Source organism: Aquirufa novilacunae (assembly GCF_045310505.1).
GTDB lineage: Bacteria > Bacteroidota > Bacteroidia > Cytophagales > Spirosomataceae > Aquirufa > Aquirufa novilacunae.
The window spans coordinates 409,446-467,116 of sequence record NZ_JBEWZG010000002.1 but is presented as its reverse complement, the minus strand read 5'-3'; the positions used below and the strand labels follow the sequence as shown (position 1 = coordinate 467,116).

The following is a 57,671-nucleotide window of genomic DNA, read 5'->3' as shown; positions in this document are numbered from 1 at the left end:
TTGCGTAAAAAAGGCTACCAAGTTCATTCAGATTTAGCTCTAGATGGCGTAAACAAAGGAAAATTAGTGGCCTTGTACGCAGAGGAAAATCCGATTAAAGTAATGGAAGGCAGAGGGGATGCCCTTTTGTATTCGGCAAAAAAATCACTAGAGATTTTAGGCCAAAACAAGAAAGGATTCTTCGTGATGATTGAGGGTTCACAGATCGATTGGGGTGGACACGCAAATGACGCTGACTACATAGTTACCGAGATGGTGGACTTCGATAAGAGTATCGGTTATGCACTCGATTTTGCCGCTAAAAACAAAGAAACTTTAGTGGTGATTACGGCTGATCACGAAACGGGTGGATTTGCCTTGATGGGTGGAAATATGAAAACGGGCGAGGTAAAAGGTGCCTTCACAACGAAAGGGCATACGGGTCAAATGATCCCCGTTTTTGCCTTCGGGCCTGGATCAGAGGCGTTCGCAGGCATCTACAATAACTACGATATATTTACGAAAATCAAGCAGGCTTTGCAGCTAGGTCAAAAGTAAATCGTAAACTTTTCATGTGAATTCAAGAAGCCCACGGATTGATAGAATGCGTGGGCTTCTTTGCGTCTTTTATTCGAGGTTACCTCGAGTGATTTAGCCCCTAAGCGAGATAGCTCAGGCTTCAGTGCATCGATTAATTGACGACCCACTCCCCTACCCTGATGTGACGCGGTCACGATCAATTCCTGAATTTCAAATACGAGCCCTTCGTGGTGTAGAAGGGGCTGGCCTTTACAAGAGATAAAACCGCAAATGCGCTCGTCTTCTGCAACGGCCACTTTCAGGAAGGTCAGAGAATCCGCTAGATAGGTTTGGAAAATTTGCGTAAAAATTGCCGCATCAAATACCCGATTTTCGAGCTCCTCTAGGAGTACTAAAATGGCGTTTTCATCACTAGAAATAGCGGGACGAATAAAGGGAATTGTAGTCATATTACGGAATCATTAATCGCGTGTGAAATCTCTTTTAAATCGCCCAAAATGGCTTTTTTAGGCTTTTTAATAGGCCTAATTTACAGAATATTTGAAAGAAATACGCCATGAAAGATCCCGTTTTAAAAATCATTCAACTGTTTAATGAGCAAGGTGACTCGGAATATGGAGGAGAACCTGTTACCCAAGGGGAGCATGCTTTGCAATCCGCACATTTAGCGATGGCAGAAGGAGCGCCGAGCAGTTTAGTGGTTGCCTCTCTACTTCACGATGTGGGGCACTTATTGCATGCACTTCCAGATGATGCGCCGGAGAAAGGAATTGATGATTTGCACGAGGAATTAGGCTATCGTTTTCTACAAAAATATTTCGTTCCAGCGGTGTCAGAACCTGTGCATTTACATGTGGCCGCAAAGCGCTATTTGTGTGCGGTGGAGGAAGATTATTTTGCCTTGTTAAGTGAGCCCTCGGTTATCAGTTTGGAATTACAGGGTGGACCCATGTCCCCTATCGAATGCAAGGCATTTGAATCGAATCCTTTCTATCAAGATGCGGTCCGTTTACGTCGCTTTGATGACCTAGCTAAGATTCCGAATCTTCCGGTAGAGCCTATCGAATTTTATGCGGAACTACTGAGGGAAAATCTGAAATGATAGCGGCAAATCAGAATAAATGGACTTGGCATCCGGCTTGGTCGATGGTCGCGGCTTTTGGCTGTTATTTTTGCGTTTACGGATTTCGCAAACCTTTTACCGCAGGCACCTATGAGGAACAGTTTTTCATGGGCATCCATTGGAAATCCATCCTCATCTCTTCCCAAATTGCGGGCTACATGCTCTCGAAATGGTGTGGCATCTTCTTTGTATCCTCTATCACCTGGGAGAAAAGAGCAAGAGCTATAATTCTCAGTATTGTCGTTGCAGAACTCGCATTACTAGGTTTTGGATTAGTGCCAAAACCTTTTAACCTACTCTTTCTATTGATCAACGGCCTCCCGCTGGGCATGATTTTCGGCTACATACAAGGCTTTCTAGAGGGCAAAAAGAATACCGAATTATTTATCGCGGCACTAGGTAGCAGTTTCATTTTGGCGGATGGAGTCTCTAAATCAGTAGGCGTCTCCTTATTGAATTATGGTGTACCAGAAAACTGGATGCCTTTTGCGGCGGGTTTAATTTATGCGCTACCCTTTCTATTTTTCGTATGGATGCTCACGATGATTCCACGTCCTACAGCAGAAGAAATAGCAGATCGATCGGAGCGTCAACCCATGACCCAAAAAGACCGCGTACAATTAGTCAAGCAATTATGGCCTGGGATTTTTTCCATTGCTTTGCTGTATCTCTTTGCGTCTTTATTACGAGGTATTCGATCGGATTTTGCGCCAGAAATTTGGCAGTATCTAGGCTACCAAGGAGTGCCTTCTATCTATTCTCAAACGGAGATCTGGGTAACAGTGGGAATCTTGGTAATCAATGGAAGTTTAGTCTTAATCAAGCGAAATTATGCGGCCTTTTTTATCAGCTTAGGCGCCATCGCTTTAGGCTATGTTTTACTGGTGATTGCGGGACTTTGGGGCAAAGAAGGCTTAAATAGCTTTTGGTTAATTGTGTTAACCGGATTCGGTATATACTTACCTTATTTAACAATTACAACGTCTGTATTCGAACGCATGATTGCAATCACGAGACACAAAGCAAATATCGGTTTTTTGATGTATATCGTAGACTCGATTGGCTACTTAGGATACAATGTATTGTTAATTGCGGCAGGCTTTATTTTTCCAAATTGGAACCTGCCGCAACTCTTTTTCTCTTGGATCACGGTCCTCGGTTTCGTGGGACTTGCCCTTTCTGCCGGATCGTGGATTTATTTCAAAGGAATCTTATCCCGTAATCCAACGGAAGAATAAGAACAAACCAGCTGATAAAACAACCGTTACAGGCAAGGTTAAAATCCACGCTAGGACGATGTTCTTCACGGTATCACCTTGCAAGTTTTTAATACCACGTTGTGCTACCATCGTTCCGGCAATACCTGAACTCAATACGTGTGTTGTACTTACAGGCCACTTATAAGCGGTCGCTAACCCAATAGTTAAAGAAGCAATTAATTCAGCAGAGGCACCTTGCGCATAAGTCAAGTGGTCTTTACCGATCTTCTCTCCGATGGTTACTACAATACGTTTCCAACCGATCATGGTACCTAAGCCTAATGACAAGGCTACCATCCACATGACCCAATTAGGAGCAAAGTCCGTTACACCTGCAATGCCAGTGCTAGATGAAGCTCCAAAAGTAAAAAAGGGAGCTTTTGAACCTGCTGTTGCTTTTTTCCAAGCCGATTTATCATTTTCTGAAAGCGCTACCGATTCACTCTCAATCAATTTTTTCGAGTGCTTATTAATCGTTAAAGCCGCTTTACGGATAGCAAATTTTTGATCCGTAGTTAACGTAGCTGGAGTTAAATTTTGAGACGTGATGATTGCTAAATCTGAAGCTGAATGTTTCAAATCAGCTAAATTACCGCGCTCCTTTTCCGATAAAGGAATGGTGTCAATCTTAGCCGTCACCGTTTGAACCGTAGCTAAACTTGACTTCACCATCTGCATATCTAAGGTCGTATTAATCGCGAAATAGCCTGGTAAGAAGGCGATCAAAATCACCATCACTAAACCGATACCTTTTTGGCCATCATTTCTTCCGTGAAAGAAAGAAACCAAGGTACAAGTAGCGATAAGTAATGAACGAATCCATAAGGGTGGTGGTGACTTTTTCTTTGGCTCTTTAAATATCTCCTTATTCGTAACCGTCTTCTTTAGGATGTACATCAAGATAATCGCCAAGGCAAAACCAAACAAAGGCGACAATAAAAGGGCTTGTCCGATTTCAATTACTTTATCCCAATTCAAGGCTGAAATACCTTTATTCGAAGCTTCTGGCAATAAGGCATGACCTAATCCGATACCAATAATGGAACCAATCAAGGTATGAGAGCTAGAAGCCGGAATACCAAAATACCACGTTCCTAGATTCCAAATAATCGCTGATATAAGCAATGAAAGGGCCATGGCCATGGAATGATACACATTGGTATCGACGAGCAATTCCGTAGGGAGCAGGCCAATAATACTCATGGTCACACCTACGCCTCCCGTTAATAAACCTAAAAAGTTCATGAATCCTGACCAAACAACTGCCTGCGTAGGACGCAAAGAGTGGGTATAAATAACAGTGGCTACTGCGTTTGCCGTATCGTGAAAACCATTCACAAATTCAAAAGCACATGCGGCTAATAAGCAGAAACACAGTAGGAAGAACAACGTAGGATCTAATCCGAACATAAAAATATGTTTAATATAAAAAATCAATTTACTAAGGTAAGTCGCATTTACATTACCCATGTTAAGGAATTGTTAAATCCCTATTTCACCACGCTTTTAAAATTAACACCTATCGCCTTAGCAGCCTTGTGAATCAGATCTTTTTGGAATACTTGCTCCCTAGATTTAACCTCCCCTAAAGCGGGTACATTTGCCCCAATCATCGCATACCAGATCTGGTAGCAATCTTTCACCTTGTTCCCGTGCGATGTCCATTGCGCTTTAATCGCATCTCCACGACCATGATCAGTCGTAATTAACAAGGTAGTTTTACCCTTGTAATCTGGATCAGTATTTACAAAATCCCAAATCTCTCCTACCCACGCATCGAATTGATGTGCCGCATCAAGGTAATGATTATATGCCCCCTCATGCGCAAATTCATCTGTCTCTCCATAAGAAATATATAAGGCCTTAGGCTTATTCTTTTTCAAATAATGCATCGCCTTGTAATGAGTAAATACATCAATAGATTCAGCCATACCAAAAGGCTTGAACGTTTCTTTTAACATGTTAGCCAGCATCTTCATTTCTGGATCCTTCTCTAATTCTGGATAAGAATCAAATGCATTCACAACCGGGAATCCCGCTCTTTTTTCATTCAAAATACGATCAAAAGCATCCCAGGCACCGAAAGCCGCCACCTTTCCTTTGTAGGCTGGCAACGAGTTCAGGTATTCGAAGAAGTTCGTATTCGGATTAGGTTTGTATTCGTTCGAGTTGACAGCCGTATCTACTTGGCCGGTTAAGATCTCACTATAACCTGGATAAGAAAACCAATATGGATTCGCATTATCCACTTGACTACCTTCGTTTCTATTCCCGTGTAGTTGACCAGCGGCAGCTAACTTACCCCAGAAGAAAGGCATTAACTTTTCCCGTCTATCCTTCAAGGTAGGCGCATAATATTGCTGAATTAATCGAGCCGAATCACCGTGGTGAAAGCGCTTAATTTTAACAATGGATGTATCGATTCCATTAAATAATTCCTGCCAGCGGTAACCATCCGTGGTGATGACAATGACGCGTGCATCGGAATCTTTTTGTGCTGTAGCCGAGAAAGAAACGGCAAATAAAATTAGAAGTAAAGTGTATAGTTTGTTCATATTTTTGTTTAGAAAGCCAAAGCTAATTTATTAGCATAAACTAAATGTAAACATCAGATTATCATATCAATAAAACAAGAAATGCTAAGGGGATTCCCCTCAGCATTTTCTGTATTACACCAATATATTATCTTAAAGTGCCCCGGTAGAGACCCAGGTCTTCTTTTCTTTATCGTATTTCAAGTATTGATCAGGCCACTCCACATAATGCTCCATCTTTAAATACTCATTGAGGTTTCCTTTTTTGATTAATTCTTTGAAAAGAAAACTTCCTCTCTCTACCACTAATTCCTCTGAGTAATGGGGTGTATTTACCACTTCCTCAAAATTTTCTGGCTGCAAGCTTCCTTCTTTCAAAGTAAACTTACCTACAACGCCTCGACGTAATTCCTTCAAATTAGCCACTGGGCGACTAAGCAAAAAGTAGCATTCTCCGTTTTCTAATTTGGTCAATTTGACAAAATGGTAAAGCGGCAAACGGCTCACATATTCTGCTCTAAATTTCTTTTGAAACCTCGTGTCTATATTTGCGTAAGTTGCATTTTCTGAAACGTAGGTTATCACATTGGTTAATAGCGTATCTCGTTCAGCATCTGAGAAGTAATATTCTACCTCGTCTTTCGAATGGCAGGCTGAAAAAATAAATAAACTAATGAATATTGGTGCGAGTATCTTTTTCATTGGTGTATAAAAAAGGGCCACCTGTGTTACAGGTGGCCCTTTAGTTTAATTCTTACTTGATGTAAAGAACTGAGTTAGGAGAATATTCAGCCCAACCTGAAGTCCAGTCTGTATCCTTGAATGCACCGATATAATCCGTTGCAGTCATACCAGTTAACGTAGGTAAAGCAGTTCCGATTAAAGACTCTGAAGTACCAGCAGTTAAAGTTAATGTAGGACGTGAAGACCATAAAGCTGAAGAGATACCTGTATTAGCTGTAGAAGTTAATACCTTATTTCCTGCGATTGCTTTGAACCAATCAGATGCCTTAACACCTGCACCGATTTCGATAGGCTTTGTCGCAACTGTACCAGAAGCACCAGTCTTAGCAATTTGCTCTTCGTCAGCTACAGCTACTCCGAATCCATAAACGTTTGCGTTTAATGACTTGAATGCACCAGTAATACCTGTTGTACCCGCAATAACTACGTTCTTCACAATTAAGTCGCCGTTAGCTGCGTTAGTTTTTGCACTACCTTTTTGGCTATCAATGTATAAACCAGTTGGGTAACCTGTGATAAACGTATTGTAAACTTTCAATTTATTGTTACGACGTAACTGAGCACCATTTTGGAAGTTGTTATCAGCATAAGCAGAAGAAGTTCCGATAGGTCCTACGATTGACATATTTGCAAAAGTCGCTGAAGTAAATGGAGTTGCAGCATCACCGTTTGAGTTATTATCAACCTCAAAACCATTTGATCCAGAAGCATCCGCTAAGTTACCATCACGGTATCCTAAACCGAATTGTACATTTCCAGAGAAACCGTTATCTACGTCGAAATCATCATCCGTGCCTTTGTAAGCGATCAAATACTTCGCGTTTACAGTTCCACCGAACCACTCAAATGAATCATCCAATCCATAAGAAGCTTGGATATACTCAATTGTAGTACCTGAACCTACTGAACCCATTGTTAATGAGTTGATCTCTTGGTTTGGATTTAAAGGAATTCCACCGTACTCAATACGTACATACTTCAAAGTACCTGAATTATCATCAGCCACAGTACCACCGTGGAATCCTTTGTAACCACCTTCTAATTCAACTGTACCAGTCAAGTTATTCGGAGCTTTACCGCAAATTACAACACCACCCCAATCACCTGGAGCACGAGAACCTACACCTTCAGCAGAAGTAAATACGATAGGAGCAGCAGCAGTTCCGATAGCATTGATCTTAGAACCACGTTGAACGATTAAAGTACCTTTTGTAGCCTTGTCTCCAATGATTACAGTACCAGCTTCGATGGTAAGAACACCTACTTTTGAAATAGTTCCAAACACAGCTTCCTCACCTACACGAACATATCCTTTTAGACGGTAGATTTTGTTAGCTGTCCAAGTTACGTTACCTTCGATAACACCTTCTACATCCACAATCGTCTTAGGAGGGATGGCAGAAACTGCAACAGGGATCGCTACTAAAGTAGAAACTTGGTTTTGGTTATCCGTTACTTGAATAGTAAAGTTAACTGTTGTTCCAGCAGCGCCTTCAACAACGTAATCCTTTACGTACTCATACGTTTTTTCACCAGCTAAAATCTTAGAATCAAAAGCCGCACCGTTTTTCAAAACTGTGATAGACTTAATACCAGCAGGAGCATTAATTGTTGCTTTTACTGTAACTGTAGAACCTGGAGTTCCAGCGAAAGTTCCTGAAGTAGAAACTGTAGGTAAAGGGAACACTTCGTCCTCTTTTGAACATCCCGCTAATGTTACTACTACTAGAGCTAACATCGCGAAAACTTTAAACATGTTTGTTTGTAAGCGTTTCATTTTGTGTTTAATTAAAATTTAGTTGAAATTTATTTATTAGTTAAAAGGTGATACGATAATTCCTAGGGATACTACACGACCTGGTGCATAGTTCTGAATGATTTGGTCTTGGTTTCTGTCAAAAACTTGATCTTGGTTACCGTCTTGTAAGATGGTATTACCTTGATTTAACAAGTCACTAACTCCACCTTTGATCATTAACATCTTTGAAATTTGCTTCGAGAAATTGAAATCAATTACGTTACGAGGCATTTCAAACCAGTCTGGATAAGGTGAACCAAAGTTGTTACCAACAGCGAAAATACGCTTACCGATAACATTGTAATTTAGGTTAAGCTGAAGGCCTTTTTTCGCATCATTATAGTTCAATCCAGCATTGATGATATAAGGTGATTGACCTTGTAATGGACGATCATCTGATTGATCTTTTGCCACAGCATCGTCTAACTTAACACGGCTGATAATGTAAGTTCCGTTAAATACTAAACTTGTTTTACCTAAAAACGATGATGGATTTGCTGCGTTTAAGTTCTTTCTAAATTCTGCTTCTAAACCTGTTGAATAAGCCGATTTAGCATTTGAAAAGTTAAGAATTGGATTAGCACCTGAAGCGAACACAACCTCAATTGGATTAGTAAAGTCCTTGTAGAATGCAGCAATACTAATTAACTCTGAAGGCGTTGGATAGAATTCATAACGGAAATCAAAGTTTTGAATATCTGCGTTTTTCAACGTTGGATTACCTGATACCGTTCTATTATTTACGAAATCATAGAAAGAGAAAGGAGCAAGCTCTCTAAATTCAGGTCTATTCAATGTCTTACCATAGGCTAAACGAAGAAGTGATTTCTCAGAGAAGTTATAGGTTAAGTTCAATGAAGGCAATAAATCTAAGCGCGTATTGTCATAGTTAATTGCCTTACCTACTAAGTCAGCAGAGTTTAATTTTTGGCTATTTTGTTCTGCCCGTACACCCGCAATAGCGTTGAATTTCTTACCAATTGCATAATTTACTGAGGCATAAGCTGCAATTAAATTATTCGTCGCTTTGTAAGAGTCATTCGGGTTCGTTTGCTCGTCAATTTTAATTCCAGTAGATGAATTAAAGTTCTGTGGAGAGAATAATTGATCGATTGGTAAAGTCGTTTGGAAGGTAGGGGTTGATTTTACGTAACCAATATTTCTAGCTCCGAAATTACGTACCTTATCCTCATAGAATAAACCTGTTTTAAAGTCTAATTCCTTATCTGAACCTACTTTAACTCGCTTATCCAAATTCCATGCACCAGTATAAGAACTCTCATCCATGTTGATGTACGTACGACCTAAAATAAATGTTTGTGCCGCACCATTTGGAATAAATAAACTTGAATTAGTCCCATCTACATTATAGCGGAAACGCTTGTAATCTGGCTGGTTACGGTAAGCTGCATTATAACCTACCATCCAATCTGTTTTCAAGCTACCATCTTGAAGTTCATGACGTCCTGTTAATTGACCTGTATAAATACCACGGAAAACTTGGTCAAATGAACGAATATCCCAGTTAGAACCATTATCAAATCCTGAACGCTGGATATACTGCGTATTAGATAATTGGTTGAATAAATTCTTAAACTCAAATACAGATCCTCCAGGAAGCTTTGCTGACCAGTTATGAGAAACACCCACACGAATCGCGTTTGAATATTGATTGTCTACGAAAGAGAAAATTTCATCTGGCTCACCCGTTGCTCCAATTTGAGAATATCCCCAATCATTACGCTCCATTCTGAAGATTGAACGTGTATTTGAGTAATTGATACCTGTTACGTTTCCAATTTTTACATCACCAGCATTCAATTTAAGGCCACCAGAAAGAGAGGCACGAATATCAGGCAAAGCAGATGATTGAATAGGTAGCCAATTGTTTTTTAACGATGCACCGATCGCATCAAGTCCAGCTGGTGAAGAACCGATTAAAGCCGTTCTGTTAATAGGAAATGATTTAGGCAAATCGAAATACCCTTGGTCAAATCCCGTCCAAGCTAGGCTTGAGTTTTTCGTTGTAAAAAACTTCTCTCCCGTCGTTCCTTCTCTGTATGAGCTAGAAACGTCTAAGGTCAAGTAATTATTTTCTGGGATAGACTTTGTAAAGATCTTTACTACACCACCTGCGAATTCACCTGGAATTTCAGCTGATGGAGATTTGAATACCAAAATACGGTCGATTTGACCTGCTGGAATGATATCGAATGAGAATGAACGCACATCCGTTTCCATTGATGGAGCGAAGGCGTTGTTCAATTGAACGGTGTTATAACGCTCGTTAAGACCACGGATGTTGATAAAACGTTCACCGAAGATGGTAACACCTGGTACACGCTTTACAACCTCTGCTGCTGTACGATCCAACGTTTTCGTGATTTGTGCAGCTGAGATACCACTGACAACTAATTGAGAAGCTTTAATTTCAGAGATTACTGAAACCTCCGTGTTAGTTAAACGTTGTGCTACGACTTTCACCTCAGCTAAAGTCGAGCTCGTTTCTTCGATAGCAAGGTTCAATTCTGTTACTTGACCTGCCTCCACTTTAACTCCTTCATAAATTTTAGAATCGTAACCTACATAAGAGATCTTTAAAGAGTAAGATCCTGCTGGAAGTTTAGCGAAAGAGAAGAAACCGTTAATGTCTGTCGCAGCTCCTTTGTTAATGCCTTGCACTAAAATGGTTGCTCCGATAATGTCTTCTTTGGTTTTAGCGTCCTTAATGGTTCCGCGTAAGGTTCCTTCTTGTGCAAAAGACGCTCCAGAGAGCGTAAAGAATAGAATGATTAGATTGGTGTACTTGTAAATTGATTTCATAAAAGAATACTGGTGATTTTTTTTCGACACAAAAGTACACCCTTCGACAAGGGTCAGCGTTATGCGTATGTTAGGCTTTTGTTAAGGAAATGTTAAATGAGATTATAGTTTCTTAACAATTCCATAACATTGATATTTTTCGCAGAAAATTTCACTTTTCTACTCTGATTTATTGCACAATTTCAAGTTTTTGCATTTTTTATAGAAGAACTTTCTTGAAAAAGTGAAAATTAACGCGGATTTAATTGGGAGGTAATGTTAAACGCCTAGTTTTGGGACAACAAACGGAAATCATTCCGCCTAAGTATTATTAAAAATCAAGCATCATGAAAAAGTACACATTTGCTGCGTTCATTTTTGCAGCCAGCCTGTTTGTAGTTTCTGCCGCTAATGGAGCAGAATTATCTCTTCCCGTGAACATCGAATCAGTAGGTAAATTAAAATATATGGTATCTGTACAGGCGAAAGCTGGTGCAACCGTGATTATCTACGATGCAGAAAACAATGAGATTCACAAAGAGAACATCACATCGAAAAAATTATTCAATTTAGCTGGATTAGCAGATGGTAGCTACCGTATGGAAGTTCTTGATATCAGAAAGAACGTAATCTCATCTAAGTCATTTACGATTAAAACGGAGGTAAAGCGTGATATCATCGCCATGAACTAATTACCCAACATCAACGAATTATAGTGAAAGATTAAGGGTAAAAAGGCGGGCCAGTGGTTCGCCTTTTTCTATTAGGTGAGTTCCTTACTTTTGATTCGATGTAATAGGAATACCGCCACAAGTATAGGAAGCGAGAAAATCAGGAATCTACCTGCTACAGACATCCCACTATCTGTAAGTAGGCCAAAGACGGTAGGGCCCAGTATCGCACCAAAACGACCCGCTCCCATCGCTAATCCCACACCCGTAGACCGAATCGCCTCCGGATATATGCGCGTAGCTGCCGGATAGAAACTATTGAATCCGCCTTGCACTAAAAAGCCTATCAAGAAAACAAGGCACAGATTTACCACATAATCCAGCTTCACATTCCCATAGAAATTCATCAACACGAAAGCGATGACAAAGAACAGGGTCATTGTTTTCTTAATGCCAAATTTGCTAATGGCTAAACCCATCACAAACACCCCTGAAAAAGCGCCAAAATTAAGCGTCATTCCCACATAGGTAGCTAATTCAAACGGCATGCCGGATTGCTTCGCGAGTGTAGGCACCCAACTAATCAGTGTATAGAGTGGTAAAAATCCGAAGAAAATCGCAATCCATAACAAGAGCGTGGAAGTTTTGTATTCCGGAGCGAAGAGTTCTTTGATCTTCGTCTTATTCTGTTGCGCTTCTGGCACGAATCCGGGGGATTCTGGCAAAAAGAAATAGACGAACAGAAGTAGCGCAAAAGAGAATGCGCTAGCGATTAAAAAGGTCGCGCGCCAGCCTAATAAGGGAAAAATCCAAGCCACCACAAATCCCGTCAAAATCGCCCCCAGAGGCCAACCGCCCTGTACGATACCGACATTGAAATCACGTGTTTTGTCCGTTGAAAACTCGGAGGCAACGGTGGCAAGATTGGGTAAAATTCCGCCAATGCCAAGACCAGTGATAAAACGAAAAACTAATAGCCAGGTTAATGAGGTAGCAAAATAAACCAGTAACATCCCCACACTGATGAGAAGCAGACTAGCCAGGAATACCTTGCGTCTACCCCATTGATCTCCCAAAGGCGCGATCACAAAACAGCCCGCCGTCATTCCCGCTAAACCAGCGGAAAACACATAGCCTAATTCCGTATTATTCAAACCCCATTCCTTCATAATATGCTCCCCCGCAAAGGAAACGAGCAACACATCGATTCCATCGTTAAAATTCAACAGGAAACAGAGGGAGACGACTCCGATTTGGAGCCAGGACATCGAATTTTTCATGCGATTTGAACGACAATTTTTCCTGGATGTCCGTCTGTGGCCGCTTGAAGACCTGCTTGAACTTCCGCTAATGGAATGTATTTTGAAATGATTTTATGCGGTTGAATTTTACCTTCCTCTATGAGTCTGATAACTGCCTGGAAATCCTCCGGATGATCATAAATCAGAGAGCCTCGGATCGAAATGCCTCTGCGAACTAGGTCTAATGGGGTGAATCCTGCCTGTTTTTCGGAAAGGCCCAGCAATACGACTTCTGCGCCACGCGGTGCCTCAGCGATTAATTGCGTGGTCGCCGCTGCGGAACCAGTGCATTCGAAAATCACCCGCACATCTGCTTCTTGCCAATCGCCTTTTGATGCACCTAATTCATGGGCTTTTTCTTGCAAGATGGGGATTAGGTCTTTGGCAAAAACCTGCAGACCCTGTTGCACCGCGAGGTGCGTAATCAACATCCCGATGGCCCCCAGGCCTAGGACGTAAATGGCGTCGCCTTTCGCGAGCGACGCTTTTTTCAAAGCGTGATAGGCAACCGCGGTGGGTTCGATGGTGACCGCATCATTCGCGGCGATGGCATCCGGAAGGCGGTGTGCGAAATCTGCTGGAATCAGCACGTACTCCGCGAAACAACCGGGGGCGTTTAGGCCGATGGTGCGCTTGTTAGGACAAACCGTGGCTTGGCCGCGTTCGCAATACAAGCATGTTCCGCAAGGGGCATTGGGGTCTACGACCACTCTTTCCCCTAAATTGCGTTGTACTCCTTCGCCTACAGCGTCAATGTACCCCCATCCTTCGTGACCGATGATGGTGGGTTCTGGTAGTGGGCGATGTCCCCCAAAATAGTGTACATCCGAGCCACAAATGCCCACTTCTTGTAAACGAATGCGCAACTGACCGGGTCCCGGAACTGGGATAGGATGCTCACCTAGTTCAATATGTAAGGGTTTTACGAGAACTGCCGCTTTCATTAGAGTATCTGATTTAGAGTATCTGATTGAATTCGATGATCTCGCCACTCGGCCCTTTGACATTGAAGAAACGGGTGCCGTTTTTCCAGAAAGCTAAAAAGGTGGGCTCCTGTTCAATAATATCAAATCCCGCCTTCTTCAGGGCTTCGAAGGCATAATCTACGTCTTCCACGTCGATGGCGAAATGGTCGATGTGACCGACTTTGCGCTGCTTGATTTCAGCTAATTGCTTCTCCGGCATTTGGTATAATTCGACAATTACCTCGTGATTTTTCATCATCACGCAATTGCCAAAACCACCGTCAAATTCAAAGGGGGACTCCATCACATTCTCGAAGCCGAGGCGTTCATAAAAAGGAATCGAGATTTCCATGTTGTGAACCGGGATGCCAATGTGCTGGATTTTATGGATAAAATTGATTTTCATCGTTTCTTGGTTTTGATGCAAAATACTAAATTTTGAAAACTTAACACTGTTAAGTATATTTACGCTGTAATTCAAAAAACATGGGTATAGTCGCCAGAAAAGAGAAACAGAAGCAGGAGATTCGGTCCTTGATCCTAGAGGCATCGATGAAATTATTCGTGGAGGAGGGCTTCAGCAAAGTATCTGTTCGCAAGATCGCAGAACGGATACAATATAGCCCTACGACACTCTATCTGTATTTTAAGGATAAAAATGAGATTCTTTTTCATTGCTGCGAGTCAGGATTTGAGAAAATGCTTTCGCAAAATATTGCGTTAACCTTAATCAGTGATCCCATCGAAAGACTACACCAGATGGGGGTGAATTACTTGAATTTTGGCCTAGAAAATCCAGAATATTATGATTTAATGTTTATCCAAGATGCGCCTATGTGTGCTTTGCATGACATGGGAAAAGGCTGGTCCAGTGGCGATCAGGCTTTGGAAGCCCTAAAAATGGTGGTTCATGAGGCGATGCAAAAAGGGCTATTAGTTTCTACAAAAGTAGAGACGGTAGCCATGGCGGTTTGGGGAATGGTGCATGGCTTAGTTTCGCTGGCCATTAGACAACGCTTAGATAAATTAGTTCCGGCGGAAGATATGGAGCAGACGATGCACGATTCGCTAGATTGGTTATTAAAAACGATGAAAAAAGCCTAAGATGAGATACTTATTACTTTTATTTGCCTTGCCGGTTTTTGGCCAAAAGTCCGTCCTCGACGAATACGTCGCCACGGCCTTCCAACAGAACATCACGCTGCAGCAAAAAACGATTCAGGTGGAGAAGGCGATGATCGCCTTGAAAACCGCACAAAGCCTTTATCAACCCACCGTAGCCTTCCAAGGAGGTTATCAAAGTGGTCAAGGTGGTCGGAGCATCGCATTCCCCGTGGGCGACTTGTTGAATCCGGTCTATTCTACGCTGAATGCATTGACAAAAAGCACGGCTTTCCCGCAGATCGCTAACGTGGAAACGAATTTCTTTCCCCGCGATTTCTACGATGTGAAAGTTCAAACCACGATGCCGCTTTATAACAAGGACATCAGCTACAACAAGCAAATTCAGGAGCAGTCCATCAGCCTGCAACGCGAGGATGTTTCCCTGTACAAGCGTGAGCTAGTGAAGCAGATCAAGACGGCTTACTTCCAATATTTATTAAGTCTAGGTCTTCAAAAAGTATATGACAACGCCCTCAATCTAGCGGTAGAAGGCAAAAAGGTGAACGAGAAATTACTCGCCAATGGCAAAGGGCTACCGGCCTATTTATTGCGTTCGGATAGTGAAATCGCTAACATCCAAGCTCAAATGGCCGATGCAGCGAAACAAAGTCAAGCGGCGCAGATGTACTTTAATTTCTTGTTGAACCGCGAATTGCGCGCGGAGATTCGCATCGATTTCGAAGTGGAAAAAGCCCTGACGGCCGTTTATGCGGTGACTCCTGGTGTTCGCGAGGAATTAGCCTTATTATCGAAATCCATTGGACTTCAAGAGACCGTATTAAAGATGAACGAAGCCTTCTACTTGCCTAAGTTGAATGGCTTTGTGAATCTGGGTTCGCAGGCGACGTTAGCAAACATCAATTCAAAAAGCGCCTATTATTTCCTAGGCTTACAAATGGACATTCCCATCTTCACCGGGAAACGTAACCTGTACAAGATAAAGCAGACGCAACTCGATATTGCCTCCGCGAAAAATGCCTACGATCTCAGCTCGAAGCAATTCAATATGGCGGCCGAAATCGCTCAGAAAAATGTACAATCCTCTTTAGTGAGTTTTCAAGCCTCCACGAAATCCTACGAGGCGGCCTCCGCTTACCTTCGTCTAATCGAAAAAGGCTATAATGAAGGCGTGAGCACCTATTTAGAAACGGTGGATGCCAGAAATCAATGGATGAACGCGACCATCAACTACCAATTAAAACAATTCAACGTATTAATCGCCGCAGCCGCTTACGAGCGCGAAGCTGCTAGCTACCCACTCTAATGAAAAAGATCTGCCTACTATTTTCCCTCATCGCGGTATTTTCCGCTTGCTCTTCGAAGAAGAAAGAAGCCGTTGCGGTGACCAGTGACGTCATTCCAGTTTCCGTGATTTCCTTGCAACAGGAATCCACCTCCCGCCCCATCCAGGCCTCTGGCGTTTTTACAACGGAGGACGAGACCTATATGGGTTTCAAAATAGGCGGTGTCATCCAACACGTTTTTGTCAAAGAGGGCGATGCCGTGAAAGCTGGGCAATTATTAGCGAGTTTGAACCTAACCGAAATCAAGGCTCAGGTGCAGCAAGCTCAAATTATGTTAGAGAAAGCGAAGCGGGATCATGCGCGAGCGAAGAATTTATACCGTGATAGCGTGGCGACTTTGGAGCAATACCAAAACGCGAAAACGGGCCTGGAGATCGCACAGGAAGCCTATAATGCGGGAGCTTTTAATCAAAGTTATGCCGAAATCAGGGCCTTGAAATCGGGTTTTGTGTTGAAGAAATTAGCCAACGATGGTCAGGTGGTGGGTCCGGGAACGCCGGTCGTTTTATTGAACGGGGCGAACAAAGGGAATTGGGTATTGAAGGTGGGTTTGAGCGATCGGGACTGGGCGGCGACGCGGGCTGGTGATCCAGCGGAGATAATGATCGATGCCGTTTCCGACAAGTCCTTTAGCGGAACCGTTCTAGCTAAATCCGAGGGAGTGGATCCGGTGACGGGGACGCTTTGGGTGAGTTTGCGGGTGAGTGGTGCGCCGACAGCGAAGCTGGCGGCGGGGCTTTTTGGCAAGGCTAAAATAACCCCTCGTGAGAAGATCAAATCCTGGGTGATTCCTTATGATGCGATTCTAGATGGAAACGCCACGGAAGGCTATGTTTTCGTGACAAAAGACGGGAAAACAGCCCAAAAAGTGAAGATCCAGATTTCCAGCATCGACCACGGAAAGGTATTCGTATCTGGCGGTTTAGAGGACGCAGAATCCCTAATCACCAGCGGAAACGCCTATTTAGACGCCGGTTCAGCCATTAAAATCGTCCGCTAATTATGAAGATAGCTAACTACGCGGTAAAGAATTACCAGTTTACCCTCATCATGTTCATCATGGTGGTCGTCGTGGGTGTCGTGACCATTATGACGATGCCTCGTGCCGAAGATCCGGACATGAATGCCCCGCAATTCCCGATCATCGCCGTTTATCCGGGAACGAGTCCGGAGGATATGGAGGAATTAGTGGTGAAGCCGGTCGAAAAGCGACTATATGAACTGGAAAACGTTCGTAAAATCAATACGAGCATCAGTGATGGTTTAGCGGTATTCGCTGTCTATTACAAGTATGGCGTGAATGTGGACGAGAAATATTCAGAAATCGTTCGCGAGCTGAATAGTATTAAAGGAGATCTGCCAAAAGAGGTCATCAAATTAGAGGCTCAAAAAGCCACCCCTTCTGGCACGAACGTGTTGCAGATGGCGCTGATCTCGAATAATGCGTCTTTGGACGTATTAAAAACCACCGCCGAACGCCTTCAAGAGGATTTAGAAAAGGTGACTTCTCTGAAAAAGGTGACCATTTCTGGCTTACCAGATGCGCAGGTGAAGATCGATTTAAACATCGAAAAAATGGCGCAGATGCAAGTCTCTCCCGACCGCGTGCTGCAAGCCATCCAAAGCGAAATCGCCAATATCCCCGGCGGAAGTATCGTAGAAAACTCGAAATCCTATAACATCATCACGTCCGGTAATTACCAAAACATCGACGAGATCAAGAATACCATCGTGTTCTCCTACCAAGGCAAAAACGTGTTTCTGAGGGATGTGGCGAATGTCTATTTCGATTATGCCCCAGAAAACCACATCACGCGACTAAATCAAAATCGCTGTTTATTCGTCACCGCCGCCCAAAAATCCGGCGAAAATATCGCGAAAACTCAGAGCAATTACCTGCCGGTCATTGAGCAATTCAGGAAGACCTTGCCGAAGAACATCGACCTAGTCGTGAATTTTGATCAAGCAGAAAACGTGAATACGCGTCTAAGCGGCTTGATGAAGGACTTTATCATCGCGATTCTGTTAGTGGCCTTGACGCTTTTACCACTCGGTTTACGTGCAGCCTCTATCGTGATGATTTCGATTCCGCTCTCCCTAGCCATCGGTATAATTTTACTGAATATCATGGGCTACAGCTTAAACCAGCTGAGTATTGTGGGTTTAGTGGTGGCGCTGGGTCTTTTAGTGGATGATAGCATTGTGGTGGTGGAGAACATCGAACGCTGGATGCGAGATGGTTATAGTCGATTAGATGCGACCTTAAAAGCCACGAATCAGATCGGAATGGCCGTTTTAGGTTGCACAGTAACCTTGATCATCGCCTTTATGCCTTTGGTCTTTTTACCGGAAGCCTCTGGGGAATTCATCCGCAGTTTACCGATGGCGGTGATATTCTGTATCGTCGCGTCTTTAGTCGTTTCGCTGACGGTGGTTCCCTTTTTATCGAGCCGCCTCTTGAAATCACACCAGGGAAATCCAGAGGGCAACTTGTTTATGCGTTTGTTGAAGAAATTGATTTCGGGTTCGTACACGCGTCTATTAGATAAGGCGATTCAATGGCCTAAAACGACTTTGCTGGTCGCCCTAGCCATTTTCGTCGCCTCTTTACAGCTTTTCCCGGTGGTAGGTTTCAGCCTTTTCCCAGCGTCCGAAAAGCCCCAATTTATGGTGAACATTTTCAGCCCCTTGCAGTCGAATTTAGCCTACACAGATTCGGTTTCAAAGCTGATTGAAAAAGATTTACGCAGCCTTCCCGAGGTAAAATACATGTCTGCAAACGTGGGCAAAGGAAATCCGCGGATCTACTATAATGCGATTCCGTTGAACGACAGAACCGATTATGGCAACTTGTTCGTCCAATTACAGGATGAAACGAGTGCGGATGAGAAAATCAATGTCATCGAAAAACTCCGTACGAAATACACGAATTATCCGGCGGCGATCGTCGAGGTGAAGAATTTCGAACAAGGCCCGCCGGTGGTGGCGCCTGTGGAGGTTCGTATTTTGGGAGACAATATCGACACGCTTCGCCAGATAGCGAGTCGTGTGGAAACGATGTTGAAGGAGACGAAGGGGACGATCTACGTCAAAAACCCGTTGAAAAACCTGAAATCAGACATCAAATTTGACATCAACAAGGAGAAGGCGAGCATGTTAGGAATTCCTACGGTGAGTATTGACCGCATGATTCGCTTGGTGGTGGCAGGGTTTGATTTGGGGAAACTGACCGATAAAGAAGGCAAGGAATATGCGATCGTGGTCTCCAAACCGCATCCGAAACATCCTAGCCTCGAGGTTTTTGATCAATTATACGTGAACAATGTCCAAGGAACGGCCATTCCATTAAGTCAGGTAGCTTCGTACAGATTGCAAACTTCGCCGGTCAGCATCAGTCACTTGAACAAGAATCGGTCCGTTTCCGTGAGTTCGTTCGTGGAGAAGGGCTATTTGAATAATGAGGTGATTGCTGAAACGGAAAAGGGTCTGGCTAAGCTAGTCTTGCCGGCTGGATACCATTTCGAGATGGGTGGTGAAGTGGAGAGCGCGAACGAGAGTTTCAGTGGTTTTGGGACGATCATTTTAGTGACTATTTTCTTCTTCGTAGCCGTATTAATTCTTGAATTTGGGACCTTCAAAAGTACACTCATCGTACTTTCTGTTATTCCTTTAGGCATCGTAGGAGCTCTTTTAGCGCTTTGGTTTACGGGGACACCGCTTTCATTCGTGGCTACGGTAGGTCTGATTGCGTTAGCGGGAATTGAGGTGAAGAACACCATCCTGTTAGTGGACTTTACGAACCAGTTGAGATTCGAAGGAATGCCGATGGAGCAGGCGATTAAAGAAGCGGGAGAGGTTCGCTTTTTACCGATTATTCTGACAACTTTGACAGCCATAGGAGGTCTAATTCCGATCGCCATTTCTACTAACCCCTTAATTTCACCCCTCGCAATCGTGATGATCGGTGGACTCATCTCGTCTACCCTCCTATCCCGCATCGTGACCCCGGTGGTTTACAAATTAATCCCTCCCAGCATATGACCCTGAGCACGATTTTACTCCTTCCGCAACTGATTATTGGTTCGTATACGTCCAAAGGTAATCCCGGCATCGAGGTCTTCAACTGGGATGCAAAAACGGGTAAGGCGACGAAAAGCTACGCGCTTACAACGCCAGGGGCCTCCTATCAGGCGATTTCAGGCAATTACCTGTTCTCTGTTTCGGAAGAGGGCGACGGCAAAGCAAGTGTTTCATCTTTCGAATTACGTGACGGGAAATACGTGCCCATCAACACCGAATTAAGCCGAGGCGATCATCCTTGCTTCGTCTTGTACCGCGAGAAATCGAAGACCGTTTACACGGCAAACTATACGGGAGGTAGCGTCAGTGTATTTCAGACCACAGCAGGTCGATTGAAACCATTAGCGCAATACATTTCATACACTGGATCCAGCATCAATAAAGACCGCCAAAACAGTACCCACGCTCACATGGTCGCTCTTTCGCCCGATCAAAATACCTTATTCGTGACCGATTTAGGTTCGGATAAGATCTATGCGCACCGCATTTTGGCAAACGGGCTTTTAGACGAAAATCGTTCAGAAATCGTCCTCACTCCCGGCAACGGACCTCGCCACATTCGCTTCAACGCAAAAGGCGATCGTGCTTATTTATTGAATGAATTGAGCTCTGATGTGGATGTGTTTAAGGTCGCTGGCTCGGCACTAGAAAAGATTCAAAGCATCCCAGCTGATACTTCGGCCGCGCGCGTGAAAGGTTCTGCAGACATCCACTTATCTCCAAACGGCAAATGGCTTTTAGCGTCTAACCGCATTTCGAGCAATCAAGTAGTGGTATTCAAAGTGGGAAAAGACGGGAAATTAACCCGCGTATTTCACCAAAACGTAGCCAAAATCCCCCGCAATTTCACCTTCGATCCATCAGGTAAAATGATCTTGGTGGCTAGTCAGGAAGAGGACCGCGTGCAGGTATTTTCGTTCGATGACACGACGGGTTCGATGCAAGATTTGCATCAAGACATTGCTGTTAAATCCCCTGTTAGCTTGCTAATTCGCTAATCGCTTTGACTAATACGTCGAGCTCTATCAGTGTGGTGAAGACATTCGGTGTGATTCTGCAACCGTGTACATTTCCTCCATCGATCGCGACGGTGTAGATTTTGTATTCTTTCAACAAGCGTTCGGCTAAAACCGAAGGTTTAATCCCTTCAATTCCCACGTTTGCTATCGCACACGATTTCGTGGGATCCGCGGGATGGTGCAATCGAACGCGGGGAATGGAGCGAACCTTTGTCGTCCAATAATTTTGCAAGAAACGTAGGCGTGCTTCTTTGCGGGCGGGGCCTAGTTTTTCATAAAAATCAATCGCATCATCGACCGCTAAATCCGTGTGGACGGGTATCGTCCCTACGTGATTCAAATGCCGAATATCCGTCAAAGGAACACCCTCCTCCGCAATCAGCGGCCAGATTTGGGCAATCTTTTCTTTTCTAACATGCAAGATTCCTACACCGAGAGGAACAGCCAGCCACTTGTGCAAACTGGCTCCATAATAATCGCAATTCAGTTCAGAGATTTTAAATTCAAATTGCGCCACAGCGTGTGCACCATCGACCATCACTTCAACGCCCCGGGCGTGCGCCATGTCGCAGATTTGACGAATGGGATTGATTTGGCCGGTCACATTCACCATATGACACACCATGATGAGCTTGGTTTTGTCGGTGATGGCTTGGGCATATAAATCCACAATCTCCTCATCTGAGGCCGGGTTAGTAGGCAGGGAAATGACTTTCAAAACGATCCCCTGACGGCGGGCCACCTGCTTGAACATGTCCTGCATGGCACCATAATCCTGGATTGCAAAGATGGCCTCATCGCCTGCTTTCCACGGAAAACCGCTGATGATGGTGTCTAATGATTCGGTGGTGTTTCGGGTCAGAACGAGGGTATCCTCTGGACAACCCACCAAACGAGCAACGCGCGCAGCGATTCGTTTCTTATTTTCAAACTGCACGGTGCGCATATAATAGGCTCCCTGCAAATTTACTTCTCTGATATGCTGAATGTACTTTTCCAAAGTGGCCTGCGGCGTAATATTATAGTAGCCATTTTCCAGGTTAATAAAGTCTGGCTTCAAGCGATAGCCTCCCCGAATGCCCTCCCAATAATCTTCGTCTGAAGCGAGTGAGGTGGAGGTTTGGGTTTTGGCATACGAAAACCAAGGAGCCGAAACCCCTAAAAGTGTGCAGGCTTTAAGGAAAGTGCGTTTATTCATGTGAGAAAATTAGCAAAAAAATCACATTTTGCCCTTGAATAATGAAGATTGTGTTTAAATTTGTTTTCTGCCTCATTTTAGGCGATTACCTAGAACAATTTAACACAAAACTCATGATGAAAAGAAGAGATGCCATCTCTCAAATCGCGTTGTTAGTAGGGGGTGCTTTCACAGCTCCTACACTAATGGCCATGGATGTGAGAAAAGGCAATAGCTCCATCGTTGCAGCCGATTTCAGTTTAACTGATGCGCAACGTCAAATCGTCTCAGCTGTCGCTGAACATATTATTCCAAGAACGTCTACGCCAGGTGCAATCGATGCAGGTGTTCCCGCTTTCATCGAGCTGATGTTAAAAGATTGCTACAAAAAACCAGAACACAACAGCTTCTTAAAGGGTGTGAACGACTTAGCGAAAGCTAATTTCTTAGCACAACCAGCGGCTAGTCAAGTGGCGATGTTGACTTTATTAGAATCAAACACAAAAGATTTAATGAGAAGCTATTCTCAGAAGAAGATTAAAGTGGGTGATAACATCGACAAAGACACGTTAGAGGGTGATAATGGCGTTCCATTCTGGAGATTAATGAAAGAATTAACGCTTTTAGGCTACTATACTTCGGAAAAAGGAATTCAAGCTTCCTTCGTTTACGAGCCAGTTCCAGGCAAATTTGAGTTGATTACGGACATGAAGCCGACTCAAAAATCTTTCGTGTATTAATCTGATAAATTAGAAAAGAAATGAATCTGAATATAGATGCAATTAAAGGCCAAACATTTGACGCAATCGTCATCGGATCAGGTATCTCCGGAGGTTGGGCTGCAAAAGAATTAACAGAAAAAGGCTTAAAAGTAGCCGTTTTAGAGCGTGGTCGCGAGATCAAGCACATCGAAGGATACGAAACAGCGATGAAAAACCCTTGGGAGTTTGATCACCGTGGTCGTCCTACGAATATGGCGGCAGAAGAATATTGGGCAGGTATGCGTACAGGCTATACGCCGGCTGAAGAGCACCGCTATTTGTTCGAAAACGATAAACAAAATCCTTACATCGAGAAAAAGGGTGGATTCGATTGGATCCGTGCTTACCACACAGGTGGAAAGTCCTTATTATGGGGTCGCCAAACCTACCGTTGGAACCGTGAGGATTTCTTAGCAAATGAAAAAGAGGGCATCGGAACTCCTTGGCCTATTGGCTATGATGATTTAGCTCCTTGGTATTCATATGTAGAGAAATTCGCTGGTATTTCAGGTCAAGCGGAAGGCTTAGACGTATTACCGGATTCTGATTTCTTACCTGCGATGCAGATGACTGCTCCTGAGGTTCACTTCAAAAATGCCGTAAACAAGAAATTAGGTCGTCCAGTGACGGTAGGTCGTGTAGCTCACTTGACTAAGCCTGGCAAGCAACACACAGATTTAGGTCGCTCTTCTTGTAACTACCGTAACAAGTGTATGCGTGGTTGCCCTTACGGCGCTTACTTCTCGTCACTTTCTGCGACTTTACCTGCAGCGATGCGTACAGGTCGTTTAACGATGGTTCACAATGCAATCGCCGCTGAAATCATTTATGATGAGGCTACGCAGAAGGCCAAAGGTGTTCGTGTCATCGATCAAAACACCATGGAGTCGAAAGAGTATTTCGCAAAAATCATCTTCGTAAACGCTGGTGCAATCGGTTCTACATCGATCTTAATGAACTCGAAGTCTAACCGTTACCAAACAGGTTTAGGTAATGATTCAGATCAATTAGGCCGTAACATCATGGACCACCACTTAGGTGCGGGTGCAAGTGCAACGATCGAAGGTTTTGAAAAAGATTATATGTTCGGAAATCGTCCGAATGGTCTATACATTCCTCGTTTCCAAAACTGGGGCAAAGACAAGCGTTCTTATTCACGTGGTTTCGGATACCAAGGTGGCGCGAGCCGCGAGGGTTGGGGCCGTGGCGTAGGAGCAGATGGCTTCGGTGCTGAGTTCAAAGAGAGCTTAACACACCCAGGACAATGGACGGTTGGTTTCGGTGGTTTTGGCGAAATTCTTCCAAACCCAGAGAACCGTTTCGTTTTAGGTGCACAAAAAGATAAGTGGGGTTTACCTGTATTGGAATTCTCTGCAGAATTTGGCCAAAATGAATTAAGAATGCGTGAAGATATGATGAACGAGGCGGCTACAATGTTAGAGGCGGCTGGTTTCAAAAACATCAACGCATACAACAAGCAAGATACGCACATCGGTTTGGGTATCCACGAAATGGGTACTGCGCGCATGGGTACTTCCGTGAAGAACTCAATCGTAAACAAGCACAACCAAGTACACGAGGTGAAAAACGTATTCATGACAGATGGTGCAGTTATGGCATCAGCTTCTTGCGTGAATCCATCATTAACGTACATGGCGATGACAGCTCGTGCAGCTGACTTTGCGGTTAGTGAGTTGAAGAAGAGAAATTTGTAAGCGACGAAGTCGCTAGTCGTCGCGAAGCGCCTTAGTCGTCACTACGTGACTTTGTCGACTTCGTCTTAGTCATCGCAATGCGATTTAGTCCGGAGAAAATGAGTCCGGAGGTTATTAATTAAAATGGGTGGCAGGTTCTGTCGCCCATTTTTTGTGTTATCGGCGCGGTACGCCGTATTCGTCACTAGGTGACTTAGTCGACTTCGTCTTAGTCATCGCTTTGCGATTTAGTCAATAGGTCGAATTAAGGCACTATTGTGAAAATATGCGAGAAGTATGGAGGGAGGTTTTCAGGTATTGACAGAATTTGTCAAGAGTCGCTGCTGCGCAGCTCCAAAGAGCAAAGCAAAAAGCACAAAGAATAAAGTTTGAAAAAAATTTGATTTGACCGGCTTGTCTACAGGAGAAATAACTCATACTAATCCCCGCAGGGGAATCCATCTTTATTCTTTGTGCTTTATGCTTTGTGCTTTTAAATAATTGCGCGCATGATGAAATAAAGCACCGAAGGACATAGTAAGCAACCCAGCCCCGTGTAAAACGTAGCGGTCATTGCTCCGTAAGGAACGAGTTTAGGATTTGTGGCAGCGAGACCTGCAGCGGTACCGCTGGTAGTTCCCATTAATCCGCCAAAAATCATCGCCGATTGAGGTGTTTTCAAGCCAATGTAGGGGGCAATTAAAGGGGTTCCGATGGTTACTAATATGGATTTTACGACTCCAGCTGCGATACTTATCGCGATGATATCTGAGCTTGCGCCTAGGGCAGTTCCCGTTACTGGGCCTACGACGAAGGTGCAGGCACCGGCGCCGATGGTGGTGAGGCTTTCGGCATCCGTGATTCCTAGGGCATAGGCTATGATTACACCAGATAAAAAGGAGATGATGACACCTAGAAATAGGGATAAAACTCCGATGGGACCTGTTTTCTTGATGATGGCAAAGCTAGCACCCATCGCAGTCGAGACGATGGCGAAGTCGCGGAAAACGGGGCCGCCCATTTGGTCAAAACCGGAGAATCCGGGAATGTCGGCAATGCCTTTTTTGCCCAGGGTTTCAAGGCCGGCGAAATAAGCTAAAACCAAACCCATGAAGATGGAGATGGCGGAGCCGGGGATTTTGCCGCGGGTGAGGGTTTTGGAGATGCCTTCGGAGAAATACATGATGATTCCTGTAACGAGGAAGGCGAAGACTAGGCCGTTTTTGTCGAGAAAGGTGATGATGTATTCCATTAGTCTTTGGGCGCTAGTTTAGACAATAAAGGCATCAAGGCGAGGCAGGCGATGACGGGAATGATGCCTGCCAAAAGGGCGAGTAGGCCGTTAGAGAAGGCGACGCGAACGTTTTGGACGGAGGACATGGCCACGATGATGGGAATGTACATTTTAGACCAAAAGGTAATTCCTTCGCCCATTTCGAGGTGGAAGAGGCCGCGTTTTTCGAGCTCGTTTTGAGATAAAATCAGGAAAAGCATCGCAAAACCGACGCCTCCTACGTTTGCTTGGATTCCCAAGAGACGACCGAGGGTTTCTCCTAGGATTTGGCCTGCAACGAAACAGGCAGCTAATAAGGCAACTCCGCGTAACAGCATATTAGTTTTTGATTAGGTTAACAACGTCTTTTTTCGTCACTTTTCCCATGGCGTTTCGAGGCAATTCTGCCAAACGATGGTAAGCACGTGGGGTTTTATAGGCAGGCATTTGTTCGCGCATCCAGGCATTCAATGCTTTCGTGTCGAAGTCATCTTTGCATACGATGGCGGCGCTTACGAGTTCGCCCCATTCGTCATTTTCTACTCCTACGACGCAGCAATCATCGATTCCTGGGTAGGTGCGAAGGACTTCTTCGATTTCCAAAGCAGAAATTTTATAGCCCCCTGACTTGATGATGTCGACGGAGTTGCGGCCCAAAATCCGGTAACCGCCCAGCTCGTCCATCGTCGCGATGTCCCCTGTTTTGAAGAAACCATCCTTCGTAAAAGACTCCGCAGTGGATTCTGGTTTTTGCCAGTATTCTGAGAAGACGTTCGCTCCTTTGACCTGAATCTCCCCTATTTCCGTACCCGGAATGACGTTATCTTGCTCATCCGCTAAACGCACTTGGACACCCGGAAGTGGATATCCCACATGGCCAGGCACGCGAGGACCATCGTAAGGATTGCTGAGTGCCATCCCGATTTCAGTCATCCCGTAACGCTCCAAAAGACTATGCTCGCTAATCGTTTTCCAGCGCTCCATCACCGAAACGGGAAGCGCAGCAGAACCGGAAATCATGAGTCTGAATTTGGACATAATCCTAGTCATCTCTTTTTGGTCTGCCTCTGCCAAAGATTCCCAATACGTAATCAACTTATAATAAATCGTAGGCACAGCCATGAACACATTCAACTTGCCCTCTTTGAAAATATCGAACAAAGCCTCCGCCGAAAAGCTCGGCAAAAACTGGCAGGTCGCCCCCGCCCAAAGCGAGCAAGAAACGATATTAATCACCCCGTGGATATGGTGTAGGGGCAAAATGCAAATCGAATAATCCGCAGAACTCCAGCGCCAGGCATCGATCAAAGTCGAAATTTGGGCATTCAAATTCGCGTGAGTGGAGACCACCCCTTTGGGCAAATTCGTCGTGCCTGAAGTATAAAGCATCATGGCGCGGCGGGAAGCGGGGAAAGTCGGGAGTCGAAAGTCACTAGTAGCTAGTCGAGAGTCATCAGTGGTCAGAATGCGTATTCCGAGCTCATCGCACAAAGGCTTCAAAATGTCTTCGAATTCAGGGGAAACGACCACAATGCTCGAGCCTGAATTCTCAATCGTGTAGCGCAAGGAAGGCAGTGGATACGTCAAACACAAGGGAACGGCCACACCACCGGCCCGCCAAATTCCCCACTGCACCCGCACATAATCAAAACCAGGGTTCACCATGTAAGCGACGCGGGCTTCATTTAAGTCATTTTTGCCATCTAAAAGTGTACAGGCAAACGCCATAGAGGCATCTAATAACTTGGAGTATTTATATTCAACACCATCTGAAATAATGGCTGTTTTTTCCAGGTGCTTTTCGGCCTGGGCAAAAATCGAGATCATAGGTTGATAATAGGTTTCGGTAAATATAGGAAATAAGTCGCGACTTTGTCGCTTCGTCGTCCTGCGGACTTAGTCGTCACTTCGTGACTTAGTCGACTTCGGCTTAGTCATCGCTTCGCGATTTAGTCATGACTGCGTCCTAGTCATCGCCGCGACTACAAAGTGATATAATGTATCTCCCCCTTCAAATCCTTCAGCAACTTTTTCGTCCTCTCCGGACGAGCATCCGTGATGAAGACTTGGCCGAAGTGTTCTTCTGCCATCATTTGGACCAAACGCTGTATGCGGCGATCGTCGAGTTTGTCGAAGATGTCGTCGAGGAGTAAGAGTGGTTTGCGGGGCTTGGCGGCGACGAGGGAGTCGAATTGGGCTAGTTTGAGTGCGACGACGAAAGATTTTTGCTGGCCTTGGGAGCCAAATTTACGCAAGGAGTAGTCATTGATTTTAAAATCAAATTCATCTCGATGAATTCCGATGGATGTCCGCTGTGCGGACAAATCCAGCGGTTCCGCGGCGCGAAGCGCCGCGTCAAAGCCCCCAGCTTCGAAGGTAGATTCGAGCTGAATATCGACGTCCTCGCGGTCGTCGGAGAGTTTGGCATAATGAAATTTAAAACTAGGCAAAAAGACCTCTAAAAATTCCCGGCGGGATTTTGCGAGGGATTCTCCAAGTTCAACTAGGGGGGCATGGTAACTGTCCAAATGCAGGCGATCGACCTGGCCGCGTTCTGCGAATTGCTTCAAAAGCACATTGCGTTGCTGAACGATTCGGTTATAGCGCAGTAATTGATCTAAGAAATTGCGGTCGAGCTGTGACATCATCCCGTCAAAGAAACGGCGGCGCTCTTCACTGCCTTCGCGCACTAAGTCCGTGTCATGGGGATCCATCAAAACAACGGGGAAGTGGCCAATGTGGTCTGCTAGGCGGGGATAAGGTTTGTCGTCGCGGAGAAATTGCTTTTTGGCCCCCTTCTGAAAAACACAAGTAATCTGCGTTTCCCGGTCCTGAGTATCGACAAAATCTCCTTGAACTCGAAAGAAATCCTGGGAGTGCTTCACGCAAAGCTGATCCGAAATCCCGCGCGAACTTTTCGTCATGGACAGAAAGTGAATCGCATCCAGCAGGTTCGTCTTCCCAATCCCATTCTCCCCCACGATACAATTAATCTCTGAAATAAAGCTAAATCTAGCCTCCTCATAGGATTTAAACTGATTCACCTGAAGAGATTTGAGATGCATGGATGTAGGAATGCGATTAAAAGCGTGTAAAAATAAAGATTTTGTACTAATTTTGCAGGGATTAGACCCGGAATTAAACCGGTTTACCGCTTTAAAAATATTCTATCAAGAAGATGGCAAAGAAAAACGCAGACGCGCCCAAGTATTCTAAAGAGACTTACAAGTATTGGTACGAATCCATGCAATTACAACGCAAATTCGAAGAGAAATGCGGTCAGTTGTACGGAATGCAAAAAATAAAAGGCTTTTGTCACTTATATATCGGACAAGAAGCTTGTTCTTCTGGATCAAGATCAGCCTTAATTGAAGGCGATAAATACATCACCGCTTACCGTGACCACGGTATCCCATTAGCATTAGGAACATCTCCTAACGCAATTATGGCGGAATTATACGGTAAAATTACTGGTGCTTCAAAAGGAAAAGGTGGCTCTATGCACATCTTCGATAAAGAAGTAGGTTTCGTAGGAGGTCATGGTATCGTAGGGGCCCAAATCCCAATGGGAGCTGGCCTTGCCTTCGCCGAGAAATACAAGAAAACGGGTAACGTTTCTATCACGTATTTTGGTGATGGTGCAACTCGTCAAGGTGCTTTACACGAGGCATTTAACATGGCGATGACATGGAAATTACCTGCTATTTTCGTAGTAGAAAATAACGGTTACGCGATGGGTACTTCGGTAGCTCGTACGTCTAACGTGACTGAATTATACAAAATTGGTGAAGCATACGATATGCCTTCAGAGCCTGTAGATGCGATGAATGTAGAAGCGGTTCATGAGGCAGTTTCACGTGCAGCAGCTCGTGCTCGTGCAGGTGAAGGTCCTACCTTCCTAGAATTCAGAACGTACCGTTACAGAGGTCACTCGATGTCCGATCCCCAAAAATACCGTTCAAAAGAAGAGGTTGAGGCGTACAAAGACCGTGATCCAATCGAGCAAGTAAAAGCTACGATTTTAGAGCACAACATCTTAACTCAAGCAGAATTAGACGAGATCGATGCAAAAATCAAGGTTCAAGTTCAAGAATCAGTGGACTTTGCTGAAACATCTCCATTCCCAGATAAATCAGAGGCCTACAAAGATGTGTATGTCGAAGAGAATTATCCTTTTATCGAGGAGTAGTCGCTGCGTGACTTAGTCGTGACTTCGTCACCTAGTCGACTTCGTCTTAGTCATCGCTTCGCGATTTAGTCGCTGCTTCGCAGCTTGGTCAATATATCAAAAGCTCATTCGCAAGTCGGGTGAGCTTTTTTTACATCGTTAAGCGACAGTCGCCCTTCGGACTTAGTCATCGCTACGCGATTTATTCGTGACTTCGTGACTTTGTCAATTCAGTCGATATCCACTTTTATCTAGAATTCGAATAAAACCCTTAATCATTCTGGAAATTTCGGTCAAGTCCTTTCTCATTTGAATAGAATCTTCGTAAGTCAAATAATGTAAATGATGAGCTATATAGATCATCGACTTTACTTCACTACAAGAACCTAAAGAGATAAATAAAAACCTTCGAAAATCAGCATCTGATCCTCTTTCAAATCCCTCTGCAATGTTATTTGAAATAGAAATTGCCGCTCGCTGTATCTGGTTTTTAAACCCAAAATCTACATTTGCTTGAAGTAACGTATAAATTCGAACAGCGATAAGCTGTGATTTTTTCCATGCCTCAATTTCTTCAAAGTGGTATATTCTCATAGTTCATCAAGATTACACGATTTTTAGCTATTATTGTAACAGTAAATTGATAATAGCGACTAAGCCGAAGGACGACTCTAGTGACGAAGTCACGACTAAGTCCGAAGGACGACTAAACGACGCAGTCGTGACTAAGTCCGAAGGACGACTAAGCTGCGAAGCAGCGACTACTATGACTCTTAACTGCGACCTTGGCGAAGGAATCGGAAACGATGCCGAACTCATGCCCTACATCGATGAGGCAAACATTGCCTGTGGATTTCATGCGGGTGATGCTTTTACTATGCGCGAAACGGTGGCTTTGTGTATTCGAAATGGGGTAAAAATAGGGGCTCATCCCTCCTACTTGGATCGAGAGAATTTTGGGAGAAAGGAGATTGAAATGAGCCCAGAAGAGATCTATTTGCTGGTGAAAAAGCAGATCGAAATACTAAATCAAATTGTAAAAACCGCAGGAGGGAATTTAAACCACGTGAAACCACATGGGGCGCTTTACAACACTTCAGCTAAAAATCCTGAAGTGGCCAAAGCCATCGCGAAAGCGGTGAAGGATGTCGATACTAGCTTGATTTTATTTGGCCTAAAAAATAGTCATTCCATTTCCGCAGGAAAAGCCGAAGGCTTAAAAACAGCAGAAGAAGCTTTCGCAGATCGCAGATATGAAAGCGACGGAACTTTAACTCCGCGAAGCCAGCCGGGTGCTTGCTTTACCGAAATTCAGGATGTCCTAGATCAGGTAGAAAAAATAAAGGCCGACACCTGGTGTATCCACGGTGACGGCCCCCATGCCTTAGCCTTCGCAAAAGCACTGAAAGCAAAGCGCTAAAAACCTTTAAAACTCCACAATAAATCCAATCGTCGGCGTAACTTGTGCCCGATCATTCAATAATTGGGTTGGAATGGCGTTCGCACCATTTTTCATAATAGGCAAACCATCTGTGGTGGCGAAGCCTGAATTATCCTCTACGCGCTTAAATGTATAGGTCGGAATTCCAGGGTTCACGGCGATGTACCAGTTCGTCACATCTAGGAAAAGATCGATGGTCGTTTTCTTTAAGTTGTACTTCTTATCGATACGCACGTCACTCGAATGGAAATTAGGTAGGCGTTGCGAATTCAAACGAGAATAATCGAAGGTACCTTGGCCTAAGGTTAGGTAAGTCGCTTTGGAAGTTGTCTCATCATAGGGCGAATAAGGTGCGCCGCCTTGGTATCGGAAACGAAGTCCGAGTTCCCAGTTGCGCGGGAATTTATACCCCCAGGTGATACTTAACAGGTGTTGGTTATCCCAGCTAGAGGCAATCAGCTTATCATCAAATCCGCTGTACATACTGCGGTAATAGGTATAGGATAGGATGCCAAAGAATTTGTCGGTTAGTTTCTTTTGAGCGAAAAATTCCAAACCATACGCGCGACCTTTACCTGTCGTGGTCACATCCTCATTTCCGAGAATGTTGAAATCCCCTCCTAAATTCGCTAATGAGATCCCATTGCGATTCGAGATCGGTACGTTCGCATATTCCTTTACAAAACCTTCCAAAGTGAATCGCAAGGATTCATCCTGCAAGTATTCTAAACCGGCAACATAGTGATCACTTTGTTGGTATTTCGCGTCTTGATTAACTAGTACAGGCGAAACTGGGGCAAAACTTGAATAAGTCGGATAAGGGAATGCGGACGATGCATAACCCAAAATGGTATAAGGCGCTAGCTTGAAATAGCGCCCCACCGAAGCATTGGCGGTTAGTTTATCCGAAAGCACATAACTCAAAGAAACGCGAGGTGAAAGCGTTTCCAAAGGATCCATTCCCGTGTCCGTAAAGCTGTTCATGTCGGTGCGAAGGCCGGCACTTAAACCTAATTTGGAGTCCAAAAACGTCTTCGAAACCTGAGCAAAAGCACCGTATTTCCACATCGAATTAAATGGACTCGTGTAGGCAAAAGTAGTAATCGGATTAGCTAGACGAACCGCCGGGCTAGGGGATGAATTAAATAAAACCTGGTACGTGCTGTTTGCATATTCCACGAATTGAGTGGATAGACCGTAATTTATCTTCCAGCCATTCGTGTTTTTATTCACATCCAGACGCAACTTATTTTCGGTTTCACGCGACGAATAATCGAAGTTCAATTGCGCTGGATCCTTTTTCAAATTGTCCTCATAACGAAGGAAATTATTGTCAAACACGTTTCGAGATAGCGCGATATTCACATAGCCATTATCCACTAATTTCTTTAACGACAACCCGAGCGTATAATTCCACTGATTAATCAACGGATTCGAATTATAGATGTATAATTTCTCCGGCGTGGCTTTTTTAAGTGTCCCAAAAGAGAAGTCATCAATCGCCCCCAATCCCATCATCGAAAGGGTCGTGGTCGAGTTGATTTGCTTCGTGATTTTAAACTGCGCATCCCAGAAATTTGGACGAATAGGTATGTCTAATGCCTGGAATAAAAATTGCAAATACGAGCGGCGAACCGAAGCTAGGAAGGTGGTTTTGCCTGATTTCGAAAGTGGGCCTTCTGTCGTTAAAGCGAACTCCGTAGCACTTAAGCGGGCATTTCCTTGGAATTTATTGGGATTTCCTGTGCGTTGCTTGAACTGGAAAACAGAGCTCAAGGCATTATCGTAACGCGCATCGAAAGCAGAGGAACTCAACTTAACGTCTTCAATAAAGGACACATTCAGAATGCCTTGCGGGCCTCCGCTGGATCCTTGGGTTTGGAAGTGATTGAGAACAGGAATTTCGATGCCATCCAAGTAGTAGACGTTTTCATTCGGGCCTCCCCCACGGATGATAATATCGTTTCTGAAGCCGCCGCCTTGTGGGCCTCCGCCTACACCGGGTAGGGTTTGGATCACTTTGCTGACGTCGAAATTTCCACCTGGATTACTTTTAATTTCTTCCGCCGTCAAACGTTGAACGCTGAGTGGCGATTCGAGGGTTGCGGCTTTAGCGGTGCGGCGGTTTTGGGTCACCACGACCTCGGTTAATTCCTGGTTCGATGGGACTAATTCGATGTTCAAGTAATTCTCATTACCCGCGTTGATGATAACGTTGAAGGCGGTGTACTTCTCATATCCGACTGCTGAGAACGAAATGTTGTATGTTTTTAGGGCCAAACCCGTTAATCGGAAGGCTCCCTTTTCATCGGCATTTACTCCTTTGGTAGAACCATCTAGCGTAACTGAAACACCAGAAATGGGCTTTTGGGTTAGCTGATCGACAATCTTTCCGGAAATTCGACCTGAGTTTTGGGCAAAAACAGAAAAGGAGAATAGGAGAAGTAGGAGAGTTTGTTTCATTTTGGCTAAACACTAAAAAGGCGATAATTGTTTCATTTAAGGCAGCATCAGCACCTTTTGGGACACGGATCCCGTTGCCGTCTGGTAGTGCAAAATATAGCTTCCCGCACCTGGTAGCGGTGCCGGTATCCGCAGCGTTTCACCCGCCGTCACGGCAAAAGTAGACCCTAAGGCACGACCGGATAAATCGAACCATTGAAGATTTCCAGCTGATTTCACGCGGATATTAACCAGCGAAGTAGCTGGATTAGGCCAAACATACAATTCCTCGGAAGGAATGCTAATTTCGCTCGTGTTTTGCAGTAATTGAACTCCTCCTGAGGCTAAACCGATGACGATATCCATCTTGCCGTCTTTATTGAAATCGGCGGTAGTTACGGAGGCGTTTTGGCCAAAATTAAACGGTAAACGCGACACCTCTAAACCCAAACCAGAAACGTATAAATTCCCGGATGCGTCTAAGGCAATCTGCTCAAAATTCCCGTCCCCCGTGATATCCGCATACGCGATACCTCTAAAGAGGGTTTCTAAACGCTGATATGATTTGGACAAATCCGACCAATCATACACCCGAGTCCCGCCTAAATAATCTAACACCACGAGCTCCAGTGAACCATCCTGATTTACATCAAACAGTCGAGGCGTTTCGCGCAATGTGACCACTGGCAAGGCTTTCTCTTCACCTAACAGGCCAGACACATATTCCCGGTATTTACTCAACGATCCCACGGAATAATATAGCATCAAGCGGCCATTCAAAGCCTGTAATTGAATCGAAGCGGCTCCGGAAATAGGTAGAAAATCACGTGATTTCAAAGTCAGCGTCCCATTCGCGTTCTCATATAAAGTGACCGTATTGCTCCCAATCAATAAATCCAGATCGCCATCACCTTCCACATCATAGAAAACGGGTGAGGCAAAATCCCCCACATCGATCATCTCTTCTTGGAGAAATGCTTTGGTTTTTAGGACTAGCTGGCCATTCTCCGACCGATAATAAGAAGCCGTAGTTAAGGAAGTATTCACATCTGGTAAATTCGACGAGGTAATTACATCCAACGCTCCATCCCCATCCAAATCCAAGGGCGAAGCACTCGCCAGCGATGAAACGAAATGCGGCGCACCTGCGGGAAAATTCGTCTCCACGGAGCGGAACAAGGGTTTCGCACGCGTGCCTAAATTTCGCATATAAAGAAAGGTAGGACAGCCCACATGACCGATAATCAGGTCAGAAACTCCATTTTTATCTGGATCCCAAAGCGCTAAGGTATTCCCCAAATGTTGCACCGCCGAAGTAGATTGCGTGCTTAAAACAGATTCCGGGACAAGCCCAAAAGTAATATCGTCACAATCATTCAAATAGAAATTCCCCCAATTCAAGGCCTTCGTATTGAACTTCAGATCACCCGTGTTTTCATAAAAACTAATGTAGTGCCCAGCCGGTTCGAAGGCTAACACATCCATATCCCCATCACCATCCACATCTGTAATCGCCGGAATATCCGTAGCATTGACATAAATATTCAGCAGACCATTTAAGCCTGTCGCTTTCAAGTTCCCTAGGGATTTGGGGAAGTTATTATTCAGATTAGGGTACACTTGAATTCCTCCAGAGCTCGAGGTATAAAGATCTTTATCCCCATCTCCATCATAGTCCACCAGATTCATCCAGTTTTCAATCAACGGGAAACGCGTCTGAAATTCAGGCGCATATGCAAATCCGCCAGATGCATTTCGCAAAAATGTCTTCACATGCTGAGCGCTGCGATCGAAAACCACCAAGTCCTCACGCGTGTCTCCATCTAAATCCATAGGGAAAAACTGCACCGAATTAAATCCGCCTGCCCAAGGATTTTTCAAACCAGTGACGGGGAGATTCGTGATTTGCTGAAAGGAGATTTGCTGCGCATTCGTGTAGAAAGCGACGAAACAAAGTGCCCAGAACAGCGTGATTTTTCTCATCGCCATAAAGATAAGAAGGGACTTATAACAAATAGCTGAAATGAATTGAAAATCTATCGATGGCTTTTAGCTCCCCTCCAGAAAGATGTTGAGTCGCGGGTTTAGCATAATTTGCTCCCATCACAAATCGCTTCGAAAAAGCTTCTAAACCGATTCCAAGCCAGTGAACTGATCCACCTGTATTTTCTTGAACAAGTCCAGACCGAACGTCCTTTGCCGCATATTCAAGTGTGCTACTTACATAGGGCATTAACGTTACTTTATGCCCACGACCATAGGCATAGAAAAAGGTGCTTGCTAAACTAGAACGGGCCCCAAAACGGTAGGAATCCGGATTTTTTCCTGGTAAACGAAATTGGGCATCTGCATTCACACCCCATTCATTATAACGGACATTATAGAGTGCATTCCACAATACGTCCGTACTACCAGTTCCTAATTGGAAATTAGCATTAGCCACTTGAGATGGATTGGCTTCTTCATAGCGAAATTTTCCAAGTGGTGGCTTCACTCCCATTCCCACCAATAGAGATTGATTCACCTCGTGCATGGTGGAATCCAATAAGGTGTTTAAGAGGTTATAGTGAACAAATAACGTGGGATCTGAAAGCCCAGCTATTTGTACCGTATTTTGTTGCGCGATTTGATTTTGGGTGTGCGTCGAATAGGGTAAAATCGCCATCACTTGCACCTTGTTGATGGGATAAAAACGTCCCCAAACTTCAGTACTTTGAAACGATTCCCGCGTCTTCAAAACCGGGCTGTTTAGGTGAGATTCAAAAGATTGTTGTCGGTAACGAACCCCTATAAAACCCCGGTTAGAGGCAGGCATCAGCCCTAAAAAGGAATTGCTATTTGCGCAACCACAAAGGTCACAACCAACGGAAGGAAAAGCGAAAAGAATCAATAAGACTATTTTTTTCATATCAATTCCCCACAAATTTCGGATTAGTTAGAAATTCTCGATCAGTCAATGTTTTTAAGAAAGCCACTATTTTCGCTTGTTCATCCTCGGACAAGGCAATCCCATCCTTAACTAAAGGGTCGACATTTTGACTTTGCTGAACACCCGTAGTATAATGACGCAGCACTTCATCTAAGGTATAGAACCGGCCATCATGCATGTAAGGTGCTGTCATTTCCACATTGCGCAAACTAGGTACTTTGAACTTATATCGATCACTCGGATTCTCTGTAATTCGAAAACGTCCCTCGTCTTTAGAGCCCTGTATATTCAACCCATTATTGCGGTAGCTTTGGTCGGTAAACAAATCCCCCGCATGACAAGAACTACATTTCTGCTTAAAAAGGTTTAAACCCTCCTGTTCGTCTGCCGTTAATATACCCACCTCTTTTCGGATAAATTTATCGTAGCGGGAGTTCGCTGAAACGAGTGAAATCATAAACTGGGATAAGGCTTTTAGAAATTTCTGAGACGTAATCTCCGTAGAACCGTAGGCCTTTTTAAATAAGGCGGGGTACTTAGAACTCGACCGAAGTTTCGTCAAAACATTTCCTAAATTTTCATCCATTTCTAACGGATTTTCGATGGGGGCGACGGAAAATAAGTCCAAATCGCCCACACCGCCATCCCAGAAAAACTCCTTTTGCCAAGCCATATTTTGGATAGGTTGCGCATTCCGTGTTCCCACCCGATTGTCTACCCCGTGACTCACATCGTGGCCATGGTGCGTGAAAGCATAACTTTGGTTATGGCATTCTGCACAGGCAATCGAATTATCCCGAGATAACATAGGTTCATTAAACAAGGCCTTCCCTAACTCAAAACCATCCGCTGTTACTGGATTTCCAGCTAAGGCATAGGCAGGAGCAGGAAAATTAGCAGGTGGATTAAAGAGCCCTTCCGCTACAGGCGCAACTGGCTCAGGCTCCTTCTCAGGCGCCGAACAAGCCAAAATCAAAAAAGGCAAAAGGAGTAGTTTCCGCATCTTAATGGATATGATCTACCGTGAATACTTTCACATAATTATTCGCAATAGGGCCAGCTGCCGCTGGAGACATGACCACAGCTCCATTCGCAATTTTCAGAGGGGAAACACCGGAGAAAACTTTGGAAATATCCGCGATTAAATGAATTGTAGGCGACTTACTTTTACGAACAGCAGCCACAGCAGGTAAACTCATGGTCACCGTACGCAAATTATTTGCCGTCACGGCCGTTCTTCCCCCAAATCCTCCTACGTGATATTGGTATTTTTTCAACCCAGCTGCATTTGTAGGGGCAACGGATGAAATTCCTTCCATTTTAAAGAAAATATAACCCGAATTCCAAGACCAATACATGTTATCCGTTCCATAAGAGGCGATATCTAAAACACCAGTTCTTTGATCTACCGCAGATATACTTTTCACACTATCTACGCCGACCGTGAAAGTCATCTCTGTATAATCAGCAGCAGGCACGTCTTTAATAACCGGCATCAAAGACGTTTTATCCGCCTGACGAACTAAAAAATACTGATCAGGCATCTTCACTACCGTGCCATCCGTCTTTTTAAAAGCCACATTTGAGATAAAATAATTCAATGTCGTGATGGTAAAATCCTCACCAGAAGTATTCGTATACTTCGTATCGTTTAAGATCAAAGACTGAGCCGCTACGCGATTTTCAAATTCTAAGGTAATATTGTTTTTATCCGTCGCGCCGATAGGCTCTAGTGATTCAGTGGAGCAGGCTGAAAATACAGCCGCAATGCTTGCTAATAGAAATAACTTTTTCATGAATAATTAATTAAAATGAGTAATGCCCGCGATGAAGATCGTAGGTAAATAGTCCAAGAAAATTAATTAAACCTGGGGTGGGTGGAAAAAGCCTTTAGCGGCTGCGTTAGGAAAGAATTCCTGTGTAGAAAAATGGTTTTCAACTAGTTCCGAAGAGGTGAAACGCGCTGTAAAGACCGGTTGAATCGCTTGAAAGCTTAATACAACTTCGGGCATTTTTTCTAAACGCTCCGAATTCGATTTCTGCTCCTTCTCTTCTGCTGCTTTGAGTTTCTTCGCTAAATAACATTGACCATTACAGTTCAACATCGGTTTATCGCGGTTCACACAAAGATTTTCAGCAATATAGTCGCGATTAATGCGGTAGTATGCCACGGCACCCCATTGATTCATCAAGGGAACCTGCATAGCTAAGAACAGTAAAATAGCGACGATGCGTTTCACGATGCAAAGTTAAAACAGGTTTTTGGAAAATAATTATTAATTTACAGAGAATAAATACGAATAAACAATGAAAAAAATCGTCGCCCTCCTCTTATTTGCCTTTGTTACTCAGGCTCAAAATATCTCCATGAGCAAAGCAATTTTGAAAGACAAAATCAAGGGAGGCTGGGCTGGCCAAACGATCGGTGTGACCTTTGGTGGACCTGTCGAATTCCGTTATAATGGCACGATGATTAATTCCTATCACCCTATTCCGTGGTACGATGGCTATCTAAAAAATACGATGATTAATAATCCTGGTTTGTACGACGATTTGTACATGGACCTGACTTTCGTGGAGGTTTTTGAAAAAGAGGGATTGAATGCACCCATCGAATCACATGCGAAGGCGTATGCGAATGCTGGTTATGCGCTTTGGCATGCGAATCAGGCGGGTCGTTACAATATCCTAAACGGAATGATGCCCCCAGCGTCTGGATACTGGGAAAATAACCCGCATGCGGATTGTATTGATTACCAAATCGAGTGCGACTTCGCCGGCTTAATGTCACCCGGAATGCCGAATGCCGCTTCTAAAATCTCTGACAAAATTGGTCACATCATGAACTACGGAGATGGCTATTATGGTGGAGTATATTTAGGCGCTTGCTATACCTTAGCGTTTATCCATAACGACATTAACAAAGTGGTTTCTGAAGCGTTAAAGACTATTCCAGCAAACAGCCAATACTACAAATGCATCGCTGACGTCATCAAATGGCACAAACAATACCCGAACGATTGGACAAAAACCTGGTTAGAGGTTCAAAACAAATGGGCAAACGACATCGGCTGCCCGGACGGCGTTTTCGCTCCGTTTAACATTGATGCGACCGTAAATTCCGCTTATGTGGTGATAGGGCTATTGTATGGCAATGGGGATTTTGGCAAAACAATCGAAATTTCTACACGCTGTGGACAAGATGCCGATTGCAATCCATCGTCTGCCGCAGGTATTTTAGGCGCGATGATCGGCTACAACAAAATACCGGCGTATTGGAAAGTAGGTTTGAAAGAGGCGGAAGACATCGACTTCAAATACACGTCTACATCCTTAAACGATGTCTATGAAATTGGTTTCAAACACGCCTTACAAAACATTAAGAACAACGGCGGTTCCGTTTCCGAAAATGCCGTGATCATTCCTTATAGCGCACCAAAAGCCGTTGCATTCGAACAAAGTTTTGACCATTCCTTCCCGACAGAGAAAATCAACATCGGCAAAAACCTAACTGACGAATACGAATTCGATTTCGAAGGAAATGGCTTCGTAGTACGAGGCGAAACGGCGAAGTGGGCATCACTTGATCCAGGCACTTACGATCTTGAAGTATTTGTGAATGGAAAGCTTCTCGAGAAAGTAAAACTACCCGTGGCATTCACTACTCGCCGCCATGAGATTACGTGGAAGTATAAATTAGCGACTGGGAAGCACCACGTAAAACTGAAAGTGCTGAATAAAGTGGAGGGTTATGACTGCAAATTATTCGACGCGATCGTGTACGCAGAAAAGCCGTTTTTGGCGACAAATGAGCGCTATTTTAGGCTAGGGAATCAGTAATTATTTCGCCCGCAAAGGCAAAAATTCCCCATTGGTAACGGCCACCGGATGTTGGGAAACGGTATAGTATTTATTTTGACTCGCGTTATAGAATTGAACTTGAGCTCTATGGGAATCGGATAGCAGGTATTTTACAAAAAACCGAACTGGGGCACCCGTTGAGCCTAATTTCGTATTCAAAACAGCTCCAAAACGACCCATTCCACCCTCCATTACACTTTGCTTTTTGCCAAATAAGTTAACAAAGGAAGTGGAAGTTGTCGTGAGCGCCCCAAAAGTATTCAAGGCGGCATCCACAGAGGAACCCTCACTCGTAGAAATGGTCAACATCTTATTATTTGTAAATCCTCCATACGTAGTGAAGGTTAGGTTATGGGCCGTATTTCCTAAAGTGATAGTCGCATTTTCATACATATGAAAAGAATAGTAAGTCGCCGTTAATCCCCCATCGTGGAAATTTCCACCTGAAAAATAAAGATTACTATAGCTCGGGATTGCCGTCGCAGACCCGGCCTGCAAGGTCCCACTATACAAAAACAAATCGGCTATTTGGTTAGCGGCACTTAGTTGTAATGTGCCCGTACCTAATTTGGAAAAATTACCTCCTTTCATTAACTGCTTAATCCCATCATTCGCGCCATTGCCGGTCGTAATCACATTATTACCCGTGCTAAATGTCAGATTTCCACCCGTTCTTCCTAAAGAAGTCAAGGTATTATTCACCGTTATACCACCTCCCCCCGTTAGTGAAATGGTACCTCCTCTGCCAGAATAGGACGAGGCATTATTTGTACTCACAGCGCCACTCGCATCAATAGCTGCATTCACGTAGACAGAGCCTGCAGACGAATTCAAATTTATACTCCCCCCATCCGTCAACGGAATCGTCGAACTGGTTGAAACAGGAATGTTCGTACTGATGGCCGCATTCACATACATATTCCCTGCCGTATTTATGTACAAGGTTAAATTCCCCCTATCACCATACCCCGCACTTGCATAACGAAGCGAAATAGGTGCTAGAATATTCACATCTGAATTTCCATTCATCACTAAAAACTTGTTGTAATTAGGTCCGTGCGAATTCCAGGTTTCGATGGGTGCATTTACATTAATGAGACCAGATTGAGTACAAGAAACGCAAGCCGTATTAATGGTGGCATGACTGTAATTAGTTCCTAAAATCAAGTTTAAATCTGACACATTAATATTCGCGTGATTCCCCGATGGGGTAAATACATAGGTCGTATTCGTGGCATTACTCATCAGCGAAGGAGACCACGTTCCGTTGATGGTGGGCCCAGTCGTAAAACGAAGATTTGCATACCCACTGACTGCTGTCGCATTAGGAACGAGCTCGCCCGTATTCAATTGAATGGCGTTCGAGGCACTGAATTGAAGTTGTTCTAATTCAGTTAGACCCAAAACGAGACTGTTTTCTACGTAAATTTTGCCATCGGTTCCACTGCTGCCTGCCGTTCCTTGCCAGCCCGTGATGCGTAAAGTCCTGAAGTCCCAGGTGTTTTTTGGCCCAAAACGAATGGCGTGTGGTCCTGATCCTAATTCGATGGAGGATCCTTCAGATAAAATCGAAATCGGGCCCAATGTCTCAGAAAAACCTCCCGTGCTTAGCTTCCCGCCGTTAAAATAGAGGTTTGACGTATTGGCAATTACGTCCGAAGCCCCTAATTCAATCGTCCCCGCACTCAGTACCGTGGCTCCCGAATAGGAATTAACACTATTCAAAGTCAGCTTTCCAGAACCATCCTTGATCAAACTAGTGGCCACATTTAATACAATGGGGCTATTTCCCCACGTATAGGCCAAACTCCCCGTACCACTCAAGCCCCCATTTAAAATCAAATCCCCTACATCACCGACTACTAGCGCTAGGGCACTCGCATTCAAGGCTCCGTTAATGGTCAGCGTACTTGCTAATTCTGGGTTAATTCGAACGTTACTCGTAGTCAAATTAATGGCGGAATTATACACATTATTCCCGTTTACACTTCGCAAAGCCCCTGTATTAGCGACCCCAGTACCGCTTAAGGTTAAGGGATTAGATACTGAAATTCCTCCATCTAATACCAAGCTCGTATTAATCCCAATAGTCACGGCACCCGAACCTAAACTAGTGTTATTTCGAATCGTCAAAATGCCATTCGTTGCCGTGGTGGTTCCACTATAGTTATTCGCGGAGGCTAAAGTTAAGGCCCCCATACTCGTCGTCAGATTTCCTGTTCCTAAAGTCAATGTGCCGCTGATCGTCATAGAACCCAGTCCTGTCGCTGCTAACGATACATTTGTTCCGGTGACCGATTGATTCAAATAGAGACTTCCGGCCGTGCCGTTGATTGTGGTGGTTTGGCCTATTGTTATGGGGCCTCCCCAGCTATTATTTCCGCTCTCATTAGAGAGCGAAACCGTTCCTTTATTTAAGGCTAATTCCTCTGACCCTACGTTGATATTATTGTACAAAGCTAATCTCCCTGAACCCCTGACGATGGTTCCAGCGCTTGTACTACCCAAGGAACTAGCATTATAAATGGCTAAAGTCCCTGCATAAATAGTGGTTACCCCGGTATAGGTGTTAGCTGTGCTGTGGGTGGCATTGCCTAGGGAAGATGTTTCTCCGTATTTGGCCAAAGACAAAACTCCCAGCCCATCCTCTATCAAACCCGTATACGTTGTGTTCAAATTACTCGAACCTATGGTTAGCGTCACCGCTCCCGCCACTGAACTCGTAATTTTACCAATCCCGTTTATACTCGCAATCGAACCGATCGATTCTGATACTCCATTCAAATCCAACACAGCATTCGCCCCTGTGAAAGTTAGCGTATTATAGTCTGGTAAGGCAGTGCCTCCCTTTAACTGCAAAGTCCCATCGATAATCTCAGAAGAGGATACGCCATTATTCGTACCTGAAAGTAAAAGCGTTCCTGTCCCGCTTTTAGTGAAAGCTCCACCAATTATTTGTCCCGTGATTCCATCATTTTCGCCCCCTACAGTCACTGTGGAATTGCCATCTAAAATTGTAATAGGCCCAGCGTTATATAAACGACCCGTAGAAGTTAAAGTACTTAAAACACTTACGCCATTTGCACTTTTGATCGTAATGGATCCTCCACTCCCTGAATAGGTCCCTAGAGTTATATTCGTCGTGCCACTGCAATTAATAGGCTGAGTTACTTTGACCGAACCCGCCGTCGAATTCAACGTGACGGATCCTCCTTCTGTAGCATTTATATAAGCGTAAGCTGACGTGGGATTATTCATATTGATCGCCCCTGTCACGCTAATATTACCCACTGCATTAATCACTAATTTCAACGATCCTAAATTAGTATCAGACGATGTGGTACTTCGCATAGCCATTGAATTAGCGATGTTCACATCAGAGCCCGCATTCATTGTAAGCGTTCGACTACTCGCTGGCCCATTTTGATTATACGTGCTAAATGCGACGCTTAAGTCGATTTGTCCCGCTTGGGTGCAGGATGCACAGGCTGTGTTGATAATGACATGGCTATTTTTTACTCGCAATAAATCGTCTAATTCCGTTTTGCTGACGGTCGCATTGTCTGCATTTGGGGTGAAGGTATAGGTCGATTGAGTCGTGTTAGAGGATAGTAGAGGCGACCAGGTTCCTCCACTCGTGGCACCTGAAACGATGGCGAGATTGCTATTTTGGGCATTCAATTGAAGCGTTATGAATGCTAAAAGGATGAGTAGTTTCTTCATCCTAGTACGAATAAACGAATTGAACTCGATCACCTACCGCAATTAAGTAGGTGCCATTTTTTGCATTGATATAGGCCAAATAAGGAGTAGGCACCGTCGCATCTGACGCAAAAGAACTGGATGTCTTGTATGCATAGGCATTTTGACTAATCAAAATCCCATTAATGTACATCTTCAGCCTAGACGTCGAATGAGGGGCTTGGGTCAAGGTAAAATTGGTTTGGCCTGCGGTGGTGGCCGTCATCGTTCCAGCAGAACCATTCGAAGCCGTCTCGTCAAAACCATCCTTCAATACACTCGTCCAGCTAGCCAACCCAGAAGAAGTTAAACTCAAAACCTGACCCGTGGCACCCGAGCTAGATGGGAATGTCGTTCCACCAAGCGTTAAGGCGCCGGTTAAACTTGTATTCACAAAAGTCTTATTTGTCAAGGTTTCGGTTCCAGCTAAAGTCGCTAACGTTCCGGAAGTGGGCAAGCTAATTGTTGTAGTACCTGTGGTGATAATGGTGGTGGAATAATTGCCAGAGGTGATTAAATCTCCACCTAAGGTGATCGATTTATTTCCGTTGTTTACGCCGGTCCCTCCGTAAGTCGGTGATAAAATTCCAGAGATGGAGGCACTTCCATCGAAGGGGAAGCCAAAGATCGTTTGGGGTGTGGTGAGGGTGGTGGCGGTGTTTGCGGTTAGGGCGGTTGTGGCTGTAGTTGCTGTCACGGCTGTAGTGGCTGTCGTGGCCGAACTCGCATTTCCAGTTAGATCCCCCACAAAGTTCGAAGAAGTGATAGAAGCAAAGCCAGTTAAATTAGTGTAAGTTCCACCCAAAGTGGCTATCGTTGATCCTAATGTCAACTGAGAATTAGCTAATTGTCCGTTCGTAATGCTCGCTGTTGCAGATAAATTTGCCGTTGTTAATCCCGAGACTGCTAGTGTATTTCCCGAGAGAATGATTCCTGATCCTGCTGTTAGAGGAGCTTGATAGTCCGTTCCTGCTACTAATGGAGCTTGGTAATCAGTACCAGCAACTAAGGGAACTTGATAATCCGTTCCCGCAATCAGAGGTGACTGATAGTCAGTTCCTGCTACCAAAGGTACTTGTACATCAATACCAGGCCGCAAGGGGATTTGAAAATCGACACCAGCCAATAACGGTCGTTGGTAATCGGTACCGGCAATCAAAGGGCGTTGATAATCAGTACCGGCGATCAAAGGACGTGAATAATCTACTCCCGCGACTAAAGGCGCTTGGACATCCATACCAATCTTCAGCCCTAAATTTGTTCGAGCCTCCACAGCGCTGATTGCCCCCGTTCCTCCTTTGGTTATTGGAATAATTCCCGTTAATACCTCCGCATCAATCGGAATAGAAATATTTGATGACCCGTCAAAAGGCACGCCATTGATGGTGCGAGGTGTTTCTAGAGTCGTGGCCTTCGCTGCTAGGTTTGCTGAGCTGGCTTGATTTGTTACGCCGGAATTTGCCGTGCGTTTGTCCACATATGCTTTAATAGCTTTTACGGAAGGGTATTTCTCGCTCGATGCGGAGTCCGCAAGAATGGAAGTAGATTTATTAAAAAGGGATTCTTTATTGTTTAATTCTGCCAAAACCAAGCCCGACACCGGCTTGTCCACATCTGCCGTATTGTCTACATTTCCGAGGCCTAAATTCGCGCGCGCAGCTGGGGCACTCGTTGCCCCAGTTCCCCCTGAGGTAAGTAATAATGTTTTACTCAGCCTCCCTGCCTCCTCCGAAAAATGCGCATAGGGTAAGTAATTTAGGCCACGATTGCTGACCTCGGTGTATTTGGCCCCCTGATTAAAACTCACCTGGGTCATTAACTTCATTAAGGTACTACCCCATTTGATCGCCCCAAAAGTCCCGGCCGCAACAGTATTCTCCCCCGCCCCGATCTCCAAATTTATCAGCCCATAGCCATCCGTCTTTGTCTTGTGCACTTCCTCAAACTGCAAGGTCGTCCCCGCATAAATCCCAAACTTCACCCACACCTCCTTATTCAAATACAACTGCGCCTGCACCGCATTTCCGGGCAATTCAATCGCCGCAGGATCCACAATGAGGGCCTGGTAATTAATCGTCTTAAGGGGAGATTGCGCGTGCGCAGAATGGAAAACACACAGCAGGGCTGCGAGTATGAAATAGTTTTTCATAAGCAATCTTTAAACAGAACAGATTGCTTATTAGTGGTTAAGAAGCAATACGATTATAAATTGAGGGTATTGTGTTGATAACAAAGGTAGTAGGAATTTGCGGAGTGCAAAGAAAGTGGCGAAAATAAAAAAAGCCTTCCCGTTAGAGAAGGCTTTTTTATTAAATCAAGAAGAGGTTATTTAATGTAATACCTTTTTTGACCACTAGTTGTAATTACATACACATTAACTGCTGCACCAGGATCAATAGAAAAGGATGTGACACCACCATTTCCACTTGAACTTGTATAAAACTTAGTACTTGTTAAAGTATTAGAAGTCCATGTAAAATTGCTGTAATTACATATTGTCAACGTAAACCCATCAGGCAAATTTTCAGGAAAATCAGGCATACTTCCATGTTGGGTAGCAATTATGTAACCAGAATAACGATATAGATTAGCTGCTGAAATAAATGGCCAATCATCATATGTTTTTGTTGTTATAGTTTGCCAAGTAGGAACCCCATTTGCATTTGCTGTTAACACTTGACCTGCCGTTCCGTCTACATTGGGATAAGTAACTGCACCTGCTGTTATAGTTCCACTCGTCTTCACATTGGTGACATTCGAATTACCTAATTGAATAGTATTACTCGCCGCAACGTTTGCACCATAACCTAGAGCTGTCGCATTCGATAATGTGGCGGATGAAACATCTGCATCTGTTCCAATTATAGTATTTTGTGATCCTGTCGTGATTGTTTGTCCTGCTCTTTTTCCCACTCCTACGTTATTATTTCCTAATACGTTTATTAAGGATTGATTACCTATTGAGGTGTTTTGCGTCCCAGTCAATAAATTCAACATTGATTCAGCTCCGACAGATGTATTCCCATTTCCAGATGTTAAACTTGGCATATTCCAATAACCAACACTTGTATTATTATCCCAATATGTGCCATTATAACTGCGCATTGCGCCGGCACCAACGGCTGTATTTCTTTTTCCGTTTACATTTGATGAACCCATTGCCCCTTGTCCGATTGCCACACTTTCATCATTATTACCATTACCACGACCTACAGTCACCCCATTTACAGAGATATTAGAACTAAATGTTTTTACCCCTGCAATCGTTTGATTGGTTGTTAAATCGACAAAACTACCTGTACCTGTTGTTATCTCTTTAGTTGAAGTATTATAATACAATAAATTAGAGGTTGCCGTAGTTGAACGTACAGGATTCACATAAAAACCTGCGTTTGTCGGATTTAAACTCGCTCCAGTTGCATTTAAGGCAATACTGTTTGCTACTTGTGCATTATTGCCAGCAAATGATCCAATGGCTACCGCATTTTGACCTTGACCATACTGACCTGCAGCATAGCCCAAAGCAACTGCTTGACTTGCTTGGTTTGATTGAGCGGTATTACTTCCTATCGCAATTCCGTTAGCTCCCTGATTCGCATAACCTGCGACATAACCAATACCGATAGCGCTTTGACCTTGACCGGAATTTCCTGCTCCACCTCCTATGGCAACAGTATTCGCGTTGACACCTTGATTAGGTGTTCCTGCTTGCGAACCGATGGCTACATTATTACTAGTTAATCCCAATTCTCCTTTGAAATTCGCTAATGAAGTTTGGCCGGTTCCACCATTTGCCAATGAAAGTACACCTGTCATTTTTGAGCTTGACACATTTGCTATTTTCGCATCTGTCACAGAGCTGTTGGCTAAATCAACTGTGGCAATTGTACCATCGACAATTTTCACAGAAGTAATTGAATTATCCGCCACACCTGAGGAAGCTAATGCTGCAGAAACGGCTGCGTCCGTGTAGGCTGTAGTCGCAATTTGTGTTGAATTTGTGCGAGGAGAAGCCGTAGGAGCAGTAGGAATTCCCGTAAAGGCTGGGGAAGTTTTTGAAGCTTTCAAAGCTAAAGCTTCCTGAGTCGCTGTCGAAATAGGTTTTGCTACATCCGAAGTGTTATCCACAGAACCTAAACCCACCATCGATTTATCGATTCCTGAAACGGTACCCGTGAAGGTAGGCGAATTAATAGGGGCATAATCGTTCAAATCTGTTAGTGCGGCCTTTGTTGCTAACATGGATGTATCCGCTGTGATAGCCATATGTGCTTCTAAAGCAGCTACCGTCGCCTTTAGGGCTAAAGCTGAATTCACATCTGAGATGTTTGCCTTTAAATCCAATGCTGCTTTTGTCGCAGTTGAGATTGGTTTATCAACATCCGCTGTATTATCCACGTTTCCTAAACCTAAATTAGCCCGCGCACCTACCGCCGTTGTAGCACCAGTTCCTCCACCCGCAATCCCTAAAGTACTTCCTAATTTACCCGCAGTCTCCGCAAAAAGAGCATAGGGCGAATAGGTTAATTTCTGATCTGACACTTTCGTGTAGGAAGATCCATTATCAAAGCTCACGTATACTTGTAATGATTTTTGAACTGCATCCCAAGTGATCGCATTGAAAGCTGTACTTGCCACGGAACCAATGGTTAAATTCACTAAACCATAGGCGTCTGTTTTCGTCTGTTGGATTTCCTCAAATTGCAAAGTTGTCCCAGAAACGATCGCAAATTTCACCCACACATTTCCATTTACTAAAGGTTGCCCTGAGATATCCGAGCCGGGGATTTCAATTTTTGCTGGATCTAAGATGACTGCTTGGTAGGAAATGCCTTTTTGGGCATTTGCTACAACTGAAATAAATAATAGAACAAAGAGTAATAATTTTTTCATGGGAATAGAACAGATGAATGAGGAATTATTTAGTGGCTATTTTTAGGCCAAAACTAAAGGTAGATGGAATGAAATTTAGCGTGGAAGTACCGAAGGTATTCGTATCTAAATGTTGAAAACTTGTGTAAACGGACATTTGATCATTTACTTTTTTCGTAATAGAAAGCGTAAAACCGACAGACAACTTTAACCCTGAGAATTGATCATCCTCAGCTAAATCGACGTAACGATTCTGCAAAAATTGAGTGCCATTCATCAGAGTTTGAACCGCTGCCGAAGCTTTGGCAGAAACAGTCAAACCATGTAGACCTGTGTAGGATGGCCCGATTCCTCCTGTCAATCCCATAAAATCCGCCTGATAAGAAAAAGGAATATTCTGAACATCCCCTACAGAATTGTATTGATTGTAAGTTAACCCTAGGTCATAGAAAAACACCTTTGATAATTTGTTCTCCCGAGATAGCGCTAAATGAAGCCCGGAACTTGCCTTTAAAAAATCTGGATTATTACCTGCAGAATTAGTGAAAACATAGCGGGTGCTATTATTACCAACTTCGAAATTCCAGGATTGAGCATTGATCGTTGACGTAAAAAATACGACAATAAGAAGAGTAAAAATTGATTTCATAGAAAGGATTTTGAATCTAGAAATCAATATTAAGGCAATGTTGTTCAGAAAAAAATTAATCGGACAACTAGCTTGTTCTTATTCCCCTAAAAGAGACAAAATGCTTATGACAATTTTTTCAGATAGGCGGATGGCGATTCCCCTGTTTGAGCTTTAAAGGCCTGAATGAAATTAGAGCGCGACTTGTACCCACAAGCTTTACCTACACTCTCTAATGTGTTCGTCTCCGCCTCGCCCGCCTTCAAGAGCTGGATAGCCTCCTCAATTCTGAGTTGATTTTTCCATTTGAGAAATGTGATCCCTTTGTGATTATTAAAATAATACGTTAAAACATGTTCTGGTGTCTCTAAATCTTTCACTAAATCAGACAAGGAGAATCCGGGAACTAAGAACTTTTTTTTATGTAAGTATTGATGAAGTTTATCTCCCACTTGATTTAATCTTTCTCGAGAAAACTCTTGCGATTTAGCGGCTTGGGAAATCTTCTCATTTAATTCAATTACATCAGAAATAGAGCCTCCTGATTGAAACTGAAGTCCATATAAGATTTTGGGGAAAAAATAAACTGAAACCATTAAGGCGGCCATAATAACTGTGGCTAAAACACGGCCTTTGCCTTCTTCATCCAGGATCAATAAAAAATCATGTAAATAGAAGGACCGGATACTAAAAATTATCAATGAAAGATTAAACAATGCCCCTAATCCTAGGTTAACCCACAACCACTTTTCTAATTCTTTCGCTTGTTTTAGCTGTCCTTTTTGAATGGCAGCTTGAAGAATTTTCGCTGCATAAATGATATAGGCCAAAGACAGAACAGACCGAAAGAAAAAATAAAAATTAAACGAAACAAAAGGGAAATACACTTGGTGGATCAATCCAGAATCAAAATGTAAGCGTACCGCAAATTGCAACTTTTCGGGCCAAGATAATAGGGAGTAAGGAACGATATTGAATAAGATGAGCACGGAAGGCAAAAAGTGAATGTAATCCCAGCCATTAATATGTATGCGATCTGTCAACACAGCTCTCACATAAAAATACAAAAACGGTGTATTTAATAAATAAATGGGAAAATAGTGAACCGTGAAGATCGCTCTAAGTGTATCAGAATCAGAGACCACAGAGGCCCAATGGGCAATCCCAAAGAGTGCATTTAAGAAAAAGTGATAGGCTAGATAGCGATTTGCTGGGTTCACCTTGTCTGCATAGTTTAATAGCAACAAGGAGCTTAAAAAACCGATAAGACAAATAGCCGGAATCACAATTAGAACAGTTAGTTAGCGGAAAGTTAACGAAAAATCCTAAACTAGCTATCCGGTGGATAACAAAAAAGCCTTCCAAAAGGAAGGCTTTTTCAGACGCTTGAATTGTACTTGGGATGGGAATCGAACCCACACGAGCGTTACGGCTCACGGGATTTTAAGTCCCGCGTGTCTACCAGTTCCACCACCCAAGCGTCCTAGTAAAACTAAAAGCACCGATGGTGCTTTTTCGTTTTGAGCGAAAGACGGGGTTCGAACCCGCGACCTCGACCTTGGCAAGGTCGCGCTCTACCAGCTGAGCTACTTTCGCGTTTTGTGGATGCAAAAATAAGCCCTCCTATTGAATTATGCAAGTCGAAATCAAATTTTAGTAAAAATATTCTCTAAATTTATGCTTTCGAAAAAAATATGAGCATCAATAAACTCGACCAAACCGACCACAAATTACTAGAGATCCTACAGCAAAACGCGAAGATCACGAACGCCCAATTATCGAAAGAAATTGGCCTTTCTCCCGCTCCTACTTTGGAACGCGTAAAGAAATTAGAAACCCTAGGGATTATCCAAAGCTATCACGCTCAGGTGGATAGAGAAAAAGTAGGTCTTGGTGTGAGTACCTTTGTGACAGTCACATTAACGGGTCACAAGAAGCAAGTGACGGAGTCTTTCGTGAAGCAAATCAATCAAATTCCCGAGGTGATCGAATGCCATCACGTAACAGGTTCTGGCGATTTTATGTTGAAAATTATTTCGAAAGATATTTCGACTTACCAGAAATTAATGCTCGAAAAAATTAACGAAATCGAAGAAGTGGCTGCCACTTCGACGATGGTGATCTTGTCTTCTTTCAAAGAAAGTAAGGTATTACCTATTACTTGATACTGATTCGCGCGGCGATTTCCTCGGCGCGCGAAATACATAAAAATTACAGGCGATGCATGAATTGTGGAATCATACGATTCTTCCAAGCCGTAAAGGTACCTGCCTGAATTTCCTTGCGTGCTTCTCCTACCATCCACAGATAGAAGCGAAGATTACACACACTTGCGATCATCGCGCCTAGCATCTCCTCGCAACGAACGAGATGACGCAGGTAGGATTTAGTATATTGACCGTGAACGTCATTTACAAAATGTGGATCGATGACCGAAAAGTCCGACTCCCATTTTTTGTTCTTGATATTGATAATTCCCTGCGTCGTAAAAATCATCCCATTACGCGCATTTCTAGTAGGCATCACGCAATCGAACATATCGATGCCGAGCGCTATTCCCTCCAAAATATTCGCAGGCGTCCCCACTCCCATCAGGTAGCGAGGCTTGTCTTTGGGCAAAATATCCGTCACCTCATCCGCCATTGCATACATATCTTCGACTGGCTCTCCCACGGACAAACCACCGATAGCGTTACCGAAAGCACCTTTGGACGCAATATATTCCGCTGATACTTTGCGCAAATCGGAGTAAACACTGCCTTGAACGATAGGGAACAAGGTCTGATTATAACCGTATTTAGAATCCGTTTCGTCAAAACGTTTAATGCAACGATCTAACCAGCGGTGCGTCATATCCATCGATTTGCGCGCATATTCGTAAGTACATGGATACGGTGTACATTCGTCGAAAGCCATGATAATATCCGCCCCGATCGTCCGCTGAATATCCATCACTCCTTCCGGTGTGAAATAATGCACACTTCCGTCTACGTGTGATTTGAATTTGACGCCCTCTTCTTGGATTTTTCGTCCGGTTCCTGCCAAAGAATACACTTGGTACCCTCCCGAATCAGTTAAAATAGGTCCTTGCCAGCCATTGAATTTGTGTAATCCACCCGCCTTTTCAATCACCTCTAGACCTGGACGAAGGTACAAGTGGTAGGTGTTTCCTAGGATAATTTGGGCTTTAATCGAATCTGTTAATTCTGAAATATGCACTCCTTTCACGGTTCCCGCAGTACCTACCGGCATAAAAATGGGCGTTTGAATCGTCCCGTGATCTGTCGTAATTTCCCCTGCGCGCGCTTTCGAGCTAGGATCCGTGTGGCTAATTGAGAATTTCATAGCGCAAAGCTAAATATAAAGCACAAAGAATAAAGCACAAAGAATAGATAATGATTGAATTTCGTCGTCGTCCGGACTTTGTCAAAAACATTTCACGAATCGTTGCGAAGCAACATCCTACTTTATTCTTTTTGCTTTGTTCTTTGTGCTTTGAGCATTATGAAAGTTGAATAATGCTCCGCATTATTCAACTTTCATAATGCCATTCATAATCCTCCAATGACCCGGGAAAGTACACAAGAACGGATAATTACCGGGAACTGATGGTGCTTTGAAGACTACTTTCACGCGGCCATCAGATTCCACTAGTGGTGTATAAGCTAACACTTCCGGCATAGCTGGAATGTAGTTTTTCGCCGCGCCATCCGCTGCGGTGATCATTTTATCTGCTGCTAAACCGATTTTTTCTTGGCTGCCTAAAGCGCCTAAAACCCAGTTGTGTTGCATTGCATCGACGTTTTCGAAGATCAATTCGACTGTCGCACCTGCAGGAACTGTAAATTCAGCTGGGCTGTATTTCATGGCTTCTTTGATCGTCATAATCGTGCGTTTCACGACTACCCCTTTCACTTCAGCTGAAGGTATTTCTACTTTCCAAAGTCCCGCCAAGCGCTCATATGCCTCCACATCTTGCGGACGTAATTGCTTGCCTAAGCCTTTCAAGAAGTCCACATTGTCAGCTGATAAATCAGCTGCACGTTTCGCATTCCAAGTTGCAGAGGCCCCTTTCAAGGCAGCGCCCATCGTAGGACTAGCCACTTGTTTGATCGAGCGCAATAAAGCAACGATGTCGTTAGCGGAGTCATCTGAGGTCATGCCACGGAACGATTTCTCCACGATATACGAACCTAAATCAGCTGGCAATGAAACAACGATCGGTTGTCTGAAGGAATTGTTATTGCGATTTGATTCGCCTAAAACTGCTTTGGTGTCTAGGTTGATCTCCATCACATAATTACCCGCTTCGTCAGCTGTCCAACCTAGGTTTCCAGTCCAAGGACCGTTGTTGTTTTTCACCACTGAAACGGTTTCGCCCGGAGCGACACCATCGGTGAAGGTATAGGATTCCAAATCGGTACGACGACCCATACCTTCGATTTTGACAGTTAAAGGAAGTGGTGTGCCTTTTGGTAAAGCTTTATCTCCTCTGTTTTTCACGCGGATTACGAAACTAGCACCTTCACGTAAACGGAAGTTGCCGCCTTTGATTTGAACTTCTTCCACGACTAAGTCTAGGCCTGATTCAGTGCCAGCTGTCGATGGATTTTTTGCCTCTTTCGCTAATTTCTCCGCAACTACCGCGCCTGATTGTGCACCTTGTTTTGCGATGAAAGCGGCACGACGTGCAGGGCCACCGGCCATTACGTAAGCTGCTAAAGCATCTGGGATCCAGCGGTCTGTGGTTTTCGCCGAAACTGCGATTTTACGCGCCATCGCCGCTTCTACAGCTGGCGATGTTGGGCTTTCGATTAAGGCTAAGATGGAATGTAAAACGACTAGGGAATCTTTGTCGTTGAGCATTTTTTGGTCCAAAATCAATTTCGCAGAAGCCGCCGTGCGAGGCAAAACTTGCACCGCTTGCTTACGCACTGCCGCAGATGTATGCTTCATCGCACGTGCTAGAACGTCCATTGGCAACACGCCTAAACCTTCTAAGGTACGTAGCGCGTGAATGGCACCGGGAGCGAGACCGATTTCATCGGTTTTGGCAGAACCTATTAAGGCTACTAATGCCGGAACGACATCCTTATTTCCGCGTTCCACTAACAAACGTTGCGCGTTTAAACGCCAGAACAAGTTCGAATTGCTTAAAGCTGCGATACATTCCGCCGGCGTCTTCAATGAAACCGGAGTATAGGCTGGCGCTTTGTTATAACCCACGCGGTAAATACGACCGTGGGTAAAATCACGTAAATCCGTGTCATAGGCATTACCGCCACCATTCTTAAATCCTTGTGGCACTGGGTTGTGCTGGATGATGTAGGAATACCAGTCCGCTACCCAAACAGCTCCATCCGGACCCACCTGCGCGAACACAGGCGAAACCCATTCGTCAGCTCCAGCCAGGAAGTTGAAGGCCTCCTTGTCATTGAAATCTGAACCTGTCGGAACTTGGCGATTTTGGTGAATCACGTGACCCGTTGGCTCCGAAACGAAAGCAATTTGGTTCCAATATTCTTTCGGGAATAAACGGGCAGAATAGAAATTATGTCCCGCCGCCGCAGTAAATCCGCCAAAAACATCCACCTGACGCACTTTCTTCGTGATCGTCCGCATGTCCTTGTGCGTATCTGTATTTTTAGACCCATTCAAGGTCATAGGTGCATGCCAAATATTGCGATGCGGAATGGCCATATACCAGCCGTGCGCGTTATTCGCAGTTGAACCGAACACATCGCCCGCCTCGTTGAAGTCAAAACCCCAGGTATTATTCGAAGTCGTCGTCATGTGCTCCATCTTCGAACCATCAGGCTTAAAGCGGAAGAAAGCTTGTGCAAATTGAAGCGAATCCGCTCCCACTTTGCCCTTATAACCTGAATAACCTACGCAACCCCAAATCCAATTATCGAATCCATAATGTAAGTTCGAAGGTCCTGCGTGTGTATCACCTGTCCCAAAACCGGTGAACAAAATCTTTTTCTCATCCGCCTTATCGTCACCATTCGTGTCTTTTAACAAGATCATGTGCGGCGCCTGCGAGATGATTAAACCGCCGTTCGCAAAAACCATACCCGTAGGAATGCTCAAGCCATCCGCCCATTTCGTGAACTTATCCGCTTTGCCATCGTTATTCGTGTCTTCACACAATAAGATGTAATCGCTACCACCGGTTTCTTTACGCTCGTTTGGATAGTCTTTCGTGATCAACACATACAAACGTCCGCGCTCATCCCACGCCATTGCGATGGGGTGCATCACGTTCGGTTCTGATGCAAAAACCTGCAAATTGAAGTCCACAGGCACTTGAATAAACTTCACTGATTCCTCAGGACTTAAAGGTAATTGCTGCAATTGAGCGCCCTCACGTTTCTCGTAGTTAGGCAATTTCGCCTCGCGGTATTTCAACACCGGAAGATTTAATGCGGTTAATAATGCTCTCTTTTCTGCCCCTACCGCGTGTAGGATACCTTGCGTGACTAAATCTTGGAAGCCTTCCGTTTCCCACGTGCGCTCGTCATGGCCATAAGCCGTATAGAATACGTTTCCTTTTCCGTAGGTTCTTGTCCAGGTGTAGGGTTCAGTCGTCGCACCCGGTTTGTCTTTCGCTTGTTCAGGTCCTAGGATTCTAGATTGCCAAATCTGGTTATCCGGCTGTAATTGGCTGTGCAAATAGGTCTCGTCTACCGTCTTAATTTTTACATAGGTGTTCGCCTCGTTTTTCACGCGGATCGAATCCATCCCATGACGCCAAAACTGCCCGCCCACCATCTTCACAAATTCTTTCGAATTGCGAAAGTTGAACGAGGCACAGTGAATCGCCACCAACCCGTGACCCGAAGCCACATAGTTTAACAAAGCTTTTTCCTGTGGCGCCGCGATCGAATCGTGGTTTGCATAGATCACCAAGGCGTCGAATTTGTTCAAATACGCTTCATTCAAATCCTTCAAGGATTCTGTGTAGGTGATGTTCATCCCTTTTATTCCCACCGCAGATTGAAGCGCAGGATAGCGGTCGAATGGCTTATGATGGCCTTTATCGCCTAAGAATAATAATTCCAAACGTCTGCCAGGAGCGGCAGAAACCGAGAATTGAAACAAGAGTGCCGCAGCAAATAAGAGAAAACGCATCGTCTAGAATTTAGGTATTTCAATAATTTTTCCGCCTTGTAGCGCTGATTCGTGAGCTAAAATCCCCACCGAAGTCCAGTTTGCGGACTGAGGTGCATTCGGGAATGGATCGCGATCTGCTGCCAAAGCTTGTAAAAACTCATTTACTAAATGTGGGTGTGAACCTCCGTGGCCTCCGCCTTGCGTAAAGGAAAGGTGGGTATTCTCGTCCTCATCATACACGCCTTTTGTCGTGAAGCGTTGGATTTCTTCGGGTAAATAATGTGC

At 44.2% G+C, this 57,671-nt stretch carries 44 protein-coding genes and 2 tRNA genes (2 of these 46 cut by a window edge); 15 read left to right on the top strand and 31 right to left on the bottom strand.

Features of this window, described 5'->3' with window-relative positions; all coding sequences use genetic code 11:
* On the top strand, positions 1-537 hold the 3' portion of the coding sequence (locus V7S74_RS07315; RefSeq protein WP_406778123.1) for an alkaline phosphatase. 516 nt of this gene lie to the left of the window's left edge; only the last 537 of its 1,053 coding nucleotides appear in the window; the start codon falls outside the window, past its left edge; it ends in the stop codon at positions 535-537.
* Here the strand turns inward: V7S74_RS07315 and V7S74_RS07310 are convergent.
* Positions 528-968, bottom strand: a complete 441-nt coding sequence (locus V7S74_RS07310) for a GNAT family N-acetyltransferase (protein WP_406778122.1) — start codon at positions 966-968, stop codon at positions 528-530. The two genes, V7S74_RS07315 and V7S74_RS07310, sit on opposite strands and share 10 nt — an antisense overlap.
* A 107-nt stretch (positions 969-1,075) precedes the next feature.
* On the opposite strand from V7S74_RS07310, the gene V7S74_RS07305 reads away from it, so the two are divergent.
* Both V7S74_RS07305 and V7S74_RS07300 read left to right on the top strand, forming a co-directional pair.
* Positions 1,076-1,621, top strand: coding sequence for an HD domain-containing protein (locus V7S74_RS07305; protein ID WP_406778121.1), 546 nt, complete (start codon positions 1,076-1,078; stop codon positions 1,619-1,621).
* Complete coding sequence (locus tag V7S74_RS07300; protein ID WP_406778120.1) at positions 1,618-2,880, top strand: DUF5690 family protein; 1,263 nt, start codon at positions 1,618-1,620, stop codon at positions 2,878-2,880. Before V7S74_RS07305 ends, V7S74_RS07300 begins: the two co-directional genes overlap by 4 nt.
* Here V7S74_RS07300 and V7S74_RS07295 read toward each other — a convergent pair.
* The 5 genes from V7S74_RS07295 to V7S74_RS07275 all read right to left on the bottom strand — a co-directional run bounded on the left by V7S74_RS07295 (position 2,854) and on the right by V7S74_RS07275 (position 10,800).
* Positions 2,854-4,311: an inorganic phosphate transporter gene (locus V7S74_RS07295; RefSeq protein WP_406778119.1), complete on the bottom strand. Its 1,458-nt coding sequence runs from the start codon at positions 4,309-4,311 to the stop codon at positions 2,854-2,856. The genes V7S74_RS07300 and V7S74_RS07295 overlap by 27 nt on opposite strands.
* A gap of 80 nt (positions 4,312-4,391) precedes the next feature.
* Positions 4,392-5,456 carry a phosphoglyceromutase gene (locus V7S74_RS07290; protein WP_406778118.1) on the bottom strand — a complete coding sequence of 355 codons (1,065 nt, stop codon included), beginning with the start codon at positions 5,454-5,456 and terminating at the stop codon, positions 4,392-4,394.
* Positions 5,457-5,588: 132 nt separating this feature from the next.
* Positions 5,589-6,137: a hypothetical protein gene (locus V7S74_RS07285; protein WP_406778117.1), complete on the bottom strand. Its 549-nt coding sequence runs from the start codon at positions 6,135-6,137 to the stop codon at positions 5,589-5,591.
* Positions 6,138-6,189: 52 nt separating this feature from the next.
* A complete protein-coding gene (locus tag V7S74_RS07280) occupies positions 6,190-7,956 on the bottom strand; it encodes an Ig-like domain repeat protein (RefSeq protein WP_406778116.1) in 1,767 nt (588 codons plus the stop codon).
* Between the two features lie 36 nt (positions 7,957-7,992).
* On the bottom strand, positions 7,993-10,800 hold the full coding sequence (locus tag V7S74_RS07275) for a TonB-dependent receptor (protein ID WP_406778115.1): 2,808 nt from the start codon (positions 10,798-10,800) through the stop codon (positions 7,993-7,995).
* Between the two features lie 326 nt (positions 10,801-11,126).
* Between V7S74_RS07275 and V7S74_RS07270 the strand changes: the two genes are divergently transcribed.
* Entirely contained in the window at positions 11,127-11,471 is a 345-nt protein-coding gene (locus V7S74_RS07270) for a hypothetical protein (RefSeq protein ID WP_406778114.1), read from the top strand.
* Between the two features lie 71 nt (positions 11,472-11,542).
* Here the strand turns inward: V7S74_RS07270 and V7S74_RS07265 are convergent, their stop codons facing one another.
* From V7S74_RS07265 to V7S74_RS07255, 3 genes are read right to left on the bottom strand one after another with little or no spacing between them, the layout of a single operon-like run.
* A complete protein-coding gene (locus tag V7S74_RS07265; RefSeq protein ID WP_406778113.1) occupies positions 11,543-12,730 on the bottom strand; it encodes an MFS transporter in 1,188 nt (395 codons plus the stop codon).
* Positions 12,727-13,695, bottom strand: coding sequence for a zinc-dependent alcohol dehydrogenase (locus tag V7S74_RS07260; RefSeq protein WP_406778112.1), 969 nt, complete (start codon positions 13,693-13,695; stop codon positions 12,727-12,729). The genes V7S74_RS07265 and V7S74_RS07260 overlap by 4 nt, the downstream gene beginning before the upstream one ends.
* Before the next feature lie 13 nt (positions 13,696-13,708).
* The gene (locus V7S74_RS07255; RefSeq protein WP_406778111.1) at positions 13,709-14,122 is read right to left on the bottom strand and encodes a VOC family protein; all 414 of its coding nucleotides are present in this window, start codon (positions 14,120-14,122) and stop codon (positions 13,709-13,711) included.
* Between the two features lie 80 nt (positions 14,123-14,202).
* On the opposite strand from V7S74_RS07255, the gene V7S74_RS07250 reads away from it, so the two are divergent.
* From V7S74_RS07250 to V7S74_RS07230, 5 genes are read left to right on the top strand one after another with little or no spacing between them, the layout of a single operon-like run.
* On the top strand, positions 14,203-14,820 hold the full coding sequence (locus V7S74_RS07250) for a TetR/AcrR family transcriptional regulator (RefSeq protein WP_406778110.1): 618 nt from the start codon (positions 14,203-14,205) through the stop codon (positions 14,818-14,820).
* Position 14,821: 1 nt separating this feature from the next.
* The gene (locus tag V7S74_RS07245) at positions 14,822-16,144 is read left to right on the top strand and encodes a TolC family protein (protein WP_406778109.1); all 1,323 of its coding nucleotides are present in this window, start codon (positions 14,822-14,824) and stop codon (positions 16,142-16,144) included.
* Positions 16,144-17,184, top strand: coding sequence for an efflux RND transporter periplasmic adaptor subunit (locus tag V7S74_RS07240; RefSeq protein ID WP_406778108.1), 1,041 nt, complete (start codon positions 16,144-16,146; stop codon positions 17,182-17,184). The genes V7S74_RS07245 and V7S74_RS07240 overlap by 1 nt, the downstream gene beginning before the upstream one ends.
* 2 nt (positions 17,185-17,186) lie before the next feature.
* Positions 17,187-20,225, top strand: a complete 3,039-nt coding sequence (locus V7S74_RS07235; RefSeq protein ID WP_406778107.1) for an efflux RND transporter permease subunit — start codon at positions 17,187-17,189, stop codon at positions 20,223-20,225.
* The gene (locus tag V7S74_RS07230; protein WP_406778106.1) at positions 20,222-21,262 is read left to right on the top strand and encodes a lactonase family protein; all 1,041 of its coding nucleotides are present in this window, start codon (positions 20,222-20,224) and stop codon (positions 21,260-21,262) included. Before V7S74_RS07235 ends, V7S74_RS07230 begins: the two co-directional genes overlap by 4 nt.
* Here the strand turns inward: V7S74_RS07230 and V7S74_RS07225 are convergent.
* On the bottom strand, positions 21,243-22,481 hold the full coding sequence (locus V7S74_RS07225) for an aminotransferase class V-fold PLP-dependent enzyme (protein ID WP_406778105.1): 1,239 nt from the start codon (positions 22,479-22,481) through the stop codon (positions 21,243-21,245). The genes V7S74_RS07230 and V7S74_RS07225 overlap by 20 nt on opposite strands.
* A 113-nt stretch (positions 22,482-22,594) precedes the next feature.
* On the opposite strand from V7S74_RS07225, the gene V7S74_RS07220 reads away from it, so the two are divergent.
* Both V7S74_RS07220 and V7S74_RS07215 read left to right on the top strand, forming a co-directional pair.
* Positions 22,595-23,200: a gluconate 2-dehydrogenase subunit 3 family protein gene (locus tag V7S74_RS07220; protein ID WP_406778104.1), complete on the top strand. Its 606-nt coding sequence runs from the start codon at positions 22,595-22,597 to the stop codon at positions 23,198-23,200.
* Positions 23,201-23,220: 20 nt separating this feature from the next.
* Positions 23,221-24,936, top strand: a complete 1,716-nt coding sequence (locus tag V7S74_RS07215; protein ID WP_406778103.1) for an FAD-dependent oxidoreductase — start codon at positions 23,221-23,223, stop codon at positions 24,934-24,936.
* 472 nt (positions 24,937-25,408) lie between these two features.
* Here V7S74_RS07215 and madM read toward each other — a convergent pair whose 3' ends face one another.
* The 4 genes from madM to recF all read right to left on the bottom strand — a co-directional run bounded on the left by madM (position 25,409) and on the right by recF (position 29,253).
* Positions 25,409-26,167: a malonate transporter subunit MadM gene (gene madM, locus V7S74_RS07210; protein ID WP_406778102.1), complete on the bottom strand. Its 759-nt coding sequence runs from the start codon at positions 26,165-26,167 to the stop codon at positions 25,409-25,411.
* Positions 26,167-26,526 (bottom strand): malonate transporter subunit MadL, encoded by a 360-nt coding sequence (gene madL, locus V7S74_RS07205; protein ID WP_406778101.1) that lies wholly within the window; start codon positions 26,524-26,526, stop codon positions 26,167-26,169. The genes madM and madL overlap by 1 nt, the downstream gene beginning before the upstream one ends.
* A gap of 1 nt (position 26,527) precedes the next feature.
* Positions 26,528-28,015, bottom strand: a complete 1,488-nt coding sequence (locus V7S74_RS07200) for an acyl-CoA synthetase (RefSeq protein ID WP_406778100.1) — start codon at positions 28,013-28,015, stop codon at positions 26,528-26,530.
* A gap of 155 nt (positions 28,016-28,170) precedes the next feature.
* Positions 28,171-29,253 carry a DNA replication/repair protein RecF gene (recF, locus tag V7S74_RS07195; protein WP_406778099.1) on the bottom strand — a complete coding sequence of 361 codons (1,083 nt, stop codon included), beginning with the start codon at positions 29,251-29,253 and terminating at the stop codon, positions 28,171-28,173.
* Between the two features lie 113 nt (positions 29,254-29,366).
* Between recF and pdhA the strand changes: the two genes are divergently transcribed.
* Positions 29,367-30,377 (top strand): pyruvate dehydrogenase (acetyl-transferring) E1 component subunit alpha, encoded by a 1,011-nt coding sequence (gene pdhA, locus V7S74_RS07190; protein ID WP_406778098.1) that lies wholly within the window; start codon positions 29,367-29,369, stop codon positions 30,375-30,377.
* Between the two features lie 204 nt (positions 30,378-30,581).
* Here pdhA and V7S74_RS07185 read toward each other — a convergent pair whose 3' ends face one another.
* The gene (locus V7S74_RS07185) at positions 30,582-30,950 is read right to left on the bottom strand and encodes a four helix bundle protein (RefSeq protein ID WP_406778097.1); all 369 of its coding nucleotides are present in this window, start codon (positions 30,948-30,950) and stop codon (positions 30,582-30,584) included.
* A 172-nt stretch (positions 30,951-31,122) separates the two neighbouring features.
* Here V7S74_RS07185 and V7S74_RS07180 point away from each other — a divergent pair, with 172 nt between their 5' ends.
* Positions 31,123-31,776, top strand: coding sequence for a 5-oxoprolinase subunit PxpA (locus V7S74_RS07180; protein ID WP_406778096.1), 654 nt, complete (start codon positions 31,123-31,125; stop codon positions 31,774-31,776).
* 6 nt (positions 31,777-31,782) lie between these two features.
* On the opposite strand, the gene V7S74_RS07175 is transcribed toward V7S74_RS07180, so the two are convergent.
* The 6 genes from V7S74_RS07175 to V7S74_RS07150 all read right to left on the bottom strand — a co-directional run bounded on the left by V7S74_RS07175 (position 31,783) and on the right by V7S74_RS07150 (position 39,408).
* A complete protein-coding gene (locus tag V7S74_RS07175; protein ID WP_406778095.1) occupies positions 31,783-34,260 on the bottom strand; it encodes a TonB-dependent receptor in 2,478 nt (825 codons plus the stop codon).
* 36 nt (positions 34,261-34,296) lie between these two features.
* Positions 34,297-36,222, bottom strand: coding sequence for a T9SS type A sorting domain-containing protein (locus V7S74_RS07170; protein WP_406778094.1), 1,926 nt, complete (start codon positions 36,220-36,222; stop codon positions 34,297-34,299).
* A 22-nt stretch (positions 36,223-36,244) separates the two neighbouring features.
* Positions 36,245-37,147: a hypothetical protein gene (locus V7S74_RS07165; protein WP_406778093.1), complete on the bottom strand. Its 903-nt coding sequence runs from the start codon at positions 37,145-37,147 to the stop codon at positions 36,245-36,247.
* Between the two features lies 1 nt (position 37,148).
* Positions 37,149-38,171, bottom strand: a complete 1,023-nt coding sequence (locus tag V7S74_RS07160) for a cytochrome-c peroxidase (RefSeq protein ID WP_406778092.1) — start codon at positions 38,169-38,171, stop codon at positions 37,149-37,151.
* Between the two features lies 1 nt (position 38,172).
* Positions 38,173-38,964 carry an MbnP family protein gene (locus tag V7S74_RS07155; RefSeq protein WP_406778091.1) on the bottom strand — a complete coding sequence of 264 codons (792 nt, stop codon included), beginning with the start codon at positions 38,962-38,964 and terminating at the stop codon, positions 38,173-38,175.
* 66 nt (positions 38,965-39,030) lie between these two features.
* Positions 39,031-39,408 carry a hypothetical protein gene (locus tag V7S74_RS07150; RefSeq protein ID WP_406778090.1) on the bottom strand — a complete coding sequence of 126 codons (378 nt, stop codon included), beginning with the start codon at positions 39,406-39,408 and terminating at the stop codon, positions 39,031-39,033.
* A 67-nt stretch (positions 39,409-39,475) separates the two neighbouring features.
* On the opposite strand from V7S74_RS07150, the gene V7S74_RS07145 reads away from it, so the two are divergent.
* Positions 39,476-41,008, top strand: a complete 1,533-nt coding sequence (locus V7S74_RS07145; protein ID WP_406778089.1) for an ADP-ribosylglycohydrolase family protein — start codon at positions 39,476-39,478, stop codon at positions 41,006-41,008.
* Here the strand turns inward: V7S74_RS07145 and V7S74_RS07140 are convergent, their stop codons facing one another.
* The 7 genes from V7S74_RS07140 to V7S74_RS07110 form a co-directional block, all read right to left on the bottom strand.
* Entirely contained in the window at positions 41,009-44,752 is a 3,744-nt protein-coding gene (locus V7S74_RS07140) for a beta strand repeat-containing protein (protein WP_406778088.1), read from the bottom strand. It lies immediately after the preceding gene.
* Between the two features lies 1 nt (position 44,753).
* Positions 44,754-46,919 (bottom strand): hypothetical protein, encoded by a 2,166-nt coding sequence (locus tag V7S74_RS07135; RefSeq protein ID WP_406778087.1) that lies wholly within the window; start codon positions 46,917-46,919, stop codon positions 44,754-44,756.
* Positions 46,920-47,095: 176 nt separating this feature from the next.
* Entirely contained in the window at positions 47,096-49,663 is a 2,568-nt protein-coding gene (locus V7S74_RS07130) for a beta strand repeat-containing protein (RefSeq protein WP_406778086.1), read from the bottom strand.
* A gap of 25 nt (positions 49,664-49,688) precedes the next feature.
* Positions 49,689-50,291, bottom strand: a complete 603-nt coding sequence (locus V7S74_RS07125) for a hypothetical protein (protein WP_406778085.1) — start codon at positions 50,289-50,291, stop codon at positions 49,689-49,691.
* A gap of 104 nt (positions 50,292-50,395) precedes the next feature.
* Positions 50,396-51,517: a helix-turn-helix domain-containing protein gene (locus tag V7S74_RS07120; RefSeq protein ID WP_406778084.1), complete on the bottom strand. Its 1,122-nt coding sequence runs from the start codon at positions 51,515-51,517 to the stop codon at positions 50,396-50,398.
* Between the two features lie 147 nt (positions 51,518-51,664).
* Positions 51,665-51,750 (bottom strand) — tRNA-Leu (locus V7S74_RS07115).
* Positions 51,751-51,793: 43 nt separating this feature from the next.
* Positions 51,794-51,866, bottom strand: a tRNA-Gly gene (locus V7S74_RS07110).
* A 98-nt stretch (positions 51,867-51,964) separates the two neighbouring features.
* Here V7S74_RS07110 and V7S74_RS07105 point away from each other — a divergent pair.
* Complete coding sequence (locus V7S74_RS07105; RefSeq protein WP_406778083.1) at positions 51,965-52,435, top strand: Lrp/AsnC family transcriptional regulator; 471 nt, start codon at positions 51,965-51,967, stop codon at positions 52,433-52,435.
* A 46-nt stretch (positions 52,436-52,481) separates the two neighbouring features.
* Here V7S74_RS07105 and tgt read toward each other — a convergent pair whose 3' ends face one another.
* The 3 genes from tgt to V7S74_RS07090 all read right to left on the bottom strand — a co-directional run.
* Complete coding sequence (gene tgt / locus V7S74_RS07100; RefSeq protein ID WP_406778082.1) at positions 52,482-53,615, bottom strand: tRNA guanosine(34) transglycosylase Tgt; 1,134 nt, start codon at positions 53,613-53,615, stop codon at positions 52,482-52,484.
* Positions 53,616-53,798: 183 nt separating this feature from the next.
* Positions 53,799-57,404: a PVC-type heme-binding CxxCH protein gene (locus tag V7S74_RS07095; protein ID WP_406778081.1), complete on the bottom strand. Its 3,606-nt coding sequence runs from the start codon at positions 57,402-57,404 to the stop codon at positions 53,799-53,801.
* 3 nt (positions 57,405-57,407) lie between these two features.
* Positions 57,408-57,671, bottom strand: the final stretch of a protein-coding gene (locus V7S74_RS07090; protein WP_406778080.1) for a Gfo/Idh/MocA family protein. It continues 849 nt past the right edge of the window; the window shows 264 of its 1,113 coding nt (coding positions 850-1,113); the start codon falls outside the window, past its right edge; its stop codon occupies positions 57,408-57,410.

Excerpts from the sequence above, each read along its gene's own strand:
- V7S74_RS07310 (WP_406778122.1), bottom strand. The coding sequence starts at position 968 with ATGACTACAATTCCCTTTATTCGTCCCGCTATTTCTAGTGATGAAAAC.
- V7S74_RS07305 (WP_406778121.1), top strand. The coding sequence starts at position 1,076 with ATGAAAGATCCCGTTTTAAAAATCATTCAACTGTTTAATGAGCAAGGT.
- V7S74_RS07300 (WP_406778120.1), top strand. The coding sequence starts at position 1,618 with ATGATAGCGGCAAATCAGAATAAATGGACTTGGCATCCGGCTTGGTCG.
- V7S74_RS07295 (WP_406778119.1), bottom strand. The coding sequence starts at position 4,311 with ATGTTCGGATTAGATCCTACGTTGTTCTTCCTACTGTGTTTCTGCTTA.
- V7S74_RS07290 (WP_406778118.1), bottom strand. The coding sequence starts at position 5,456 with ATGAACAAACTATACACTTTACTTCTAATTTTATTTGCCGTTTCTTTC.
- V7S74_RS07285 (WP_406778117.1), bottom strand. The coding sequence starts at position 6,137 with ATGAAAAAGATACTCGCACCAATATTCATTAGTTTATTTATTTTTTCA.
- V7S74_RS07280 (WP_406778116.1), bottom strand. The coding sequence starts at position 7,956 with ATGAAACGCTTACAAACAAACATGTTTAAAGTTTTCGCGATGTTAGCT.
- V7S74_RS07275 (WP_406778115.1), bottom strand. The coding sequence starts at position 10,800 with ATGAAATCAATTTACAAGTACACCAATCTAATCATTCTATTCTTTACG.
- V7S74_RS07270 (WP_406778114.1), top strand. The coding sequence starts at position 11,127 with ATGAAAAAGTACACATTTGCTGCGTTCATTTTTGCAGCCAGCCTGTTT.
- V7S74_RS07265 (WP_406778113.1), bottom strand. The coding sequence starts at position 12,730 with ATGAAAAATTCGATGTCCTGGCTCCAAATCGGAGTCGTCTCCCTCTGT.
- V7S74_RS07260 (WP_406778112.1), bottom strand. The coding sequence starts at position 13,695 with ATGAAAGCGGCAGTTCTCGTAAAACCCTTACATATTGAACTAGGTGAG.
- V7S74_RS07255 (WP_406778111.1), bottom strand. The coding sequence starts at position 14,122 with ATGAAAATCAATTTTATCCATAAAATCCAGCACATTGGCATCCCGGTT.
- V7S74_RS07250 (WP_406778110.1), top strand. The coding sequence starts at position 14,203 with ATGGGTATAGTCGCCAGAAAAGAGAAACAGAAGCAGGAGATTCGGTCC.
- V7S74_RS07245 (WP_406778109.1), top strand. The coding sequence starts at position 14,822 with ATGAGATACTTATTACTTTTATTTGCCTTGCCGGTTTTTGGCCAAAAG.
- V7S74_RS07240 (WP_406778108.1), top strand. The coding sequence starts at position 16,144 with ATGAAAAAGATCTGCCTACTATTTTCCCTCATCGCGGTATTTTCCGCT.
- V7S74_RS07235 (WP_406778107.1), top strand. The coding sequence starts at position 17,187 with ATGAAGATAGCTAACTACGCGGTAAAGAATTACCAGTTTACCCTCATC.
- V7S74_RS07230 (WP_406778106.1), top strand. The coding sequence starts at position 20,222 with ATGACCCTGAGCACGATTTTACTCCTTCCGCAACTGATTATTGGTTCG.
- V7S74_RS07225 (WP_406778105.1), bottom strand. The coding sequence starts at position 22,481 with ATGAATAAACGCACTTTCCTTAAAGCCTGCACACTTTTAGGGGTTTCG.
- V7S74_RS07220 (WP_406778104.1), top strand. The coding sequence starts at position 22,595 with ATGATGAAAAGAAGAGATGCCATCTCTCAAATCGCGTTGTTAGTAGGG.
- V7S74_RS07215 (WP_406778103.1), top strand. The coding sequence starts at position 23,221 with ATGAATCTGAATATAGATGCAATTAAAGGCCAAACATTTGACGCAATC.
- madM (WP_406778102.1), bottom strand. The coding sequence starts at position 26,167 with ATGGAATACATCATCACCTTTCTCGACAAAAACGGCCTAGTCTTCGCC.
- madL (WP_406778101.1), bottom strand. The coding sequence starts at position 26,526 with ATGCTGTTACGCGGAGTTGCCTTATTAGCTGCCTGTTTCGTTGCAGGC.
- V7S74_RS07200 (WP_406778100.1), bottom strand. The coding sequence starts at position 28,015 with ATGATCTCGATTTTTGCCCAGGCCGAAAAGCACCTGGAAAAAACAGCC.
- recF (WP_406778099.1), bottom strand. The coding sequence starts at position 29,253 with ATGCATCTCAAATCTCTTCAGGTGAATCAGTTTAAATCCTATGAGGAG.
- pdhA (WP_406778098.1), top strand. The coding sequence starts at position 29,367 with ATGGCAAAGAAAAACGCAGACGCGCCCAAGTATTCTAAAGAGACTTAC.
- V7S74_RS07185 (WP_406778097.1), bottom strand. The coding sequence starts at position 30,950 with ATGAGAATATACCACTTTGAAGAAATTGAGGCATGGAAAAAATCACAG.
- V7S74_RS07180 (WP_406778096.1), top strand. The coding sequence starts at position 31,123 with ATGACTCTTAACTGCGACCTTGGCGAAGGAATCGGAAACGATGCCGAA.
- V7S74_RS07175 (WP_406778095.1), bottom strand. The coding sequence starts at position 34,260 with ATGAAACAAACTCTCCTACTTCTCCTATTCTCCTTTTCTGTTTTTGCC.
- V7S74_RS07170 (WP_406778094.1), bottom strand. The coding sequence starts at position 36,222 with ATGAGAAAAATCACGCTGTTCTGGGCACTTTGTTTCGTCGCTTTCTAC.
- V7S74_RS07165 (WP_406778093.1), bottom strand. The coding sequence starts at position 37,147 with ATGAAAAAAATAGTCTTATTGATTCTTTTCGCTTTTCCTTCCGTTGGT.
- V7S74_RS07160 (WP_406778092.1), bottom strand. The coding sequence starts at position 38,171 with ATGCGGAAACTACTCCTTTTGCCTTTTTTGATTTTGGCTTGTTCGGCG.
- V7S74_RS07155 (WP_406778091.1), bottom strand. The coding sequence starts at position 38,964 with ATGAAAAAGTTATTTCTATTAGCAAGCATTGCGGCTGTATTTTCAGCC.
- V7S74_RS07145 (WP_406778089.1), top strand. The coding sequence starts at position 39,476 with ATGAAAAAAATCGTCGCCCTCCTCTTATTTGCCTTTGTTACTCAGGCT.
- V7S74_RS07140 (WP_406778088.1), bottom strand. The coding sequence starts at position 44,752 with ATGAAGAAACTACTCATCCTTTTAGCATTCATAACGCTTCAATTGAAT.
- V7S74_RS07135 (WP_406778087.1), bottom strand. The coding sequence starts at position 46,919 with ATGAAAAACTATTTCATACTCGCAGCCCTGCTGTGTGTTTTCCATTCT.
- V7S74_RS07130 (WP_406778086.1), bottom strand. The coding sequence starts at position 49,663 with ATGAAAAAATTATTACTCTTTGTTCTATTATTTATTTCAGTTGTAGCA.
- V7S74_RS07125 (WP_406778085.1), bottom strand. The coding sequence starts at position 50,291 with ATGAAATCAATTTTTACTCTTCTTATTGTCGTATTTTTTACGTCAACG.
- V7S74_RS07105 (WP_406778083.1), top strand. The coding sequence starts at position 51,965 with ATGAGCATCAATAAACTCGACCAAACCGACCACAAATTACTAGAGATC.
- tgt (WP_406778082.1), bottom strand. The coding sequence starts at position 53,615 with ATGAAATTCTCAATTAGCCACACGGATCCTAGCTCGAAAGCGCGCGCA.
- V7S74_RS07095 (WP_406778081.1), bottom strand. The coding sequence starts at position 57,404 with ATGCGTTTTCTCTTATTTGCTGCGGCACTCTTGTTTCAATTCTCGGTT.